We start from the raw sequence: 56,851 nt of genomic DNA, 5'->3' as shown, positions 1-56,851 counted from the left end.
GCGGCGGCGTCCATCCCGGCCCGGAGGGCGCAGCGCTCGTTTTCCAGCCCGGCCAGCGCCCGGCGGGCTTCCTCCCGGTCGGCGGCGGGCAGAGCGGCCCGGGCCTCGGCACACTGGGCCTCCAGAGCCTTGGCGGAGGCAGACTGGCGGGCGGCTTCCTCGGCGGAAGCCCGTGCCTCGGCCTCGAGGGCGGAGCGCTGGGCGGTCTTTTTCTGCCGCTCGTCCTCCTGCCGGGCCTTGGCGGCGAGGGCGGCGGCATTCTGCTTCTGAGCCTTGTCGAGGGCTTCCTGTGCGGCGTGCAGGGCCTCGCTTTCTTCGGCCAGAGCCGTCTTTAAGAGCGAGACGGTCAGCTTCACCGGCCCCTCCGGTGAGGTGAACCGTTCCGGCAGCAGGGCCTCGGCGTCCCGGCGGAGGGTGGCTTTGGCCTCCCGGTCTGCGGCCACGGCCTTGGCGGCGGCCGCACTGGCTTCCTGTGCGGCGCGGTCGGCCTCATCGGCGGACTGTCTGGCCGCGTCTACCCGGGCTTGCGTGGGGGCTTCGGCGGGCAGAACGGCCCGCTTCGGGTGATGGGTGCTGCCGCAGACGGGGCAGGGGGTGCCGTCTGTCAGCCCTTCGGCCAGCAGGCCCGCCTGCGCGTTGAGAAAGGCCCGCTCGAGGTGGTCGCGGAGGGCGTGGGCGCGCTCCTTTGCGCCGTCGGCGAGAAGATAACGCTCCTGCGCCTGCCGTGCGGCCTGCCCCCGGCGCTGCCCCTCGGCGAGGCTCTGGGCCAGCTGCGCGAGGGCCGTCTCCCGCCGGGTCAGCTGTTCGGCCCGGGCCTCGAGGCTCACGTTCTCGGCCTCCGCGCCCCCAAGGGCGGCGAGGCTCTGCTCCAAAGCGGTCAGCTCTCCGTCCAGCTGCCCGAGGGCGGCGCGGCGCTTTTCAGCTCTGGCGTTCTCGAGGAGGGCGGCGTCCCGGGCGGCAGAAAGCTTCTTTTCAAGACCGTCCAGCCCGTCGAAGGCCGCGAGGTCGGCTTTCGCCCGCTCGAGCTTTCCGGCCAGCGCGTCCAGCGCGGCGGCATCTCCGGCGTGGCGGGCCGCTTCGGCCTCGGCGGCGTCCAGAACGGGCCGCAGAGCGTCCTGACGGGCCTGCGCGGCGGTCAGCTCGAGGCGGAGCTTCTTGGCCTGTTCGGCCCGGCCCAGCGTCTGCTGGAGCTTGTCCAGCTCTGCCTCGGCCTCAGTCCGGGCGGCGGTGGCGGCGCTCAGCGCCTGCTCCTGCCCGGCCAGCAGGGCGTCCAGAAGGGGCAGCACCCCTTCCGGCGACGCCTGTCCGCCCGCCTCGCAGAGGGGGGCCAGCTCGTCCAGAACGGCTCCGTCGGCGTCCCCCTCGGCCCAGCTCAGGCCGGAGAGCAGCTGCCCGATGCGGACGCTCTGCTCCTCCCGCTGGCGGGTGAGGGCGGCGTTCTCGGCCTGCAGCCGCTCTTGGAGACGCTGGTAGGGCTGGGTGCGGAACAGCTTGCGGAAGATCTTGCTCCGCTCCTCGGTGGAGGCGTTGAGCAGCCGGGTGAACTGCCCCTGGGCGATCATGGCGATCTGGGAGAACTGGTTGTAGTCCAGCCCGATGATGTCCACCACGGCGGCGGTGACGTCCTTGGCCCGGGTGACGGGCGGACGGCCGTCGGCGTAGGTGAGGCAGGCGTCGGCCTTTTCGGTGGTGAAGCCCTCGCCCCGGGCTTTCGGGCGGAGGTATTCGGGGTTGCGGCGGACGGTGCAGCGCTGTCCCCGCACCTCGAATTCCAGCTCCACGAAGGTGGGGGTGCCGGGCTCGGCGTACTTGCTGCGGAGCATGGCCCCCTCCCGGACGCCGCCGCTGGAATGGTCGTAGAGGGCGTAGGTGATGGCGTCGAAGAGGGTGGTCTTGCCCGCGCCGGTGTCGCCAGTGACGAGGTAGAGCCCGCCTCTGCCCAGCTGGGCGAGGTCCAGAACGGTCTCGGCGGCGTAAGGCCCGAAGGCCGACAGGGTCAGTTTCAGGGGCCTCATGCTTCGTCCTCCTTCCAGATGTCCTCGATGAGCGATTGGCAGAACGCCGCCTGTTCGTCGGAGAGGGGCTGGCCGTTCTGGGCTTCGTAAAAGGCCGCAAAATGCTCGAGGGGCGTCTTGCTCTCGGCCCGGGCAGCGGCGTCGGGCGTCTCGGCGGCCCGGGTGCGGCGGTTGTCGTAGTCCAGCCGCATGAGGTTCGGGTAGATGACCCGCAGCCGGGCCAGCGCGTCGGGGACGTCCTGCTCGTCGGTGAGGGTGATGTGGAGGTAGTCGTCCGTCGGCGTGCCGTCGTAGGCCCGGCGGTCGGTGAGCTCCATGTAACTGCCCCGCAGCTCCCGCAGATCGTGCCGGGGGGTGAGAGGCGCGGCCTCGAAGCGGACGCTGCCCTTTTCGCCCAGAGTGACGAAGAGGGCGGCTTTGTGCTGATGGGCCTCGGAGAAGGAATATTTGAGGGGACTGCCTGCGTAGCGCACGGTGTCCCGCCCCACCTTCTGGGGACTGTGGAGGTGGCCCAGAGCCACATAGTCGAAGCCCTCGAAGAGGGAGACGTCGATGCTGTCCACCCCGCCCACGCTGGGCTCTTCGCTCTCGCAGACCGCCGCCCCGGCCACGAACTGGTGGGCCACCAGCACGTTCCGGCGGGCGGGGTCGGGTGCGCAGGCGTTCAGCACGCAGCCGATGGCGTCGTTATAGCTCTCGATCTTCTCGTCCGGGAAGACGTGCCGCACGGCGGCGGGCTTCAAAAAGGGCAGGAGCCAGACGTCCACCGGGCCGTATTCGTCCGTCAGGGTGATAGGCGCGGGCGGTGCGGCAAAGACCGGGCTGACGTACACCCGGCTCCCTGCCAGCAGCTGTGCGCCGAAGGCGATGCGGTCTGCTGAGTCGTGGTTGCCGCTGACGGCAAAAACGGGCAGTCCCCGCGCCGCAAGCTCGGTGAGGAACCAGTCCAGCAGCCGCACCGCCTCGGCGGGCGGCACGGGCTTGTCGTAGAGGTCGCCTGCCAGCAGAACGCCGTCTACGGGCCGGGCGTCCAGCAGGGAGAGGACCTGCTCTAAAATGTAGCGCTGGTCGTCCAGCATGGAGAATTCGCAGACCCGCTTGCCCAGATGCAGGTCGGAGAGGTGTAGGAAACGCATGGGGACACCGCCTTTCGTTGGGATGATTTTATTATAGGAGAGTTGGGGGCGTTTGTCGAGGGGGCAACGGCGACGACCGCCGCCAGCGGCGGAAACAGGGAGGAGCTGTTGGGGCCGCGGCCAGCAGGATGCGAGGCCCGCACCAAGGGCCGAAGCAGACGCTGGGAGCCGCAACCCGGGCTCCTTATTATTTTTTTTTTTTTTTCGACAAAAAGATACATCAAATCGAAAAGAGCCTCCCCTTTCGGGAGGCTCTTCCGTCTTCATATCACGCGGCAGGGAACATCTTTTCCCAGGTGTCCTTGCCCACGGAGCCGTCGGAGGTCAGGCTGTGGCGGGTCTGGTAGCGCTTGACGGCGGCGACGGTGCTGGCACCGAACTTGCCGTCGGTGGTGAGCCGCTCGCCATCGGCGTTGAGCTTCTGCTGCACCAGCCGGACACAGCCGCCTGCGCTGCCGCTCCGCAGCACGATGCCGGGGTAGGGGACGATGAGGCCGTGCTTGGCCGTGTAGCGGGCGTAGAGCACGTTCCAGGTGTTCGCGCCCACTTTGCCGTCCTCTTTGAGGCCGTACCGGAGCTGGAACTCCCGGACAGCCTTCTCGGCGTTTGCGCCGAACGTTCCGTCCACGGTGAGGGCGGCGTGCCAGCTGCAGCTGTCCCGGATGCCGTTGAGCCAGGTCTGCACGAGGGCCACGTCCGGGCCGGAGCTGCCGCGCTGGATGAGCGAGTAGTAAGCAGGAATTGCCATAGTGTTGTCACACTCCTTCCGCGCTCATCCTATGCGGCGGGCCGATGGCCTGTTCACCCGGCCAGCACCACGTCCTCCCGGGGCGCGGTGAGGCCGTCCCACCACTCCACGAACCGGAACCGGACGATATATTCCCCGCAGACAAGGTCATTTTCGGCAGGCGTGTCGTACCCGCCGCAGGCTGACCGGCAGAGGCCCGGGTAGAGCACGCACCACCAGTTCCGGCCTGCCCGCCGCGTCCCGATGTCCAGCCGCACCGCGTCGTACCGCCCGGCGGGCAGAGCCCCGCCGTCATAGCGCCGGGTGGGGAAGTACATATTCACGAGGCGGGCTTTCACCGGTGCGCGGATGCCGAGAGCGGCCAGTGTCTGGCGGGCCGTCAGCTCGAAGCGGACGAGGTTTTCCGCCGCCCACGCCCGGGCATCGGCCCGGCTGTCTGCCGGGCAGGCTTCGTCGGTGAGGGCCAGCACGGCGTCCCGGACAGCCAGCTTCGCGCTCTGGTCGCGCACGGCGTCGGTGTCGGCCCGGATGTGGAGCCGCAGGGTGTCGGCGGCAAGCTGGTCGGCGGTGGTAAGCTGGCTCTGCGCCCAGCCTGCCCCCAGCGACAGCAGAAGACAGAACAGCAGCGAGGCGCACAGCGCCCCCATTTCGCGGCGGGATAACATAAAAAAACAGGCCCCCTCTTGGAAAGTTTATCCAGAGGATGGGCCTGTTGAAAGCGTTTTATACAGAGGAAATGAGCCTTTGGGCAGAGTGCTCGCACGCAACAACCTCTCCGTCACGGCTTCGCCGTGCCACCTCCCCTATTAGGGGAGGCTTTGGCATGCCGGGTCACTCTGAGCTGGACGCCTAAAGCCCAATGGAACGCAAAATAGAGTGCCCTGCTACAGAGGGCAGCAGCTTCTGGACAACGCACCTTGTCAAGCTGTCGTGAGTCTAGACAGCGGAGCACTACCGTTCCCGAGACATCGTGCTTTGCTCGTCCAGCATAGACCTGACCGACATGCCAAGGGCTCCCCTACTAGGGGAGCTGTCTGCGAAGCAGACTGAGAGGTTTTTACGAAACAGCGCTCAAAAAGAAGACCCCCTTTCGGAGTTGCAGCTCCGTGAGGGGGTTTTCTTCTGCTTTGGTGAAATGTTATGCAAAGTTTGCTTTTGTACTTTTATTATATGCCATCCCGCGCAAAAGTCAAGCGGTGCGCAGAAAGTTTACAAAGAGCACATCAGTTCTTCAGCGACTGCATCGGGGCGGGGAGTCTGCCGCCGCGGTTGATGAAGACGGAGGGGTCACGCTGGTTGACCGGCATGATGGGGCCGTAGCCCAGCAGGCCGCCGAAGTCCAGCACTTCGCCCGCCTTGCGGCCGATGGCCGGGATGACGCGGACGGCGGTGGTCTTGCTGTTGACCATGCCGATGGCGGCTTCGTCGGCGATGAGGGCGCTGATGACGGCAGGGGTGGTGTCGCCGGGAATGATGACCATGTCGATGCCCACAGAGCAGACAGCCGTCATGGCCTCCAGCTTTTCAATGGTGAGGCAGCCGCACTCGGCGGCGTGGATCATGCCGTCGTCCTCGCTGACGGGGATGAAAGCGCCCGACAGGCCGCCAACGTGGTTGGAGGCCATGACGCCGCCCTTCTTGACGGCGTCGTTGAGCAGGGCGAGGCAGGCGGTGGTGCCGCAGCAGCCGCAGGTCTCAAGGCCCATCTCCTCGAGGATGTTGGCCACGCTGTCGCCCACGGCGGGGGTGGGGGCCAGCGACAGGTCGATGATGCCAGCGGGTACGCCCAGCTCTTTGGAGGCGAGGTTTGCCACCAGCTGACCCACGCGGGTGATCTTGAAGGCGGTACGCTTCACCAGCTCGGCCACCTGGTCAATGGGGGCATCCTTGGGCAGCCGGGCCAGCGCGGCGCGGACCGCGCCGGGGCCGGAGACGCCGACGTGGATCTCGCAGTCGGGCTCACCGGGGCCGTGGAAGGCACCCGCCATAAAGGGATTGTCCTCGGGCGCGTTGCAGAAGACCACCAGCTTTGCTGCGCCGATGCACTGACGGTCGGCGGTGAGCTCGCTGGCCTTCTTGACGGCCTCGCCCATCAGCTTGATGGCGTCCATGTTCAGGCCCGCCTTGGTGGCACCGATGTTCACCGAGCTGCAGACGATGTCCGTCTCGGCCAGTGCGCGGGGGATGGACTCGATGAGGCGCAGGTCGCCCGCCGAGAAGCCCTTGTGGACGAGGGCGGTGTAGCCGCCCACGAAGTTGACGCCCACCTTCTTGCCGGCGGCGTCGAGGGTCTTGGCAAAGTCCACCGGGTCGGCGTCCGGGCAGGCACCCAGCAGCATGGCGATGGGGGTGACGCTGATGCGCTTGTTGATGATGGGGATGCCGTACTCGGCGCTGATGTGCTCCACAGCCGGAACGAGCCGGGCGGCGCGGGTGGTGATCTTGTGATAGATTTTTTCGCAGGCTTTCCTGGGGTCCGGGTCGATGCAGTCCAGCAGGCTGATGCCCATGGTGACGGTGCGCACGTCCAGATTGTCCTGCGTGAACATCTCGATGGTCTCGAGGATGTCGCCGGTGTTCATCATGCTCATAGTAGTTTGCCTTTCTCTTGTAGCAGCTGAAGGCTCTCCCTTTGGGGGCAACAGCGACGACCGCCGCCAGTGGCGGAAACAGGGAGTCGCTGTTGGGGCAGCGGCCAGCAAGACGCAAGCAGAGCGCAGCGGATGCTGGGTGCCGCAACCCGGGCAGTGGCGCGAAGCGCCTGAGAGGGCAAGGCCGGTGAGATGGAGCAGCTATGCAGCGATAAGCAGGCTCTTTGTCAGCATCCTTGCCCTCTCCGTCATTGCTTCGCAATGCCACCTCTCCCAAGGGGAGAGGCTTTTGTCAGATGGTGTGCATCGCGTCGAAAACTTCCTGGCGGGTGAGGTTGATCTGCATCCCCATCTCAGCGGCCAGAGCGTCCATCTTCTGGTGCAGCTCCTCGTGGGAGACGCTGCACTTGGAGATGTCCACCAGCATGATCATGGCGAACATGCCCTGCAGGATGCTCTGGGTGACGTCCTCGATGTTGATGTTCAGCTCACAGCAAAGGCCCGAGACGCGGGCGACGACGCCCACGGTGTCGTGGCCGATGACGGTAATGAATGCTTTCATAATTCCTACCCCTTCTATTATAGTGTTAGACCTCTCCGTCACGGCTGCGCCGTGAGGGCAGGCTTGCCTTCATACAACCTCTCAGTCTGCTTCGCAGACAGCTCCCCTAGTAGGGGAGCCTCTGGCGAAGAGGCGAGGCTTCACGAAATGCCAAGGCCTCCCCTCGATAGGGGAGGTGGCGCAGCGATAGCTGCGACGGAGAGGTTTTCTCCAGTATAGCAGATTTCACGAAAAATGAACACTCTTTTTGGAAAAAAGAGCAGGGAAAAAGGGCAAAAGAATGTCTATCACCGGCAGAACTTGCAAAAACCAGATGCAAACTGCCGGGCAGTGTGCTATACTTATCTATAAATATCGCCACAGGCTGAACAAAGGAGAGACAACGATGGAACAGCTTCTGAAGATCCTTGAAGACAATGCCCGGATGTCGGTGGAGGACATCGCGGCCATGCTGAATAAATCCCCCGCCGAGGTGGCGGCTATGATAGACCTGGCCCGGGCGCAGGGCATCATCAAGGGCTACAAGACCCTCGTGGACTGGGAGAAGGCCGGCGTGAACCGGGTGGAAGCCGTCATCGAGCTGAACGTCAGCCCCAAGAAGAGCCGCGGCTTTGACGAAATTGCCGCCACCATCGCCTCCTTCGACGAGGTGGAGAGCGTGCTGCTGATGAGCGGCGGCTACGACCTGCAGCTGGTCATCAAGGGCCAGACCTTCCAGGAGATCGCCCTCTTTGTGGCAAAGCGGCTGTCGCCGCTGGACGACGTGCTGTCCACGGCCACCCATTTCGTGCTCCGCACCTACAAAAAAGAGGGCCGTCTGTATCAGGACGAAGAAATCGATGAAAGAGAGTGCACCGTGCTGTGATGGATTACGATAAACTGATCGCGCCTGCCGCTGCGGCCATGCGCCCCTCCGGCATCCGCAAATTCTTCGACCTCGCCGCCGAGATGCCCGAGTGCATCAGCCTCGGCGTCGGCGAGCCCGACTTCAAGACCCCCTGGGCCGTCCGTGAGGCGGGCATTGAAAGCCTCGAGCATGGCCGCACCCGCTATACTTCCAACGCGGGCCTGAAAGAGCTGCGGGCCGAGATCGCCCGCTACCTCGACCGCCGGATGGGCCTGAAATACGACCCGGCAAAGGAAGTCCTCGTCACCGTCGGCGGCAGTGAGGCCATCGATATGTGCATCCGCACCCTGGTGCAGCCCGGCGATGAGGTCATCATCCCGGAGCCGTGCTTCGTCTGCTACGAGCCCATCACCACCCTGTCCGGCGGTGTGCCGGTCCATGTGGCCTGCCGTCAGGAGGATGAGTTCCGCCTCCGGGCCGACGCTCTGAAAGCCGCGATCACCCCGAAGACCAAGCTCCTCATCATGCCCTTCCCCAACAACCCTACCGGCGCGGTGATGGAGCAGGAAGACCTCGAGGCCATCGCGGAAGTCCTGCGCGGCACCAACATCATGGTGCTGTCGGATGAGATCTACGCCGAGCTGAACTACGGCCTGCAGAACCACGTCTCCATCGCCACGCTGCCCGGCATGGCCGAGCGGACGGTGGTGGTCAACGGATTCTCCAAGACCTACGCCATGACGGGCTGGCGGCTGGGCTATGCCTGCGGCCCCGCGCCCATCATCAAGATCATGACCAAGATCCACCAGAGCGCTATCATGAGCGCCCCCACCACCAGCCAGTACGCCGCCATCACGGCCCTCAAGGACTGCGACGGCGAGATCGAGCGGATGCGCAACGAGTACAATATGCGCCGCCGCCTCGTGGTGAAGAGCTTCAACGATATGGGCCTGAGCTGTTTTGAGCCGCGGGGCGCGTTCTATGCCTTCCCCTGCATCAAGTCCAGCGGCATGAGCAGCGAGGAGTTCTGCACAAAGCTTTTGGAGCAGAAGCATGTCGCCATCATCCCGGGCAACGCCTTCGGCGCGTCCGGCGAGGGCTACGCCCGCGTATCCTACGCCTACAGCGTGGAGCATCTGATGGAGGCCATCCGCCGCATCCGGGAGTTTTTGAACGAGAACTGTAAGTGAGGAGGAAAAAACCATGCGCGATCGTGTGACGGTCCTGGCCCCGGCCAAGCTGAATCTGGCGCTGGACGTGGTTGGCATCCTGCCCGGCGGCTACCATGCGCTGGATATGACCATGCAGGCCATCTCGCTCTACGAGCGGGTGGTCATCCGCCGCAGTCCCTACCTCGATCTGGCCCTGCCCGGCAGCAATGTCAAGCCCGGCCCGGGCAACACCGCCATCAAGGCGGCGCTGGCTTTTTTCCACTATACGGGCCTGCTGGCGGGTGCAGACATCACCATCTATAAGAGCGTCCCCGTCCGGGCCGGTATGGCTGGCGGAAGCGCCGACGCTGCGGCTGTTCTGGTGGGTCTGAACGAGCTGTACGGTGCCCGCCTGTCCATGAGCGAGCTCTGCGCTATGGGTGTCAGCATCGGCGCAGACGTACCCTTCGCCCTCATGGGCGGCACCTGCCGGGTGCAGGGCCTCGGCGACCTCATCAAGGCACTGCCGCCCATGCCCGAGTGCTGGTTCACGGTGGTGATGCCCGGCTACGGCATCTCGACGCCGGAGGCTTTCGCGGCCTACGACAAAGTCGGCAGCAGCGTCCACCCCGACTGCGCTGCTCAGGAAGCCGCCATCCGGGCGGGCGACCTGGACGCTGTCTGTGCCGCTGCCGGAAACGCCCTCGAGGAGTGCAGCGGGGCTAAGGACAACGAGGCCATCAAGGCCGCCCTCCGGGAGAGCGGAGCTGTCACCGCCCTCATGACCGGCAGCGGCGCGGCAGTCTTCGGCGTGTTCCGCACCGAAGCCGAAGCCAAAGCCGCCGCCGACGCCCTCCGCGCCCGCTGGCCGCAGGTCTATACGGCCCGGCCCGTCAGGGGAGGGGCTTGCGTAGTAAGAAGGTAAAAGGCTCTCCCTTTGGGAGAGCTGGCGCGTGAGCGCCTGAGAGGGCAAGGCTGCTGGCGGGGAAGCACAGGTGCAGCGCTCGTTTCGCGCTGACAAAGAGCCTGCCCATCGCTGCGCAGCGGCTCTTTCGTGCCGGGCTTGCCCTCTCCGTCATTGCTTCGCAATGCCACCTCTCCCATAGGGAGAGGCTTTGGCAAGTCGGGCCACTTCCTACTGGACGCCCGAGGCGCAATATGGCGCAAAAGGGCGGGCCTTGCTACAGAGGGCAGCCGCTTCTGGACGACGCACCTTGTCAAGCTGCCGCTGGCCTAGACAGCAGGGCACTACAGTCCACGAAACAAATAAGCTTTGCGCGTCCAGAGGAAACTTGACCGGCCTGCCAAAGGCTCCCCCTCTGGGGGAGCTGGCGCGAAGCGCCTGAGAGGGCAAGGCCGCTACAAGTAAAGCACAGGCACAGCGACAGCATCGCTCTGACAAAGAGCCTGCCCATCGCTGCGCAACGGCTCTTTCGTGCTGGGCTTGCCCTCTCCGTCATTGCTTCGCAATGCCACCTCTCCCAGAGGGAGAGGTTTTCGAGCGGCGCTGACCCTATAAAATGCATAACCCTCCTTCCCGTCGGGCATACTACCCAAAGGAAGGAGGGGCTTTTTGTGCAGACCTTTTATAAAATCTGTCTCATCCTCATGATCGTCGGCGGCATCAACTGGGGTCTTGTGGGACTGTTCCAGTTCGACTTCGTCGGCTGGCTGCTGGGCGGCAGCGCGTCCATCTGGTCACGCATCGTGTTCACGCTGGTGGGTGTGGCCGCTGTCTGCGGCATCCCGGGCCTGTTCACGGACGAGACCGGGGAATAGAGACAAAAGAAAAAAGGCTCTCATGCCGGCAGGAAATACGGCACGAGAGCCTTTTTGAAAACCTATAAAGAATCCCGCCCGGTCGTCTGCGGCAATCAAACCTACCCTTGCGGACAGGTGGGTGCTCTGTCTCCGGTTTCGCGCTTCCTCATCGAGCCTCCATGGTCGACCCATGACGGGGAGGTCTGCAATCCACCGACGAACTCCAAGCTCCCGTTGAATGATTAGTAGGATCATATAAACCGCAACAAATCGCGCCGGGCAGGAAGTCTTTGCTGAAAAATCACTCGATCTCGAACTGGTCGCTCAGACGCTTCTCGAACAGCTTGCTGACTTCCAGCAGGGTCTCATCGTCCTCGACCACGTCGAGATACTCGCCCTCGTCGTCCTCGCCGACGCTCAGGATGACCAGCTGGGCGTCCTCGTCCAGGTCTTCCTCATTCTCGGCGTATTCGACAACGGCCAGGTAATGCACGCCCTTATGGTCCAGAGCGTCGATCACTTCAAACGTGACCTCATTGCCGTCCTCGTCCTCGAGGGTCATCAGGTCAGGCTGATATTCCTCTTCGGTCTCAGCGGCGGACTTGTTCATATCTTCTGCCATAAGTCACGTTCTCCTGTCAAATATCTAAAAAATAGAATAACTATCACACCCTGCCCGCTCTGCTCCTTCTGAGCTGTGGGTTCCGGGTACGCCTATAGTGTAGCGTTTTTTTGCCCGCTCGTCAAGATGTTTTTCGCATAGAAATCCAATAACAAATTTTCACGCTTTTCCCTCTCGCTTCCCGGGGCGGAATGTGATATACTATAGCGATAGCTTTTGAAAAGCCATCTTTGCTATAATATATGGACAGGGAGGCCCGATCATGAGAGCCTTGAAAAAAATAATGGCGGCACTGGCTCTGACGGCAGTTCTGGCCGGATGCAGTGCACATAATATCCTCTCCAGCATCCAGGGCGGAAAGGCCGACACGGTGCAGACGGTCAGCCGCCCGGCGGTGGAGTCGGCAGAGCTGCAGTTCACCCACCCGGCGGCGGGGGACACCATCGCGGTGTTCGATACCTCGGCAGGCGTGTTCAAAGCAGTGCTCTTTTCCACCGAGGCCCCGCAGGCCGTGCAGAACTTCACGACATTGGCCCAGCAGGGCTTTTACAACGGCCTGACCGTCACCCGGGCGGAGAAGGACTTCGTGGTGGAGGCCGGGCAGGGCGCGGACGGCAAAGGCACCACCATCTGGAACGGGAACCGTTTCTCCGCCGAGACCACCGATAAGCTCCACCACTATTCCGGCGCACTCTGTGCGGCAGCGGACGCCTCCGGCGACTGCGCCAGCGTCTTTTATGTCATGGAGACCCTGCCGGGCAGCAGTTCGGTGACGCAGGAGCTCATCGACCAGATGAACGCCGCCGGCTGGCGGGCCGACGTGGTGAGCGCCTACCAGACGGCGGGCGGCGCACCCTACCTCGACTACACCGACACCGTCTTCGGGCAGGTGTACGAGGGGATGGAAGTGGTGGACACCATCGCCCAGACCGGCGTGGACGAAAATCAGCGCCCGACGGAGGCTGTCACCATCAACAGTGTGACCATCACGAAATACGAATAAGAAGCTGGTTTTCCGCCCTCCGGGCGGTGGGACAGCTGCAAAAAATCACCCGCCAACTGGCGGGTGATCTGCGTTTATGGGGAAAAGGGACAGGTTAGGTCTTCTTTACCTGCAGAGTGATGGCGATGTAGGTTTGCCCTTTATGGGTCTTGGCTGCTACGCCTATCTTAGTCCATTTACTGGAAAGATTAAAGTTCAGGTTAGAAGCCTCGTTGTTCTTGGTGATGTAACCGATGAGTTTTTCCAAGGTGGTGTCTTTGTAGTCGTACTGTGCGATGAGGGTCAGAGTGGATTTTTCCCGATCAATCTTTACGTTGTGGTAGCCCTTGTACCCTCTGAAGCTGCCTTTCAGTTCGGCGTCCAGATTGGCTTTGGCAATGTCCTGCATCTCATCGTCATATGCCAGACTTGCGGTGGCGGGGTTGCTTCGGATGGCCCGCATCACCTCGGCTTCGGCTTGGGCCTCCGGGCCGGAGGAGCCTCCGCCGCCACCGCTGCAGGCGGTCAGGAGCAGAAGGGTCAGTGCACCGGCCAGAAGCAGGGCAGTCAGCTTTCTCAGTTTTGTCATGTGGGTCGCCTCCAATCGTTTTTGTTTTGGTGAGTCCAGTTGTTTTTTCTCATGAAGAAGCGTCCTCTCCGGCCATCTGGTCAGGGGGTTCTTCTACCCTCATTTTATCGGAGAAGAGTCGGTGCTGTCAAGCTGGAAAACTATACAAATTCGGCTCAGAAAAATTGTGAAAACAAACCGGAAAACGACGATTTTCTGTGGACTTTGCAACAAACTGTCCGGACTTCGCAAAGAAACTTTGCCACAGGGGCGGCGGGGGCGTTCAGACCTCCCCCGGATGCTCCTTCCGCCACTGGATGTAGTCGTCCAATATCACCGTCGCACTTACCGAGTCGAGGATGCTTTTCCGCTTTGCGCCGAAGGTGCCGCTTTCGTCGAGGAGGTCAGCAGCGGCGCAGGTGGTCTGGCGCTCGTCCCACATCCGGACGGGCAGGCCGCTCCAGATCTCAACGGTTTTGGCCAGCTTGCGGCTCTTGCGGGCGCGCTCGCCCTCGGTGCCGTCCATGTTCAGCGGCAGGCCGATGACGATGAGCTCGGCTTCGATCTCCTTTGCCACCTCGCAGACCCTGGCGGCAACTTTGTCCCGGGCCTTGACGGTGATCTGGGGCGTGATGGGGGAAGTCAGGAACTCGGTGCGGTCGCAGGTGGCGAGGCCGGTGCGGCTGTCGCCGTAATCTACTGCTAAAATTTTCATGCAGGTGTCCTCTTTCTGAGATGATTTTTTCTTCATTGTACCACAGAATAGATGTCGCTGCAATTTTGTGGTACAATGATAGCTGATATTAAGTCTGAGCGCGAGGCCCGGTCTTTTGCGCCACAGTGGGCCTCAGGCGTCCAGCACGACCAAAACCGGCTTGCCAATGGCTCCCCCTTTGGGGGAGCTGTCACGCCGCGGCGTGACTGAGAGGGCAAGGACGCGGACAGCGAGACTCAGGCGCAGCGATGGTATCGCCCTGACAAAGGCTTCTGCTTATCGCTGTGCGGTGGTTCTGTCATGCCGGGCTAGCCCTCTCCGTCACCTTCGGTGACACCTCTCCCAAAGGGAGAGGCTTTTGGCTCCCACGATAAAAAACTGACCCAACGGAGAGATTCACCATGTTAAAACTACTTTTAGGCGGCTCTGGCAGCGGAAAGACCACCCTGCTGTACCAGCGCATCCGGGCGCGGGCCGAGGCGGGGGAGAAGAGCATCCTGCTGGTGCCGGAGCAGTTCACCTCGTCCACCGAGGGCCGCATCCACCGGGAGCTGGGCGACGCGCTGAGCGGACTGGTGGAGAGCTTTTCCTTCACCAGCCTCGCCGAGCATATCCTGTCGGCGGAGGGCGGCTCTGCCGTCCAGACTCTCAGCGACGCGGGCCGTGCCGTGCTGGTGCGCCGCGCCCTCGAGGAACTGCAGGACAACGTCCATTACTATTACCGCCACCGCCGCTCGGCCGCCTTCTGCCAGATGGCCGCCGAGACCATCGACGAGCTCAAGAGCGCGGGTCTCTCGGGCCAGCAGCTCTATGAGCTGGCGCAGGACTGCGGCACCGACAGCGCCAAACTCAGCGAACTGGCCCTCATCTTTCAGGGCTACGAGACCCTGCTGGCCGGGACAGGCATGGACCCCTCCGACCGGCTGGAGCTGGCCGCATCCCGCCTCGAGGCCGCACTGGCCCGGGGCGAACTGCCGGAGTTCCTGCGGGACAGGGCCGTCTTTATCGACGAGTTCGACACCTTCAACGCCCCGAAAAAGCGGCTGATGGGCGCCCTGCTGGCCTCGCTGCCCACCGTGACGGTGGCCCTCTGCGACGACGGCACCCCTCTCGTGCCGGGGGACATGAGCCTTTTCTCCGGCGCGAAGCAGGTGGCGGCGCAGCTGCGCCAGCTGGCCCGCCGGAACGGCACTGCGGTGGCCGTGCCGGAACTGCTGCGCCGGGATATGCGCCACGCCGACGCCCCCGGCCTCGCCGCAGCGGCCCAGCTGCTGGCCGCGGGCCGGTGTGACCCGCCTCCGGCCTGTCCGGAAATAAAATTATTCGCCGCTCCCAGCCGGGAGGAAGAAGCCCGCGCCGCCGCTGCCGCCATCCGCCGCCTCATGCGGCAGGGCGTCCGCTGCGGGAAGGTGGCGGTGGTCTGCCGCGACATCTCGAAATACCGCGCCGCCGTGAAGTACGAGTTCCGGATGGCGGACATCCCCCTCTACTGCGACGAGCCGACGACGCCCGAGTTCAGCGCCCCGGCCACGGCGGTGCGGTGTCTGCTGGCCATTGCCCGGGGTGCAGAGCTGACGGAACAGCTCACCACCCTGGCCAAGACCGGCCTCTGCGCCCTCACCGAGGAAGAGATCTGCGCCCTTGAGAACTACGCCTACACCTGGTCGCCCAATGCGGCGGCGTGGCGCGCGCCTTTCGAGAAGAACCCCCGGGGCTTTGGTGATGTGGAGCCTACCGACGAGGACAGAGAAAACCTCGCCCGGGCCGAAAAGGCCCGCTCCCTTCTCATCACCGCCGCCGACGGCCTGCGCGGGAAGCTCCGCTCTGCCAACGCCGAGCAGATGAGCCGCGCCCTCTACTTCTGCCTGAAGGAGCTGGGCGCGGAGGACGCTCAGGCCGCGCAGGTGGAGGCCATCCGGGCCGAGCGGGGCATCCCCGCCGCCGAGGAAGCCGCCCGGGAGTGGAACGTGGTCATGGGACTGCTGGACGAGATGGCGAGCCTGCTGGGCGGCCAGAGCGTCACCATCCCCGAGTACGAAGAGCTGTTCGGGCTGCTGCTGCGCTCGTCCGACCTCGGCCACATCCCCCAGACGCTGGACGCCGTGGTGCTGGCCAGCGCAGGCAAGATGCGCCTTGACGCACCGGACTATGTCTTTGTGCTGGGCCTCTCCGAGGGCGAATTCCCCGCCGCGCCCGGCGAGACGGGCCTGCTGACCCACGCCGACCGCGACGCCCTGATGGCGCAGGAGATCGAGCTTCCGGACTGCTTCGAGAACCGGGTGGTCCGCGAGCAGGTCTGCTTTTATAAAGCCCTCACCGCCCCGGCAAAGGGGCTCTGGCTCAGCTGGCCGAAGGGGCAGGGCCAGACCCTCTGTGCCGCCCTCGAGCCCATCGTGGACGTGCTGAGACCGGGTGCGCCGGAGCTGGACCTGACCGACCTTGCCGCCACTGCCGCCGACGGCCTCGACGTGCTGGGCGGCGGCTGGCCCCTGACGGAGATCGAGCGCGCCAGCCTCACCGAGGCCCTTCATGCCCCCGGCGGGGCGGAACCCGAGGGCCTCGCCCTCCTGCGCCGGATGGCGGGCCGCAGCCCCCGTCAGGTCAGCGACCTCGAGGCGCTGGAAACGCTGCTGGGCCGGCGGCTCCGCATCTCGCCCAGTCAGCTCGAAAAATACTACCCCTGCCGGTACGGCTATTTTCTGCAGTACGTGCTGGGTCTGCGCCCCCGGAAGCGGGCCGAGCTTTCCGCCGACCAGAGCGGCACCCTCATGCACTGGGTGCTCCAGATGGCCCTCGACCCTCACCCCGGCCCTGACAACCCCTGCGCTGGCTTACAGCCCTTCCTCGACCTCGACGACGAGGCCATGGCGGCGCTGGCCGGGCTTCTCGTAGATGAGTACGCAAAGCGCTACCTCCCCGAGGACACGGCCCGCTTCGCCTATCTGCTCTCCCGCCTCAAAAAGAGCATGACGGGCCTGCTTTGCTACCTGCGGGACGAGCAGCGCCAGTCCAGCTTCAAACCGGTGGCCTGTGAGCTGAAGATCGGCCCCGGCGAGGACGCCGTGCGGGGCCAGACCTACCGCCTCTCGGATGGCCGGACGGTGCAGCTCATTGGCACCGTGGACCGCGCCGACGAGTGGATCGAGGACGACGGCACCCGCTGGGTGCGGGTGGTGGACTATAAGACCGGCACGAAAAAGCTCGACCTGCGGGAAGTCTACTGCGGCCTCGACTGTCAGATGCTGCTCTACCTGTTCAGCCTGACCCGGGACGCCGACGGACGATTCACCGGGGCAGAGCCTGCGGGCGTGCTGTATCTGCTGGCCGACCCGGCCCCCGAGACGACCACCCGGGGCAAGGCCGCCCGGAGCATGGAATACAAGCTGGACGGCCTCGTCCGGGACGAGCAGAAGGTCTTCGACGCCATGGACGCCGAGGAGACGGGGCGGTATCTGCCCTTCAGCTTCCGGGGCGGTGTACCCAGTCCCTACCAGAAAGAGAAACGCGCCGACAAGGCCAAGCTCTCCCGCATCCAGCTCCATCTGGACGACCTTGTGACCCAGATGGGCGAACAGCTCTACAGCGGCTGCATCGCCGCCGAGCCGCTGGTCACGGGCCGCAGCCCCTGCCGGTGGTGCGACTACGGCTTCATCTGCTGCCATGAGGACGGCATCGGAGAGCGGGCGCTGGATGCCCCCGCAAAGCCGTTTGAACCGCCAGAAAATTCAGATAAAAAGAAGGAGGAAGACCAGTGAGCGAGACAAAATGGACCCCGGCCCAGCGTGCCGCCATCGATGACCGGGGCGGTGCGCTGCTGGTGAGCGCCGCCGCCGGCAGCGGCAAGACCGCCGTGCTGACGGAGCGGGCCGTCCGGCTCATCACCGACCCGGAACATCCCGTGGACGCCGACCGGCTCCTCATCGTCACCTTTACCAACGCCGCCGCCGCAGAGCTCCGCGCCCGCATCGGGCAGGCGCTGCTCCGCCGCAGTCAGGCAGAGCCGGGCAACACGGCCCTCCGCCGCCAGCGGATGCTTTTACAGAGAGCCCCCATCTGCACCATCGACGCCTTCTGCCTCGACCTGCTCCACAAGCACTTTCAGGCGCTGGACATCCCGCCGGACTTCACCCCTGCCGACCCCGGCAGCGTGGAGATGCTGCGGAACGCGGCCCTCTCTGAGACGCTGGAAGCGGCCTATCAGGATGCGGACTTCTGCGCCTTTGCCGACCTCTACGGCAAGGGCCGCACCGACAAGGCGGCGGGGGAGGCGGTTTTGCAGGTCTGCGACTTCCTCCGCGCCCTGCCGGACTACGATAAAAAGCTGGACGAGATGCTGGCTCCGTGGCAGGACGAGAACGGCTTTGCCCGCACCTGCTGGCATGATATTCTGATGCAGGAGGCCGCCCGCTCTGCCCGGGCTGCGAAGGAGCTGCTCTGCGCCGCGCTGAACGACTGCAGGGAGGACTTCGTGACTGCGCAGGCCGACGCCGAGGCCAGCAAAAAGACCCCTGCCGCCAAGGAAAAGGCCGTGGCGGCAGTGAACGAGAAGTTCGCCGAACCCCTCGAGCGGCTGGAAAACTCCGCCGCCCTGCTGGGCGAGGTGGAGCGTCTGGCCGGGGCGGGGGAATGGACGCCCCTCTACGACAGGCTGACGCCCTACGTCCTCGGCATGGAACAGGCCCCCGGCCTCAAAAATATGAAAAAGCGGCTCACCGGCGAGCACAAGGACGCCGTCAAGACCCGGGCCGACGAGGCCGCAAAGCTCTTTGAGAAGATCGAAGACCTCATCAGTTGCAGCCTCGACGAAGCCGAGCTTGACCGGAAAGCCGCCGAACCCTGCCTCCGCGCCCTCTTTGCCGCCGTGCGGGACTTTGACGCCCGCTTTGCGGCCCGGAAGCGGGAGCGGCGGCTGCTGGAATTCAGCGACTTCGAGCATCTGGCCCTGCGGCTCCTGCGGGACGACGACGGCCAGCCCACCGAGCTGTGTCAGGGCATCCGGCAGGGCTACGCCGCCGTCATGGTGGATGAGTATCAGGACACGAACGCCCTGCAGGACGCCCTTTACCGCTGTCTGGCCAGCCCGGCAGGGGATGACCTCTTCCTCGTGGGCGACTTAAAGCAGAGCATCTACCGCTTCCGTCAGGCGGACCCCAGCATCTTCCGGGAAAAGCTGGAGAGCTGGCCCCTCCTGCCCGGCGGCGAAGCCCGCCCCCGGCCCGAAGACGGCCAGCCCGGCGAGAACGCCATGCTGGCGCTGGACGCCAACTTCCGCTCTGCCCCGCAGGTGGTGGCGGGCATCAACTTTATCTTCGAACAGCTCATGACGCCCGCTCTGGGCGACACGGCCTACGGCGACGGACAGCGCCTCGTCTGCGGCGCACCCGGCGCGTACGAGGGCAGTGTGGAGGCCCACTTCCTGCCCGACGATGCCGCCGAGACGGACGCACAGTATATCGCCGACCGCATCGAGGCGATGGTGGCTTCCGGTGAGCCGGTGCGGGACGGCGGCACCACCCGCCCGGTGCAGTACGAGGACTGCTGTGTCCTGCTGGCGGCGAGAGGCGACTTCCCGGCCTACGCCGAGGCTCTGACGGCCCGGGGCATCCCGGTCTACGCCGACGCCCGGGAGAACCTGCTGGACGCGCCCCACATCCGCCCCCTCATCGCCCTGCTGCGGGTCATCGACAACCCCGCGCAGGACATCTACCTCGCTGCCGCCATGCTGGGGCCGATGTTCGGCTTTACGGACGACGACCTCGTCCGTCTCCGGGCCGGGGCGCAGACACCCGATCAGCACACCCGCATCAGCCTCTACGGCGCAGTTTTACAGGCCGTCCAGAGCGGGGCGGAGGATGATTTCACCCGCCGGGTGCAGGCGTTCTACCGGCGTCTGACGGCCCTGCGCCGGATGGCCCGGAGCGTGCCGGTGGAGGAACTGCTGGAAGAAATTTTTGTTTCCACTGGCTACCTCGCCGCCCTCGGTGCCATGGAGAACGGCCAGCGCCGCCGGGAGGACGCGCGGCGTTTCGCCTCCTTCTGCGCCGGGGCGGGCGCGGGCGGCATCTCGGCCCTCGTCCGTGCCATCGACGCGGCCACGCTGGCGGGCTCCACCGGGCAGGAGACTGCCCCCGGCGGGGCGCGGCCCGGCTGCGTCACCATCATGACCATCCACCGCTCCAAGGGCTTGCAGTTCCCGGTGGTGTTCGTGGCCGACACGGCCCGGCAGTTCAACGCCGCCGACACCCGCCAGCCCGTCCTGCTCCACCGCGTCTGGGGCGCGGGCCTCCGTCTCCGTCCCGAGGGCGGCGAGGGGGCCTATAAGACGGCGGCCTACACCGCCCTCTCCACGGTCCATGCCGCCGAGATGCGGAGCGAGCAGATGCGGCTTTTGTATGTGGCCCTCACCCGGGCGCAGGATAAGCTGATCCTGACGGTGCCGCTGGGCATCGGCCGGACGTCCAACCCCTTCGCCAAAGCTGCCGCCTTCCTCGCCGCCGGGGCGGGGGAGACCCTGAACGCTCAGGCGGGCAGCTTCGCCGACTGGCTGCGGGCGGCGCTCCTCGTCCACCCCAACGGCGGGCCTCTCCGCCGTCTGGCCGGGGACCTCGAGCTGCCCCTTGCGGACACCAGAAGCACCATCGCCCTCACAGTGCAGGCCGATGTCCTCCCGCCCGAGGAAGCCCCCGCCGAGGCGGAAGAGCCGACCCGGCCCGAGGCCGACCCGGCCCTTGTGGAGACGCTGCGGCAGGGCTTCGGCTGGCGGTATCCGGCGGCGGCGCTGGCGGACATCCCGGCCAAGGTCAGCGTGACCAGCCTCGTCCACGCTGCTGAGCAGACCACCCTCGAGCGCCCGGGCTTCCTCTCGAAGGACGGCCTCACCGCCGCCGAGATGGGTACGGCCCTCCATGCCTTCCTCGAGCACGCCGACTTCGGGGCGCTGGCCGCTGTGCGGGACGCAGAGGACGACGCCGTTCTGGCCGCTGTCCGCGCCGAGCGGGAGCGTCAGGCGGCGGCGCAGCTCACGCCCCCCGCCATTGCCGGGAAGCTGGATGTCTATAAGATACTCCGCTTTGTGCGCAGCGAGGCGTTCCGCCGCATCTGCGGGGCAGAGGATGTGCTGCGGGAGCTGGCTTTTATCACGTCGCTGCCCGCCGCCGAGGTCATGGCTGCCCAGGGCCGCGCCCTGCCCGACGGCCCTGCCGCCGACGCCGGGGTGCTGGTGCAGGGCATCGCGGACATCGTCCTCGTCTACCCCGACCACCTCGAGCTTCTGGACTACAAGACGGACCGCCGCAAGACTCCTGCCGACTTCGTCCGCGCCTACCGCGCTCAGCTGGAGCTCTACGCAAAGGCCATCGATAAGCGCTTCGCTCCCCGGCGGGTGACATATAAAGGGATATATTCGCTGGAGCTGGGGGAGCTGATAGAGGTATAAATAAGAAAGCAGGGCGCAAAGCCTCTCCCTTTGGGAGAGGTGTCACCGAAGGTGACGGAGAGGGCAAGGACGCTGACAGAGAAGCACAGGCACAGCGATAGTATCGCTCTGACAAAGAGCCTGCCTATCGCCGTGTGTCGGCTCTGTCGTGCCGGGCTTGCCCTCTCAGGCGCTTCGCGCCAGCTCTCCCAGAGGGAGAGCCCTTGGCAAGCCGGTTTTGGTCGTGCTGGACGCCTGAGGCGCAATATGGCGCAAAAGGGCGGGCCTTGCGCTCAGACTTAACATCAGCTATCATTGCACCACAAAATTGCAGCGACATCTATTCTGTGGTATAATAAGCATAGGATAAGAGTGCATTTGAAGTAGAGAATGTGCTGCTACACACCCACTGGGTCAAAAGAAATGCGGGAACGGGCACACCCGCCAGATGCAATCAACGGGGGAACGGCAGAAATGCTGTTCCCCCATTCCCTTGTCCAGGCATCTTTTTTTGAAAAAGCGCATAAAAATGCTTGACAGCCTCCCCGGGGTGTGGTAGAATACTCGAGTAAAGAAAGCAGCTACGGCCTGTGCCGCGCTCGCCTTGAGGGGTAAGGATCCCCGGGCTATACCCTGAACCGATTCGTCTTAAAGACCGAATCGCGCTTTTGAGTGAATTTCGCGCGGCTGTCCCGAAACTGGGGCGGCCGCGTTTTCTATGCCAAAAAACGCAACACTATGGACTATTGTTTGGAGGTGCATTCATTATCGCTACCGCTGGAAAGTCGAAGGAACTGGAGATCAACGGTCAGATCCGTGACCGTGAGGTTCGCCTGATCGGAGCCGACGGCGAGCAGAAGGGCGTGGTCAGCATTCAGGTGGCCATGCGCGCTGCTGAGGACGCCGGACTTGATCTGGTCAAGATCGCCCCGCAGGCTGTCCCGCCTGTGTGCAAGGTGCTGGATTACGGCAAGTACCGCTTTGAACAGCAGAAGAAGGAGAAGGAAGCCAAGAAGAACCAGAAGGTGGTCGAAGTCAAAGAGACCCGCCTCTCGCTCAACATTGACACCAACGACTTCAACACCAAGCTGAACCAGACGGCCAAGTTCCTGGCCGCTGGCCACAAGGTAAAGGCCTCGATCCGTTTCCGCGGCCGTGAGATGGCGCACAGCGCACTCGGTGCTGACGTGCTGAAGCGCTTTGCCGAGGCTCTGCCTCAGGCAAGCATGGATAAGCCGCCGGTCCTCGAGGGCCGCACGATGTCCATTCTGCTGATCCCGAAACCCAATAAGGACTAATTTTAGGAGGATACTAAAATGGCTAAGATGAAACTGAAGACGCACTCCGGCGCTAAGAAGCGCTTTAAGCTGACCAAGAACGGCAAGATCAAGCGCGGCCATGCATTCCGCAGCCACATCCTGACCAAGAAGACCACCAAGCTGACCCGTGGTTACCGTCAGCCCAGCTACGTTGATAAGACCAACGCAGCTACCATCAAGAGCATGCTGCCCTACGCCTAAGAGCGAGCCGCAGGCAAACACATTCTACTGAGATAACTAAAGGAGATATAAAAAATGGCACGTATTAAGGGCGCAACCATGACTCACAAACGTCGCAAGAAGATGCTGAAGCTGGCCAAGGGCTTCTACGGCTGCAAGAGCAAGCACTTTAAGATGGCTAAGCAGCAGGTCATGAAGAGCGGCAACTACGCTCTGGCTGGCCGCCGCATGAAGAAGCGCCAGTTCCGCAACCTGTGGATCTGCCGCATCAACAACGCTGTCCGTCCTCTGGGCATGAACTACTCCAGCTTCATGGCTGGCCTGAAGAAGGCTGGCATCGAGCTGAACCGCAAGATGCTCAGCGAGATGGCCATCAACGATCCCAAGAGCTTCGCAGCTCTGGTCGAGACCGTGAAGAACGCCTAATAGACCTTAAAAAAGACGCCCGCGCGTATCAAATACGCGGGCGTCCTTTTTGTATGTTTTGGTAGTTGGAGGAAAGACGGATGGAGAAGATCACCAGCCGGGAAAACGCAAAAGTCAAATACGCCTGCCGTCTGGCGTCCAGCGGGGCGTTCCGCCGGGCCGAGGGCCGCTTTCTGGCCGAGGGGCGGAAGCTCTGCCCCGAGCTTTGCCGGGGCGCAGAGCTGGAGACCCTCTTCTGCACCGAGTCGGCGCTGGAAAAATGCCCGGAGCTTTCGGAGCTGCCGGGCGAACACTACCTTGTGGAAGACCATGTGGCCGATAAGCTGGCCGACGTGGGGACCCATCAGGGGGTGTTCGGCGTTTTCCGCACCCCGGTGCATCCCTTAGAAGAGGTAAAGACCGGCGGGCGCTACCTCGCCCTCGAGCGGGTGCAGGACCCCGGCAACGTGGGGACGCTGCTCCGCTCTGCGGCGGCCTTCGGCTTTGACGGCGTGCTGCTCAGCGACGGCTGCGCCAGCGTCTTTGCGCCCAAGACCCTTCGGGCTTCCATGGGCGCAGCGGTGCGGATCCCCGTCATCGAGGCGGGAAAGATGCCCGAGGCCATCGCCCTGCTGCGAGAGAAGGGCATCACCTGCCTTGCCGCCGCCCTCTACCAGTCCCAGCCCCTGAGTGCGGCGGCGTCCGGCTATCCGGACGGCGTCTGCGTCGTCATCGGCAGCGAGGGTCAGGGCCTCACCGATGAGACCATCGCCGCCTGCACCGGCACCGTCCGCATCCCCATGACCGACCGGGTCGAGAGCCTGAACGCCGGCATCGCGGGCAGCATCCTGCTCTGGCATTTCCGGGAGGAGAGCCTGTGACGCGGGCCGGGGAGGGGCAGCTGAGCCTTTTCCCGTCCGAACCGGCCCCCGACCCGCTCCTGTGCTGGCTCTGGCTGGCGGGGACGCTGGGCGCGGGCAGTCAGCGGGCCGGAGCCGTGCTGGACGCCTTCGGCGGGGCGCAGGAGGCATGGGAGGCCCGGGACACCGACGCCTTCGCCGCCGCTGCCGGACTTGCCGCCGTCCAGCGCGCCTGCCTGCCGGATAACACCCCCGAGCACTACCGGGCCTTTGCGCGGCGGTGCGCGGCCCGGCGCATCCGCATCCTGCCCTATGACGACCCGGACTATCCGCTGGCCTTCTCCCGCATCTCCGATATGCCGCTGGTGCTCTACTGCACCGGCGACCCCCGCTGGCTCAATGAGCCTGCCGCCGTGGGAATGGTGGGGACCCGGAAGCCCACCGAATACGGTCTGCGGGCCGCAGAGGACATCGGGCGGGGCCTCGCCCGGGCGGGGGCCATCATCGTGAGCGGTCTGGCCGACGGGCTGGACAGCGCCGGACACCGGGCGGCGGTAGGGGAGAACTGCCCCACCATCGCGGTGATGGGCGTCCCCATCGACCGGACCTACCCCGCCGCCAACCGGGAACTCCGCCGGGCCATCGAGAGGGGGGGCTGCGTCATCAGCGAGTCCCCGCCCGAAAGTGAGCCGGTGGGTGCCGTGGGATTTTTGCAGCGCAACCGCCTCATCGCGGCCCTCTCCGGGGCGCTGGTGGTGGTGGAGGCCAAGGAAAAGAGCGGCACCATGTCCACCGTGGGCCACGCAGAGCGGTACGGTAAGCCTGTGTTCGCCGTGCCGGGCAGCATTTTTTCGCCCGCCTCGGCGGGGACGAATGCCCTTCTGCGGGACGGACGCGCAAAAGCGGTCTGTACAGCAGCGGATTTATTTGGTACACTGGGGCTGCAGGCCGCAAGACCGGCCCCGGCACCCCGGGAGACGCCCCGGCCCCTGAGTGAAAATGAGCGGCTGGTGCTCTCCTGTCTCGGCGCAAAGGCGCAGGGCGTGGAGGAGCTGGGCGTCAAGAGCGGCCTGCCCACGGCGGCGCTGCTGGGCGTCCTGATGAAGCTCGAGCTTGCAGGCCGGGTGAGCTGCCTGCCGGGCAAACGGTATATTCTGCGCGGAGGAAGCGCAAGTTAAGAAGAGCAAATCTCTCAGTCAATGAGGTTTTATATATAGGAGAAAAACTGCAATGGCAAAACTCGTCATCGTGGAGTCGCCTGCCAAGGCGAAGACCATCGGCAAATATCTGGGCAAAGACTACGAAGTTACGGCCAGCATGGGCCACATCCGCGATCTGCCCGCCTCCCAGCTGGGCATCGACATCGAGCATGACTATGCGCCGCAATACATCAGCATCAAAGGCAAGGAAAAGCTCATCAAAGAGCTGAAGAGCAAGGCCAAGCACTCCGACGGTGTGCTGCTGGCGACCGACCCGGACCGTGAAGGCGAAGCCATCAGCTGGCATCTGGCCAACATCCTGGGCCTCGACCCCCACGAGCCCAACCGCGTGACCTTCGACGAGATCACCAAGAAGGGCGTGAAGGAGGGCATGGCCCACCCCCGCGCCATCAACGAAGACCTCTTCAACGCCCAGCAGGCCCGCCGTGTGCTGGACCGTCTGGTGGGCTATAAGCTGAGCCCCTTCCTGTGGCGGAAAGTCCGGCGCGGCCTGTCGGCGGGCCGCGTCCAGAGCGTGGCCGTCCGCATCATCGACGACCGCGAGAAGGAGATCGAAGCCTTCAAGCCCGAGGAATACTGGAACGTGGACGCCACCCTGGGCGTGGGCCGGAAGAGCTTTACGGCCCGTCTGGCCTCCGACGACAAGGGAAAAAAGCTCCTGCCCCACTCTGAGGCCGAGGCCCGCGCCATCGAAAAGGGCCTCGAGGGGGCCGAGTACACCGTGGGCGAACTGAAAAAGGGCAAGCGCGCGAAGCAGCCCACCCCGGCCTTCATCACCAGTACCCTGCAGCAGGAGGCATCCCGCCGTCTGGGCTTTACGGCCACCCGCACCATGCGGGCTGCCCAGACCCTTTACGAAGGCGTGGACATCGCCGGCCACGGCACCATGGGCCTCATCACCTATATGCGTACCGACAGCCTCCGCATCTCCGACGAGGCCGTGGCAGCTGCCAGAGAGTACATCGCCGGGGCCTACGGCGAGAGCTATATCTGCCCCTACAAGCGCACCTGGAAGACCAAGAGCGCCACGGCAGCGCAGGACGCCCATGAGGCCATCCGTCCCTCTGTGCCGGGCCTGACCCCCGACGAGGTGGACAAGAGCATCAGCGGCGATACCGCCAAGCTCTACCGGATGATCTGGAGCCGCTTCATGGCCAGCCAGATGGCGGACTGCCAGCAGGACACCGTGTCCGTCACCGTCTATGCCGGCGGCTACCGCTTCAAGGCCAGCGGCTACACGGTCACCTTCGACGGTTTCACCGCCCTGTACGAAGAGGCCACCGACGAGAAGGAAAAGAAGGAGACCAGCCTTCCTCCCCTCGAGGAGGGTCAGGTGCTCAAGCTGCGGGAGCTGAAGAGCGAGCAGAAGTTCACCCAGCCCCCCGCCCGCTACACCGAAGCCACCCTCATCAAGGCGCTGGAAGAGAACGGCATCGGCCGCCCCTCCACCTACGCCCCCATCATCACCACCATCATCGACCGCGGCTATGTGGAGCGGGAGCAGAAGAAGCTCAAGCCCACCCTGCTGGGCCGGGCCGTGGACGGCCTGATGCTGGAGCAGTTCCCCCACATCGTGGACGTGGACTTCTCGGCAGAGATGGAGAAGAACCTCGATAAGGTCGAGAGCGGCAAGACGGACTGGCACAAGACCGTGGACGACTTCTACAAGGGCTTCGCCGCCAGCCTCGAGCAGGCCGAGAAGAACATGGAAGGCAAGAAGGTCAAGGTGCCGGACGAGCCGTCCAGCGAGGTCTGCGACCTCTGCGGCCGTCCCATGGTCATCAAGGTGGGCAAGTACGGCAAGTTCCTGGCCTGCAGCGGCTTCCCCGAGTGCCGCGGCACCAAGCGCCTCGTGAAGGATACCGGCGGCATCTGCCCCAAGTGCGGCAAGGGCCGTATGCTGGAGCGCAAGAGCGCCAAGGGCCGCATCTACTACGGCTGTGAGCGCTACCCCGACTGCGACTTCATGACCTGGGATATGCCGGTGGCCGTCAAGTGCGAGAAGTGCGGCTCCACTCTGTTCCGCAAGGGCTCCAAGCTCTACTGCGCAAAAGAGGGCTGCGACTTTGAGATGCCGGTGCCGAAGAAAGACTAAATAAGGAGTAAACCTCTCAGTCTGCTTCGCAGACAGCTCCCCTTAAAAGGGGAGCCATTGGCAGGCCGGGAAAGTCTCCGCTGACTGCCTCGGGCTTGAAGTAAGATGAAAGGGATATTAAATGAGCAACTATAAAGTTACTGTACTGGGTGCCGGTCTGGCGGGCTGCGAAGCCGCCCTCTGGCTGGCGGGAAAAGGTGTGCAGGTGGAGCTCTATGAGCAGAAGCCCACTCACTTCTCCCCGGCCCACAAGAGCGAGGGCTTCGCGGAGCTCATCTGCTCCAACAGCCTGAAAGCCGAACGTCTGGACTCCGCCTCCGGCCTGCTGAAAGAGGAGATGCGCCGGATGGGCAGTCAGCTCCTGAACGCCGCCGAGGTGGCCCGCGTGGCCGCGGGCGGTGCGCTGGCCGTAGACCGCGACACCTTCAGCGCCGAAGTCACCCGGATGGTGGAGGCTGAGCCGAACATCACCGTTCACCGGGAGCGGGTGGAGCACATCGACGAGAGCACCCCCATCCTCGTGGCCACCGGCCCCCTGACCGACGGTGCGCTGGCGGACGAGATCGGCCGCCTGACCGGCGACGAGCGCCTCCACTTCTACGACGCCGTGGCCCCCATCGTGACGGCGGAGAGCCTCGACTATGAGAAGGTGTTTGCCGCCTCCCGTTACGACCGGGGCGAGGCCGACTATCTCAACTGTCCCTTCAACAAGGCCGAGTATGAGGCATTCCACGCCGCGCTGGCCTCGGCAGAGCGAGCTCCGCTCCATGAGTTCGACGCGGGCGCAGAGCAGGGCGCACAGCCCGACCCCGATGCCCACGGCAAAAAAGCGGATACCGTTACGGTCTACGAGGGCTGTATGCCCATCGAGATCATGGCGGCCCGGGGTGCCGACACCATGCGGTTCGGCCCTCTGCGCCCGGTGGGCCTCATCGACCCCCGCACCGGCCACCGCCCCTGGGCCAACGTCCAGCTCCGGGCCGAAAATAAGGAGCGGACTCTGTATAACATCGTGGGTTTCCAGACAAACCTGAAATGGGGCGAGCAGAAGCGGGTGTTCAGCATGATACCCGGCCTCGGGAACGCCGAGTTTGTCCGGTACGGCGTCATGCACCGCAACACCTTCCTCGACGCACCCCGGGTGCTGAGCGCAGGGCTCTGCCTCAAAGAGCACCCCAACGTCTTCTTTGCAGGCCAGATCACCGGCTTCGAGGGCTATATGGAGAGCGCGGCCTGCGGCCTGCTGGCAGCGCGGAACATTTACGCCCGTCTCGAGGGCAAAGAGCTGCCCGCACCACCCATCGACACCATGTGCGGTGCGCTCATCCAGTATCTCACCACCGAGAACAAACACTTCCAGCCCATGGGCGCGAACATGGGCATCCTGCCCCCGCTGCCGGAGGACCAGCGCCCCCGCGACAAGCGCCTGCGTTACATGGCCGTGGCCGAACGGGCCGTGGCCAGCTTCCAGCAGTGGCTGGATGAAAATAACTTCTGAATGGGCAGTGGGCTTGCCCTCTCAGGCGCGCTCCTATAGAGCACTGGCCCGGAAGGACCTCTCAGGCGCTTCGCGCCAGCTCCCCTTAAAAGGGGAGCCATTGGCAGGCCGGGCAGCTCTGAGCTGGACGTCTAAGGCTCGATATGGCGCAAAAGAGCGGGCCTTGCTACAGAGGCCAGCAGCTTCTGGACAAGCGCACCTTGTTAAGCTGCTGTGAATCTGGGAAGCAGGGCAATACTGTTTACGAAATATCGAGCTTTGCTCGTCCAGCGTGGGCCTGACCGACACGCCAGTGGCTCTCCCTTTGGGAGAGCTGTCACCGAAGGTGACTGAGAGGGCAAGGACGCTGACAGAAAGGATGAAACCTATGAAGATCATCGTAGATATGATGGGCGGCGACAACGCCCCCCTGGCCGTGCTGGAAGGCGCGGCTGCTGCCGTGAAGGAATACGGCGTCCAGCTCATCGGCGTGGGCGACGAGGCCCTTGTCCGCAAGACCGCCGCCGACAACAACATCTCTCTGGACGGCATCGAGCTGGTGAACTGCACTGAGGTCATCGAGATGTGCGACGAGCCGGCCAGGGCCATCCGCACGAAGAAGGATTCCTCCATCGTCGTGGGCCTGAATATGCTCAAAGAGGGCAAAGGCGACGCCTTCGTCTCCGCCGGCAGCACCGGCGCGCTCCATGTGGGCGCAAGCCTCATCGTCCGCACCCTGCGGGGCATCAAGCGCCCGGCGCTGGCCACCATGGTGCCGGCCAAGAACAAGGCGTATCTGCTGCTGGACTGCGGCGCGAATGTCGAGTGCCGCCCCGAGATGCTGGCCGCTTTCGCTGTCATGGGCAGCTGCTACGTGAACAAGGTGGAGGGCCGCACCTCCCCCAGCGTGGCGCTGGCCAACAACGGCGCAGAGGAGAGCAAGGGTACCCCCATGCTCAAAGAAGCCCATCAGCTGCTCAAGACAATCCCGGGCATCCGCTTTGTGGGCAACATCGAGCCCCGTGACGTGCCGAACGGCGATGTGGATGTGGTCGTCTGCGACGGCTTCACCGGCAATGTCATCCTCAAGCTGACCGAGGGCGTCGCCAAGATGCTGCTGGGGATGCTCAAGGGAATGTTCCTCAAGAATCTGGGCGGCAAGCTGGCCTATCTGCTGCTGAAGGACAGCGTGTCCGACCTCAAGCACCAGATGGACAGCGAGGAGTACGGCGGCGCACCCTTCCTGGGCGCAAAGCAGCCGGTCATCAAGGCTCACGGCTCCTCCAAGGCCAAGGGGATCAAGAACGCCATCCGTCAGGCTAAGATCTGCGTGGAGAACGATCTGTGCGGCACCATGCAGAGCGCACTGGATGAATTGAATACGGCAAAAGAATAAAAGGGAAACGAGCTTGCCCTCTCCGTCATTGCTTTGCAATGCCACCTCTCCCAAAGGGAGAGGCTTTTGGCTCCCCCTTTGGGGGGAGCTGGCGCGAAGCGCCTGAGAGGGCAGGGACGCTAACAGAGAATCAAGGGAGTAAAAAAACATGAGCCATCAGTTGGAAACAATTATTGGTTACAAGTTCAAGCACCCGGAGCTGCTGGAAACGGCGCTCACCCACACCAGCTACGCCAACGAGACCCGCCCGCCCGTCAAACACAACGAGCGGCTTGAGTTTCTGGGCGACAGCGTGCTGCAGATCGTCTCGGCGGACTACCTGTTCCACGCCTACGCCGACCGCCCCGAGGGCGATCTGACCCGCATCCGCTCCAGCCTCGTCAGCGAGGGCGCACTGTTCCAGTTCGCTCAGGAGATCAATCTCGGCGATTACCTGCGTCTGGGCCGGGGCGAAGAGCACTGCGGCGGCCGCACCCGCCCCAGCGTCGTGTCGGACGCCTTTGAAGCCCTCATCGCCGCCCTCTACCTCGACGGCGGCATGGAGGTGGCAAAGAACTTCATCCTGCCCTTCATCACCGAGGGCAAGCACGCCGAGGCCGACTACAAGACCCGCCTGCAGGAGATCGTCCAGCAGAATCCCGAAGAGAAGCTGAGCTATGTGGTGGAGCAGGAGACCGGCCCCGACCACAACAAGCACTTTGTGGTGGCCGTCCGGTTCAACTCGGACTGCGTAGCCCGGGGCGAGGGCCGCAGCAAGAAAATGGCGGAGCAGCACGCCGCCCGCGAGGCCCTGAAACTGCTGGGCGTCATCAAGGAAAAGTAACATGGTGTTCAAGGAACTGGAAATTCAAGGTTTCAAGAGTTTCCCCGATAAGGTCAGGATACGCTTCGACGAGGGCGTCACCGGCGTCGTCGGCCCCAACGGCTCGGGCAAGTCCAATCTGTCGGACGCGGTGCGGTGGGTGCTGGGCGAGACCAGCTCCCGCCAGCTTCGCGCTGCCGGAAAGATGGAGGACGTCATCTTCGGCGGCCCCCGCCGCCGGGGAGCCATGGGCTTTGCCATGGTGCGCCTGACGCTGGACAACAGCGCCCACACGCTGGACATCGACGCCGACGAAGCCGTCATCGGCCGCAAATACTACCGCTCCGGCGAGAGCGAGTACACCATCAACGGCCAGCTCTGCCGCCTCAAGGACATCTACGAGCTGCTGCTGGACACCGGCATCGGCCGGGACGGCTACTCCGTCATCGGACAGGGCCGCATCGCGGAGATCGTCGCCGCGAAAAGCAGTGAGCGCCGCGAAATTTTCGAGGAAGCCTGCGGCATCGCCAAGTACCGCTACCGCAAGAACGAGGCGGAGCGGCGTCTGGCCGCGGCGGCAGAGAACCTCGAGCGTCTGCGGGACATCCTCGACGAGCTGGAAGCCCGGGTCGGCCCGCTGGAAAAAGAGAGCGAGAAGGCCCAGCGCTTTCTCGAGCTCAGCGCCCGGCGGAAGACGCTGGAAGTCACCCTCTGGACCAACGGCGTCCACCGCGCCCGGGAGGCCGTCCGCCGTCAGGTGCGGGACTATGAGACCGCTCAGGCCGAGTATGAGCGGTTTGACCGGGAGGCCAGAGCCGCCGAGGCCGAGGCTGAGAAGATCCGTATGCAGGCACAGCAGCTGACCATTGCCGTCGAGCGCCTGAATGGGGATATTCGTAGCATCACAGAAGAGCTTTCCGGCAGCGACAGCCGCATCGCCGTGCTGGAAAACGACATCGCCCGCAACGAGGAGAGCGCTGCCGCACTGCGGGAGGACATCGCCGCAGGCGAGCAGGACAGCACCGAGGCTGCCGCCGCGCTGGAACGCCACCGCGCCGTGGCCCGGTCCATGGCAGCGGCAGGGGAGAAGCTGGCCGCAGAGCTGGCCGAGCTGGACGCGGAACTGCTGCGTCTGACCAGCGAGAACAACGCCAGCGGCGCCCGCCGGGACATCCTGCGGGCCGAGGCGGCCGACCTGACGGCGAAGCGTACCGAGGCACAGGTGGCGAAAGCCGCCGCCGAAGCCGCCGCGCAGGCCGCGCAGGAGCAGCTGCCCGCCCTCGCCGAGAACACCGAGGCCCTCGAGGCCCAGCGGGACGAGGCAAAGCAGGACCTTGCCGATACCATCGAGTACCGGAAGGTGCTGGCCGAGAACGAAAAGCAGCTGGCAAACGTGAAGGCCGGTGTGGAGCTCAAGCTGAAAGGCCGCCGCGCCGCCCTCAATGAGGCCGATGCCGCCGAGCAGAAGCTTGGCCGTGAACTGGACGCCGCCCGTCAGCGCCTCGGCGTTCTGAAAGAGCTGGAAAAGAACATGGACGGCTACCAGAACTCGGTCAAGACGGTCATGCGGGCCGCGTCGGCCCGCCGTCTGCGGGGCATCATCGGGCCGGTGTCGTCGATCTTGAGCGTTGAGCCGGGGCGGGAAGTCGCCATCGAAACGGCATTGGGCGGCGCGCTGCAGAACATCGTGGCGGAGAACGAAGCCGCCGCCAAGGCCGGCATCGCCCTGCTCCGCAGCGAGAACGCGGGCCGCGCCACCTTTTTGCCGCTGGATACCGTTCAGCCCGGCTTTTTCCGGGGGAATCTCTCCGGTTCGGCCCGGCTGGCGTCCAGCCTTGTCAAGGCCGACCCCCGCTATGTGAACATCGTGTCGAATCTGCTGGGCCGCATCGTGGTGGTGGATGACATCAACGAAGCCTCCCGTGTGGCCCGAGAGCTGGGCTACCACAACAAGGTGGTCACGCTGGACGGTCAGGTCATCAACGCGGGCGGCAGCTTCACCGGCGGCAGCGTCCAGCGGTCGGCGGGCCTGTTCACCCGCAAGCAGGAGATGGAAGAGCTGCGCGTCAGGGCCGCCAGACTCCAGAAGGACTGCCTCGCGGCGCAGGACCGCACCGACGAGCTGAAAACGCAGGTGGATGCGCTGGCCGCAGAGCTGACCGCCACCGAGAGCGAGATCATTACGGCGGCCAATGACCGCATCCGCGCCGAGGCCGAACAGAAACGCCTCGAGGCGGCTGTGGAGCAGTCGGAAGCGGCGCTCGCCGGGCGTCAGGATGAGATGGAGCGGCGGAAAGCCCAGCTGGACGCCGCCCGCGCCCGTGCCGAAGACGCCGCAAAGCAGGAAGAAGCCCTTGCCGCCGACATCGAGACGCGGACGGCCGAGCTGGAACGCATCGCCGAGGGCGACGACGCCTTCCTTGCACAGCAGCGGAGCCTCGCCGAGCGTCTGAGCGCCAAGCGGATGGAGCAGCTGGCCCGTCAGAAGGACGCCGAACTGGCCCGCAGCCAGATCGAAGCGCTGGAAAAACAGGCCAGAGATGCCGAGAGCCGCCGCGCCGCGCTGGAAGAGAGCCTCACGGCCCTCGCCGCCCGCAGCGGGGCCTGTCAGGAAGAGATCGAGGCCATCCGCCGGGCCAAGACCGACAGCACCGCGCTCATCGCGGCAAAAGAGGCCGAGATACGCGAGGCCACCGAGAAGCGCCTGCTCTGCCAGAAGGACGAGACGGAGGCTCTTGCAAAAGGCCGCGCCGCCGCCGATGAGCGGGAAGAGATGGGCCGCGAGATGGCCCGTCTGGCGGAGCGGAAAGCCGCCGCCGAGGGCGAATACGACCAGATGGCCGCGAAGCTCTGGGACGAGTATCAGCTGACCCTCTCTCAGGCCGAAGAGCTCTGCGTGGAGTTCGAGAACGTGAACGTCCTCCGGGCGCAGGTGGCCGACCTGCGGGGAAAGATACGCGCTCTGGGCAACGTCAACGTCAGCGCCATCGAGGAGTATCAGGAGGTCAAGGCCCGCTACGACACCCTCCGCGCTCAGGTGGAGGACGTCGAGGGCAGCAGGAACGAGCTGACCAGGATGATCACCAGCCTGTCGGGCCAGATGAAAGACATCTTCACCGACAGTTTCCGGGCCATCAACGAGAACTTTGGCCGCGTCTTTACCGAGCTGTTCGGCGGCGGCGAGGCCAGCCTTGTGCTGGAAGATGAGAGCGACGTGCTCTCCTGCGGCATCGGCATCCGGGTGGCCCCGCCGGGCAAGGTCATCAAGAACTTGGAAGCCCTGTCCGGCGGCGAGCAGGCGCTGGTGGCCATCAGCATCTATTTCGCCATCCTCGCCGTCAACCCCGCGCCCTTCTGCATCCTCGACGAGATCGAGGCCGCGCTGGATGACGCCAATGTCGTCCGCTTTGCGCAGTACCTGCGCCGGGTGAGCGACAAGACCCAGTTCATCGTCATCACCCACCGCCGCGGCACCATGGAGGCCGCCAACGTCCTCTACGGCGTCACCATGCAGGAGGACGGCGTCTCCAAACTGCTCAAACTCGATTTGGAACAGGTTGACGCGGAACTGGTTTCGTAGGTATAATAAGATGGAATTGAACCTCTCCGTCATCGCTGCGCGATGCCACTGCCCGGGTTGCGGCACCCAGCAGCCGCAGCGCTTTGCTTGCGTCTTGCTGGCCGCGGCCCCAACAGCGACTCCCTGTTTCCGCCACTGGCGGCGGTCGTCGTTGTTGCTCCTAACGAGGGGAGGCCTTGGCATTCCGTAAAGCTTTGCCTCTTCGCCAGAGGCTCCCCTACTAGGGGAGCTGGCGGGCGCAAGCCCGACTGAGAGGTTGTACGAAGGATAAGCTAAAAAAGAGCATAAAACCTGAAAAAGGAGAGAACCCATGGGACTCTTTGGATTTGGCAAAAAAGAAAAGGACAAAATGAAAGACGGCCTCGAAAAGACCCGCACGGGCTTTTGGGGCAACATCCTGAACACCCTCACCGGCAGCAAGATCGACGACGACCTCTACGATGAGCTGGAAGAACAGCTCATCCTCGCCGACGTGGGCGGCGACGTCGCCATGAAGCTGGTGGACGCCCTCCGCGACCGCGTGCAGGAAAAGGGCCTCAAGACCGGCGAACAGGCGGCTGATGCTCTGCGCGACATTATCGCCGACGAGATGCGCCCGGAGGCCGAAATGGCGCTGGACGGCCATCCCGCCGTCATCCTCGTCATCGGCGTCAACGGCGTGGGCAAGACCACCAGCATCGCAAAGCTGGCCGACTACTACACCCGTCAGGGCAAAAAGGTCATGCTGGCCGCAGGCGACACCTTCCGCGCCGCTGCCAGCGAGCAGCTGGAGATCTGGGCGGGCCGCGCCGGTGTGCCGATCGTCAAGGCCGGCGAGGGCGCAGACCCCGCCGCCGTCATCTTCGACACCGTGAAGTCTGCCACCGCCCGGGGCTATGACATGGTCATCGCCGATACGGCCGGACGTCTCCACAACAAGTCGAACCTGATGAGCGAGCTGTCAAAGATCAGCCGCAGCGTCAGGAAGGCCGCTCCCGAAGCCAGCCTCGAGACCCTGCTGGTGCTGGACGCCATCACGGGCCAGAACGCCATCAGCCAGGCGAAGGAATTCTGCAAGGCTGCTGACGCCACCGGCATCATCCTGACCAAGCTCGACGGCACGGCCAAGGGCGGCTGCGTGGTGGCCGTCAAGCAGCGCCTCGGCCTGCCGGTGCGGTTCATCGGCGTGGGCGAGGGCATCGACGACCTCATCCCCTTCACCCCGGAGGGCTTTGTGGAAGAGCTCATCCCCCGCACAGGATGGAAGCATTAAGGAGCAATCTTATGAAGATTTGTGCAGCCACCGGCAACGCCGGAAAGCTCCGCGAGCTGCGGCGCATCCTCGAGGCTCAGGGCCACGAGGTGGTCAGCCAGAAGGAGCTTGGCATCACCATCGAGCCGGACGAGACCGGCACCACCTTTGAGGCCAATGCCCTCATCAAGGCCGAGACCATCTGCAAGGCCAGCGGCCTGCCCACCATCGCCGATGATTCCGGCCTCTGCGTGGACGCGCTGGACGGCGCCCCCGGCGTCTACAGCGCCCGCTACTGCGGCCACCACGGCGACGACGAGGCCAACAACGACAAGCTCCTCGAGAAGATGAAGGACGTCCCGGCGGGGCAGCGCGGCGCGAAGTTCGTGGCGGCGGTCTGCTTCATCCTGCCCACCGGCCAGCACCTCACCTGCCGGGGAGAATGCCCGGGCCGCGTCGCCTTCGAGCGGCTGGCCGGGGACTACGGCTTCGGCTACGACCCGCTCTTCATCCCCGACGAGTGCGGTGTGGGCAAGACGGATAAGCGCCCCAACTCGGAGGGCCGCAGCTATGCCCAGCTGACTCCCGACGAGAAGGACGCCATCAGCCACCGCGGAAATGCGCTGGCGGAGATGGAGAAGGAGCTGCCGGAGTTTCTTGAAAAGGCTTAAAGGCTCTCCCTTTGGGAGAGCTGGCGCGTAAGCGCCTGAGAGGGCAAGGACGCTGACAGAAAAGCGCAGGCACAGCGATAGCATCGCACCGACAGGGAATCTGCTTATCGCTGCGCGGCGGCTCTTGGAAAACGGGCTTGCCCTCTCCGTCACCTTCGGTGACACCTCTCCCAAAGGGAGAGGCTTTGGCATTTCGTGAAGCTTTGCCTCTTCCCCTACTAGGGGCAACAACGACGACCGCCGCCAGTGGCGGAAACAGGGAGTCGCTGTTGGGGCCGCGGCCAGCAAGACGCAAGCAAAGCGCTGCGGATGCTGGGTGCCGCAACCCGGCCTTGTCTGCGAAGCAGACTGAGAGGTTGTACGAAGAGAAAACTTAATAGAAAACAGAAATAAGCTGCAAATTAAAGGAGAAACTATTATGCTGACGAGCAAACAGCGCGCCATTCTGCGCGGCAAGGCAAACACCATGGACCCCGTTTTTATCGTGGGCAAGGGTGAGATCGACGAGACCATGATCCAGGGCGTGAAGGACTGCCTCGACGCCCGGGAGCTCATCAAGCTCAAGGTGCTTGAGAGCAGCATGTACAACGCCCGCGAGGCTTCCGTCAAGCTGGCCGAGGCCACCGGCGCCGACTGCGTGCAGGTCATCGGCTCCAAGTTCGTGCTCTACCTCCAGAAAAAGAAGGACAGCGCCTACGCCGACCTGCTGAAGTAATGCGGATCCTGCTTTACGGCGGCTCCTTCGACCCGCCCCACTACGGCCACCTGAACAACCTCCGCGCCGCCGCTGCCCGGGTCTGCCCGGACCGCGTGGTGGTCATGCCGGCGGGCGTCTCCCCCTTCAAGCAGGGGACATCCGCCCCCGGCCCGCTCCGGGTGGAGATGTGCGGCTGCTTTGCGGAGCTGGCCCGGGAGATGGGCTTCGGCCTCGAGGTCAGCGGCTGGGAGGTGGAGCAGGCGGAGCAGGGCCGGAAGAATTACAGCGTCCTCACGCTGGAAAAGCTGGCCCGGGAGAATCCCGGCGATGAGCTGTACCTCGCCATCGGCAGCGATATGCTGCTGCGCTTCGACGGGTGGCACCGCTGGGAGGACATCCTTCGTCTGGCCCATCTGGTGGTCACGAGCCGGAATATCGGCGACGACCCGGCTCTCCACGCCAAGGCCCGGCAGCTGGACGCTTCCGGCGCGCGCATCCTGTTCGCGCCGGTGGAGGCTCTGCCCATGGCGTCCAGCGTCCTCCGCACCCGCCTCGCCGCCGGTGAGGAATGTGAAAACGAGCTTCCGGCCTCGGTGCGCCGGGTCATCCGGCGCGAGGGGCTGTACACCAAAGGAGACGAAGTCACAAATGAATCAGAAACAGGCAAAAGAGCTTGTGCGCAGCCGGCTGAGTGACAAGCGCTACGAGCACACCCTGAACGTGAAAAAAATGGCCGTCAAGCTGGCGAAGCGCTACGGTGTCGATGAGGACAAGGCTGCGCTGGCCGCCCTGCTCCACGACTCGGCCAAGGAGATCTCCAAGGATGAGATGCGGGAACTGATGCGGCAGTATCCCCAGTATGCCGAGGGCGGGGAAGAGCGGCCTGCCCCTGTCTGGCACGGCATCTGCGCGGCCATCCTCGCCCGCACCCGGTGGGGCGTGGAGGATGAGGCCATCCTTTCCGCCATCGCCTGCCACACGGCAGGCAAGGCCGGAATGTCGAAGCTGGATAAGGTGGTCTATTTGGCCGACATGACCAGCAAAGAGCGGGACTGGCCGGGCGTCGGCAAGCTGCGGAAGCTGGAAATGAAAGACCTCGACGCCGCCATGCTGGCTGCGCTGAAACAAACCAACGATTTCGTCCTCTCCCAGGGCAAGCCGCTGGACCCCCAGTCCGCTGCTGCCTATGAGGACATCCTGGCCCATCAGAAGAAAGAATGCTGATTGCGAATCGTGGGGAAGAATGGTATACTAAAGAGTACAAAACCCTGAACAGGAGTTTTTCGGCCAACAGCCGACTCCCCAAAACGCTTGGAAGGAATAAGATGGAATGAGTCAGACTCCGCGTCATATCAAGACAGACCGTTCACTCAACCGCCCGACGGATCGGCGGGCCAAAAAGGCTCCTGCATCCCGGCCCGTGCAGCCTGCCCAGCCGGACTTCTTTGCAGAGGAAAAGCCCGCCCCCGCAGAGCCTCCCCGCCGCGCGGGCGGCAGCGGCGGCGCAAAGCCGCCCCGCCGTTCGACCCCTGCAGGCGGCCATGAGCCTCCCCGCCGCCGCAAAAAGAAGAAAAAGACCCCGCTCTGGCTCCCGCTGGCTGTGACGCTGGCGGTGCTGGCCGTCATCTCGGGCGTGGTGGTGTATGCCGTCGGTATGGTGGGCAGGGTGGAAGAGAACCTCCGTCCGGAGGAGGACGCCCCCTCCATCACCGAAGAGATACAGACCCTCGAGGAGTACAAGGGCGATGTGGTCAACATCCTCGTCTGCGGCATCGACTATGAGGAAGGCCGCAACTACTCCAACGACCCCACCTCCAACGACGGCATGACGGACATGATCCTCTACTGCCAGTTCGACATCAAGGGCGGCGCGCTGCGGATGCTCCAGATCCCCCGCAACAGCCTCGTGTGTACCAAGAGCCGCAAAGTCGCCCTCTCCAACGGCAAGACCTACGCCGCCACCAACTACCAGATCAACTCCGTGGCCCTCTCCAACGGCGGCAGCGTTGCCGCTCTGGCGGAGGTCATCTACGACCAGTACAAGCTGCCCGTCGATTACTACGTGACGGTGGATATGCAGGCTCTGGTGGAGATGGTGGACAACTTCGGCGGCATCGAGGTCTATATCCCCCACGATATGTCCTTTGCGGGCAGCGCCCTCAAGCAGGGCTACCGCAATCTGGACGGCACATCGGCGGAGTTCTTCGTCCGCTGCCGCCACGGTCAGGGCTACTCCAACTCCGACATCGACCGCCTGAACATGCAGCGCTACTTCTACGCCGGTCTGTTCAAGCGGGTGCGCAGCATGGGCATCACCGATGTGCTCAACCAGCTGCCCCTCGTCTTCAACAACTATATCCACACGGATATGGACCTGACCACCATCGCAAAGATGCTGGTGTCCTTCACCCGCATCGACAGCGCCAACATCATGCTGGCACAGACCCCCGTTTTCATGGGTGTGCCGAATGTGGGCGTGACCGATACCTTTGACGGCTACTCCTGCGTGGTGCCGGACGCCGGCTCCATCGCAGAGCTGCTCAACACCTATTTCCGCAGCTATACCGGCCCGGTGAGCGCCAGCGAGCTGAACCTCGTGACCAACGACTGGCCCCACGGCACCGCCTCCACCAGCGCCAACGTCCAGTTCGTGGGCCAGCTGGATAAGGAGTCGGACGACGCCATCCTCGGCGGCAACACCGACGTGGCGGGCGCTACCACCACCGACGGTCAGCCGGCCGGACAATGATAAGGAGAAAAATCTATGGATAAGAACATCGACAGCAAGACCCTTGCCATTGAGATCGCAAAGATCCTCGACAAGAAGAAGGCTCAGGACGTGCGGGTGCTCAAGGTGGACAGCCTGACCGTCCTCACCGACTACTTCGTCATCGCCTCCGGTACTTCCACCACCCAGGTGGGCTCTCTGGCCGACGAGGTGGAGTATGAGCTCTCCCAGAGCGGCATCGAACCCCACACCACGGAGGGTTTTGACTCCAAGAACTGGGTGCTGCTGGACTATTCCAGCGTCATCGTCCACGTCTTCGTCCCCAACACCCGCACCTACTACGACCTCGAGCACTTGTGGGCCGACGGTGAGCCCATCGACATCTCGGAGTACCTGACCCCGGATAACAGTCTGTAAGAAAACAGCTCGGATGTGGAGATAACCTCTCCGTCACGGCTGACGCCGTGCCACTGCCCGGGTTGCGGCACCCAGCATCCGCTGCGCTCCGCTTGCGTCTTGCTGGCCGCTGCCCCAACAACGACTCCCTGCTTCCGCCACTGGCGGCGGTCGTCGTTGTTGCTCCTAACGAGGGGAGGCTTTGGCATTTCGGTAAACTTAATCTCTTCGCCAGAGGCTCCCCTCGATAGGGGAGCTGTCGAGCGAAGCGAGACTGAGAGGTTATCCACCGCATTGCTGAGTTTGTCATATATCATTGGTATTGTTTTAGAAAAAGTCTGGAGCTGATTACAAAAATGAAGTATGATTACAAGGCCGTGGAGGCCAAGTGGCAGAAGGTGTGGGAGGACGAAAAGACCTTCCACGCTGAGATCGACCACAAGAAGCCCAAGTTCTATGCACTGGTGGAGTTCCCGTATCCCTCGGGCGCGGGCCTGCACGTCGGCCATCCCCGCAGCTACACTGCGCTGGATGTCGTGAGCCGCAAGCGCCGCCAGAACGGTTATAATGTGCTCTACCCGATGGGCTGGGACGCTTTCGGCCTGCCCACCGAGAACTTCGCCATGAAGAACCACATCCATCCGGCCATCGTCACCAAGAAGAATGTTGACCACTTCCGGGAGCAGCTCAAGGCACTGGGCTTCTCCTTCGACTGGGACCGTGAGATCAACACCACCGACCCCGAGTATTATAAGTGGACCCAGTGGATCTTCCTGCAGCTGTACAAGAAGGGCCTCGCCTACAAGAAGGAAATGAACGTCAACTGGTGTACCGGCTGCAAGTGCGTGCTGGCAAACGAGGAAGTCGTCAACGGCGTCTGCGAGCGCTGCGGCAGCGAGGTCGTCCACCGCGTCAAGAGCCAGTGGATGCTGAAGATCACCGCCTACGCGGACAAGCTCATCGACGGTCTGGACGGTTTGGATTACATCGAGCGCGTTGCCACCCAGCAGAAGAACTGGATCGGCCGCAGCCACGGCGCAGAGGTCAACTTCGGCACCACCGCCGGCGACACCCTGACCGTCTACACCACCCGCTGCGACACCCTGTTCGGCGCTACCTACATGGTCGTCTCTCCCGAGCACGCCATCCTCAAGGAGTGGCTGGAAAAGGGCATCATCAAGAATGCCGACGCCGTCAAGGCTTATCAGGCCGAGGCTGCCCGCAAGAGCGACTTCGAGCGCAGTGAGCTGAACAAGGAAAAGACCGGCGTGAAGCTGGAAGGCGTCATGGGCATCAACCCCGTCAACGACAAGGAGATCCCCATCTTCATCTCCGACTACGTTCTGGCTACCTACGGCACCGGCGCCATCATGGCCGTGCCTGCCCACGATACCCGCGACTGGGAGTTCGCCAAAAAGTTTGGCCTGCCCATCATCGAGGTCGTCAAGGGCAGCACCCCCTCCAACCTCGACGAGGCTGCCTTCACCGATGTGGCCACCGGCACGCTGGTCAACTCCGGCTTCCTCGACGGCCTGTCTGTCACCGACGCCAAGAAAAAGATGATCGAGTGGCTGGAAGCCAACGGCAAGGGCCGGGATAAGGTCAACTACAAGCTCCGCGACTGGGTGTTCAGCCGTCAGCGCTACTGGGGCGAGCCTATCCCCATGGTCAAGTGCGAGAAGTGCGGCTGGCAGCCCCTGCCCGAGAGCAGCCTGCCTCTGACCCTGCCCGACATCACCGACTTTGAGCCGGGTCCCGACGGTGAGTCTCCGCTGGCCCGCCACACCGACTGGGTCAAGACCACCTGCCCCTGCTGCGGCGGCCCCGCGACCCGCGAGACCGACACCATGCCTCAGTGGGCCGGTTCTTCCTGGTACTTCCTGCGCTATATGGACCCCCACTGCAAGGACGCCCTCGCGTCCAAAGAGGCGCTGGAATACTGGTCTCCGGTGGACTGGTACAACGGCGGCATGGAGCACACCACCCTGCATCTGCTCTACAGCCGTTTCTGGCATAAGTTCCTGTACGACATCGGCGTCGTGCCTTCTCCGGAACCCTACCAGAAGCGCACCGCTCACGGCATGATCCTGGGCCTGAACCCCCACAGCTTCGTCAACCTGCCCGCTGAGGAGCAGGAGAAGCTGCTGAAGGAGTACGGCAGCCAGAAGGCCGCTGAGAAGGCTCTGGAAGAGAAGTACGGTGAGATGGCCCGCCACCCCATCGTCAAGATGTCCAAGTCTCTGGGCAATGTCATCAACCCCGACGAGGTCGTGGACCAGTACGGTGCCGACACCATGCGTCTGTACGAGATGTTCATGGGTGACTTCGAGCAGGCCGCACCCTGGCAGACCTCTGCCATCGCCGGCTGCAACCGCTTCCTCGACCGCGTGTGGGCTCTGTCCGACAAGCTGGTGGAGGGCGAGGGCTATCGTCCCCAGCTGGAGACCCTGATGCACCAGACCATCAAGAAGGTGGGCGCTGACATCGAGGGCCTGAAGATGAACACCGCCATTGCACAGCTCATGACTCTGGTCAACGCCCTGTACGATAACGGCGGCGCTACCAGAGCCGAGTTCGAGACCGTCGTCCAGCTGCTGAACCCGTTCGCTCCCCACATGACCGAGGAGCTGTGGGAGAAGCTGGGCCACAGCCACGACGAGCAGCTGGCCTACTACCCCTGGCCCAAGTACGAAGAGGCCAAGTGCGTTGAGAGCACGGTTGAGATCGCAGTACAGGTCAACGGCAAGGTCAAGGCCCGTCTGAAGGTGGCCGCAGACATCACCTCTGAGGACGCCATCGCCGCCGCCAAGGCTGACCCGGCTGTCGCCGAGGCTCTGTCCGGCAAGACCGTGGTCAAGGAGATCTACGTCAAGGGCCGTCTGGTCAATCTGGCCGTCAAAGGCTAAAGTTTTTTCAAAAAAACTTTCTGAAAAAGGTTGACGAACGCATGAAAATGCGCTATACTGTCTACTGTTAGTTACCATGTAACAACGAAATTCCTGCCTCACGGTCCAAGGGAGGGAATAAGATGTCGGAAATTCGTGTTAAAGAGGGCGAGTCGCTGGAGAGCGCACTGCGTCGCTTCAAGCGTAGCACTGCCCGCAGCGGTGTGCTCGCAGAGGTCCGTAAGCGCGAGGCTTACGAGAAGCCGTCTGTTAAGCGCAAGAAGAAGTCCGAAGCAGCCCGCAAGCGTAAGTTCAAGTAATTAACTGCTTGGAATCGCATTGTTGCTTTAGATTTCAAACGCGTTGCTAACGCCGATGTAGGGGAGCCTGTATTGCAGGCTCCCCTATTTTCATTGCAGGGAGAAATACTATGCTCATCACCCCCGAATATGTGTTCAAGGACGTCACCCACATCACCCCGGAGTTTCTGGCGGGCAAGGGCATCCGCGCCCTCGTGCTGGACATCGACAACACCCTGACCGCTGACCGCAGTCAGGAGCTGCCGGACGAAGTGGCCGAGTGGCTGGCTCAGATGAAGGAAGCCGGCATCGGCCTCACCATCGTCTCCAACGGTGCGGAGAAGCGCGTCCGGCCCTTCGCCGAGAAACTGGGCCTCGCGTACCTCTACCGTTCCGCCAAGCCTCTGCCCTTCGCGCTGATGGTGGCCCGCCGCCGGATGGGCGTGAAGCGGAAGCAGATGGCCATGGTGGGCGACCAGCTCTACGCCGACCGGATGGCGGCGGCCATCTACGGCATCCCGGGCCTGATGGTCATTCCCCGCGGCCCCGACCTCGGCGCACAGGTGGTGCTCAAGCGCAAGTGGGAAAAGCGCCACTGGCAGGAGTATTATGACCGGGGAGGGAAGACGCTGTGAGCGAGTGGCATATCCGGTTCGGCACTGCCGGCACCAGCGACAGCTTCGAGGCGAAGGGCTACAAGTCTGGCCTCGACATCCCCGCCTACACGGCAGAGATGGGACTGGACGCTTTCGAGTACCAGTGCGGCCACGGCGTCCGCCTCGGGGTGGACAAGGCCGGGAAGATGGCCGCAGACGCCGCAGAGAGGGGCATCCTGTTCAGCGTCCACGCGCCTTATTATATCAGTATGTCCAGCCTCGAGGAAGAAAAGCGGCTGGGCAGCGTCCGCTATCTGCTCCAGAGCGCCGAGGTCTGCCGCGCGCTGGGCGGAAAACGCATCATCTTCCACTCGGGCAGCTGCGGCAAACAGAGCCGCGAAGCCGCCCTTGAAAAGGCGCTGGACACCATGCGCCGTGCCGTGGAAGCGCTGGACGAAGCCGGTTACGGCGACATGACCCTCTGCCCGGAGACCATGGGAAAGATCGGCCAGCTGGGTACGCTGGACGAAGTATTGGCCCTCTGCGGGGTGGACAAGCGCATCACGCCCTGCATCGACTTCGGCCACCTGAACGCCCGGACGCTGGGCGGCATCCAGTCCAGGGCCGACTACGCCGCCATCCTCGACCGGATGGGTGAGGTGCTGGGCGACGAGCGCGCCCGGCGGTTCCACGTCCACTTCTCCCGCATCGAGTTCTCCGCCGGCGGCGAGAAGCGCCACTGGACCTTTGCTGAGACCCAGTTCGGCCCGGAGCCCCAGCCCCTGATGGAGCTGCTGGCAGAGCGCCGCCTCGAGCCGGTCATCATCTGCGAGAGCGCCGGTACGCAGGCCGAGGACGCGCAGGCGATGCAGAGGATGTACGAGGCGGCGAGGGGGTGACCTCTCAGCCATAAAGCCTCTCCCTTTGGGAGAGGTGTCACCGCAGGTGACGGAGAGGGCAAGCCCGGTGCGATAGAGCCGCCGCACACCGATGGGCAAAAGTCTTGGTCAGAGCGATGCTGTCGCAGCGTGGATAAGTCCCTGTCAACATCCTTGCCCTCTCAGGCGCTTCGCGCCAGCTCTCCCAAAGGGAGAGCCTTCAACAGCTTTATCCCACACTTTTTGTCATTTTCATCGTCTTTTTTACCGAAACCCCTTGCCAAATGGCGCGGGATTGGGTAAAATAAATAGAGATATGCGTAATGCATCTGAGACATTAAACTAATGGAGGAATTCCTATGATTTCTGCAGGCGAGTTTCGCAATGGCGTGACCTTTGAGCAGGACGGCCAGGTTCTTCAGGTCGTTGAGTTCCAGCACGTCAAGCCCGGCAAGGGCGCTGCCTTTGTCCGTACCAAGACCAAGAACGTCATCACCGGCTCTGTGGTCGAGACCAGCTACAACCCGACCGCTAAGTTCCCTCAGGCTTTCATCGAGCGCAAGGACGTGACCTACAGCTATGAGGATGGCGATCTGTACCACTTCATGGACAACGAGACTTACGATGACATCCCCGTCAACGCAAGCGACGTCCCCGAGAACTTCAAGTTCTGCAAAGAGAACGAGCTGTGCAAGCTGCTGAGCTACAAGGGCAAGGTCTTCAGCGTCGAGATCCCCAACTTCATCGAGCTGGAAGTCACCCAGACCGAGCCGGGTGTCAAGGGCAACACCGCCACCAACACCCTGAAGCCCGCTACCGTCGAGACCGGTGCTGAGATCCGCGTCCCCCTGTTCATCAACGAGGGCGACCACATCCGCATCGATACCCGCACCGGCGAGTATATGGAGCGCGTCTGATTTTCTGACGACGATAAGACCGGGCAGCGGGCGACCGTTTGCCCGGTTTTTTCTTAAAAAGAAGAGCTGTTTTGCGATAGGAGGTATTCCCTATGAAGGAAAAAGCTGCATACCTGAAGGGCCTGATCGACGGCCTCGGCATTGATGAGAACACCAAAGAAGGCAAGGTCATCAAGGCCATGAGCGAGCTGCTGAGTGAGATGGCAGAGACCGTGGACAGCATCGACGAGGATGTCACCCACGCCTACGACCAGATCAACGACCTGAGCGAAGAGCTGGAAGACCTTGAAGCAGACCTGTACGAAGACGAAGATGCCGAGGACGAAGAGGAAGAGGACGACTCTGACGACTCCGACGACGAGACCGAGGCAGACGACGATGACGACAACGCCGATGTGGCCGGTGAGCCTTATTATGAGGTGGCCTGCCCTGCCTGCGGCAAGACCGTCTACGTGAGCGAGGACGACCTGGATGCCGGTGAGGCCATCTGCCCCAGCTGCAAGGTGGCTTTCGAGGTGGCTCTGGAAGACCCCGAGGACGACGAGGCCGCTGAGAACGACGGCCCCGTGCAGTACGAAGTGACCTGCCCCGCCTGCGGCGCCACCTCTGTGGTGGACGAAGAGGCCCTGCTGGACGGCGACCCTGTCTGCCCCAGCTGCGGCAAGCCGCTGGACTTTGAGGTAACGGAGGAGTAATTCTCCGCCTCCCGAAAGCACAAGACAAAAAAGCGCCCCCGGAACTCAGATTCGAGTTCCGGGGGCGCTTTGTTATTTATAAGGTACGGATAAGGTACGGAGAAGCGGCTTACATCTTCTCAGGGACGTTGATCTTGAACATGGTGAGCACGTTGAAGATGACGTTCTTGACGCCGATGCAGAGGGCCAGACGGGCCTGCTGGACGGCGGGGTCTGCGCCCTGGATGCGGCAGCTGCCGTAGAAGCGGTGGAAGGCGCTGGCCAGGTCGATGACGAAGCGGTTGATGCGGCTGGGGTCGTACTTCTCGGCGGCCATGACGATCTCCTGCGGGAAGGCGGCCAGCATCCGGATGAGGTCCATCTCGGAAGGCTCGGTCAGCAGGGTGGCGTCGATGTTCTCAGCGCCTGCGAAGGCCACGCCCTCGCTCTCCATCTTCTTGAGGATGGAGCAGATGCGGGCGTGAGCGTACTGGACGTAGTAGACCGGGTTGTCGTTGTCGGTCTTGACGGCCTGGTCCAGGTCGAAGTCGATGCCGCTGCCGGCGTCGTGCATATTGAACAGGAAGCGTGCGCTGTCGATGGGGACTTCTTCCAGCAGGTCGGTCAGGGTGATGGCATTGCCGGTGCGCTTGGACATCCGGACGGGCTGACCGTCACGCATCAGGTTGACCATCTGCATCAGCACGACGTCCAGGTCCTCGCCGTGGAGGCCGATGGCGTCCATGGCACCCTTCATGCGGGCGACGTGGCCGTGGTGGTCAGCGCCCCAGACGTCGATGGCCTTGGCGAAGCCGCGGGTGGCCAGCTTGTTGTAGTGGTAGGCGATGTCGGCGGCAAAGTAGGTGGGGATGCCGTTGGCACGGACGAGGACTTCGTCCTTGGCTTCCTCCTCGGTGCCGTCGTCGGTCTTCTTCTTGTTGACGGTGCCGTACTTGGCAGCGTACTGTGCGCTGCGGTACATGATGGCACCGTCCTCGGCCTTGTAACAGGCACCCAGCTCCAGCAGCTTGTCCACCACGGCCAGCACAGCGCCGGACTCGTGGAGGGTGCTCTCGTGGAACCAGACATCGTAGTCGATGCGGTACTTGCCCAGGTCGCGCTTCAGGGCGGCGATGTTCTTGGGCAGGGCGTAGGCAACGAGGGCGTCCTTCAGAGCTGCGAAAGCCTCGCTCTCGAAGAGGGTCTCCTCGTCCATGCCTTTGCAGGAGGCAACGTATTTGTCGCCGTTCAGCTCAGCGAACTCACCGGCCAGCACCTTGATGTCGCCGCCCTGATAGCACTCGGCGGGCAGGGGATAAGCCTCCTCGCCGCAGTACTTCTGCAGGTAGCGGACAGCGAGGCTCTTGCCGAACTTCTGGATCTGGTTGCCTGCGTCGTTGATATAGAACTCACGGGTCACATCGTAGCCGGACCAGTCGAGGACAGCGGCCAGGCAGTCGCCCAGAGCGCCGCCGCGGGCATTGCCCATGTGCATGGGGCCGGTGGGGTTGGCGGAGACGAACTCCACGTTGTACTTGGCACCCTTGCCGTGGTCGGTGCGGCCATACTCCTTGTTGGAGCAGGCACCCAGCACGACGCCGGCCCAGAAGGAGGGGGCGAGGAACAGGTTGATGAAGCCGGGGCCGGCCACCTCGACCTTGGCGAAGACGCCGCCGTCCAGTGCGGGCAGGTGGGCGATGAGGGCGTCGGCGATCATCTTCGGGGCCTTGCGCCAGGTGCGCGCGCCGGCCATGGCGATGTTGGAGGCGATGTCGCCGTTCTTGACGTCGGCGGGGATCTCTACGATGAAGGCGGGCAGCTCGGCCTCGGGCAGGGTGCCGTCGGCCATCGCAGCCTTAGCGGCGGCGGTCAGCAGGGCGCGGGCCTCGTCCAGCGCGGTCTGCCGGGGGTTGTAGTTCTGGTAGGTCTTTTCAAAGTCGGTCATTTCAAGTGTCCTTTCGTGTTTGAGTGCGAAGCCCGCTTGCCGCAGGAGCCGCAGGCAAAAAACAATGAGAAGTCAGTTGACGTGCTGTACCGTCATTTCCAGCGTATTGCGGCTGACGATGCGGGCGTCGTCGGCGTCCAGCAGGTAGCTGAACGCCGCGCTGCCGCCCTTCTCGGTCAGCTTGCAGTCGATGCCGTCGCCGGTGACGCCCAGAGTGAGGGAGCCCACCTCCGTCTCGTAGTGGCAGAGATTGCGGCGGTCCCGCTCGATGAGGAGCTGGCTGTTGGCCCGCCCGAACCGGAGCAGGGCCACCCGGCTGCCGTCCTCGGCGATCTTGATGGTAGTGGTGCAGCCCTCGAAGCCGATGGTCTGCGTCTCCTTATAAGAGATGTAGTAGCTTCCGTTCTTTTTGGTAAAGCTGCCCCGGGTCATCAGCTCGATGTGGTCGCGGTCCTCCTCGCGGATGACGCCCTCATGGTCGAACTGGTCGATGGAGCTCTTGATGCGGATGATGTAGTTTTCCAGTGGTTTGCTCACAGTTTTGTGTCCTTATCAGTATTTATCAATGGCGATCTGGTCGATGAGCCCGCCCTTGTACTCCCCGAGGAAGAGGTCGGCGGTCTGGGCGAAGCTGTCCGGCACGTCGCTGACGTAGAAGTGGGCCTCGCCCTTTTCGTGATTTCCCTTCAGGCCATGCTCGCTGAGCGTCCGCTCCAGATGGTGGGCGGCGGTCTGGGCCGGGTCCACGAGGGTGACGTTCCTGCCCATGTACCAGCCGATCATCTCTTTGATGAGGGGGTAGTGGGTGCAGCCGAGGATGAGGGTGTCCACCCCGGCCTCCCGCACCTCGGCCAGATACTGGGCGATGACCAGACGGGTCACCTGCTGCTTGTCGAGGGCGCTGTGGTCCACATAGCCGGCCTCCACGAGAGGCACGAAGAGGGGACAGGGCCGGGCCGTGATCTCCACGCCGGGAACGAGCTTGCGCAGGACGGTCTCATAGCTGCGGGAGCGGATGGTGGCCGCCGTGCCGATGACGCCGATGCGGCGGTTCCGGGTGACAAAAGCGGCCTCCCGGGCCGCAGCGTCCACGACGCCCAGATAGGGGACGGGGAGCTTTGCGGCCTCGGCGGCGGGGTAGATGCTGGACACCGTGCCGCAGGCGGCCATGATGCACTTGACATCCTTCGAGAGCAGGAATGCGATGTCCTGCCGTGCATACTGCAAAATAGTCTCAGGGCTGCGGCTGCCGTAGGGGACGCGGCCGGTATCGCCGAAGTAGACGATATTCTCGTTGGGGAGGCGCTTGCGCAGCTCCCGCACACCGGTCAGACCGCCAAGGCCGCTGTCGAATACGCCGATGGGACGGTTATCCATGCTGCTTTTCCGTCCTTTCCAGAGCCAGAGCGATGAGGCGGTCGATGAGGGCAGGCACGGGGATGCCCTCATGCTCCATCAGCTTGGGGTACATACTGATGGGGGTGAAGCCGGGGAGGGTGTTGATCTCGTTGATGAGGACGCGGCCGGTGTCCTTCTCCACAAAGAAGTCGCAGCGGGCCAGACCCTCGCAGCCCAGCGCCGTGTAGGCCATAGCGGCGTAGGTCTTCACCTCGTCCAGCTTTTCCTCAGGCAGTCTGGCCGGAATGACCACCTGACTGACGCCGTTCTTGTACTTGTCGTCGTAGGTGTAGAACTCGGCACCGGCCAGGATCTCGCCCGGGCGGGTGGAGACGGCGGGGTCGGAGCCGATGACGGCGCACTCCACTTCGTGGCCGTCCACGAAGGCCTCGAACACCACCTTGCGGTCGTTAGCGAGGGCCAGCCGGATGGCGGCCTTCAGCTCATCGCGGTCATGGGCCTTGGTGATGCCCACGCTGGAACCGGCGTTGGCGGGCTTGACGAAGATGGGCCAGCCCAGCTTTGCGATGACACCGTCGCAGACGCCGTCGGGGTCAGACTCGATCTCCCAGCGGGTGGCGGAGAGCCACCTGGTGTGAGGGATGCCGGAGGCGTCGAACATGGCGTTGGCGACTGCCTTGTCCATGCAGACCGCGCTGGCCAGAACGCCGCAGCCTACGTAGGGGATGCCGGCCAGTTCCAGCAGGCCCTGCACGGTGCCGTCCTCGCCCCACAGGCCGTGGAGCACGGGGATGACCACATCCACATGGACCTTCTCCACCTGCCCGGCGGGGGTGAAGAGGATGAGGCCGTGGTCGGCACGGTCGGGGCTGAGCACGCAGGGCATATTGCCCGGCAGCTCTTCCCAGCTGCCGTCGGCCATCTGGGCCGAGTCGGCCTCGGTGTAGAGCCAGCGGCCCTCTTTGGTGATGCCGATGGTCAGCAGCTCGTACCGCTGGCGGTCGAGCTGGTCCACGAAGGTGCCGGCGGACACGCGGCTGACCTCGTGCTCGCTGGACATTCCGCCGAACAGGACGACCACACTCATTTTATGTTCAGAATCGGATAACATAATCGATCTCTCCTGATTTCAGGACCGCTGCGCGCGGCAGACAGCCCGAAGTTTTGTCTATTATACATAGATATACTTATTATATAATATTTATGTCCGGGATGCAAGCGGTGCCGCGCAGTCGGGCGAAGAGAAAGAAAATACAAAAAACCTGAAAAAACGCAGATTTCCCGCTTGACGAATAGAAAAAGACGTGTTACAATGGTAACACCTCTTTTGCGGGGTTATTAAGTGCGCCTGTCGAACGGGTGCTCCCGCAAGCCGAGGGAGGTTCAAAACAACCGTTATAATGGAGGTGTCAACAAATGACCGTTAAAATCACTCTGGCCTGCACCGAGTGCAAGCAGCGCAACTACAACACCACGAAGAACAAGAAGAACAACCCCGATCGTCTCGAGATGAAGAAGTACTGCCGCTTCTGCAAGAAGCACACCGTTCATCGCGAAACCAAGTAAGAAAGGCGGACAACATCATGGCAGACAAAACCGAGAAAAAGCCGGGCTTTGTGGCCAGAATGAAGGCCGCCGTGAAGGGTTTTGCCGCAAATGTGGCAAAGTTCTTCCGCGACACGAAGAGCGAGCTGAAAAAGGTCGTGTGGCCGTCTAAGGCGGACATCAAGACCAACACCGTCGTGGTGCTCGTGACTGTGGCGATCGCCGCCGTCGTGATGATCGCACTGGACGCCATCTTCGGTGGCATCCTGGGCCTTATCATCGGCGCTTGAATCATCTTGAAACGGAGGGTCAACCAGAATGGAAGAGCAGTCCAATGAGGCGCTTTGGTATGTCGTGCATACCTATTCCGGCTACGAGAATAAAGTGGCAACGGACTTACAGACCATGGTGGAGAACCGCCGCCTGCAGGATCTGATCTGCGACATCAAGGTCCCGACCGAGATGGTCCCCGAGATCAAGGACGGCAAGGAGCGCATGGTGGAGCACAAGCTGTTCCCCGGCTACGTTCTGGTCAAGATGGTCATGAACGACGATACCTGGTATGTCGTGCGCAATACGCGCGGCTGCACCGGCTTCGTCGGCCCTGCCTCGAAGCCTGTCCCCCTGACCGCTGAGGAAGTGGAGAAGATGGGCGTCGAGAAGGCGGCTCCGCTGACCGTCGATTTCAACGTCGGCGATACCGTGCAGATCACCGCCGGTCCCCTGGAAGGCTTTATGGGCCTTGTGGAGGGCATCGATACCGAGAGCTTCAAAGTCAAGCTCAAGGTCAATATGTTTGGCCGCGAGACGCCCGCAGAAGTGGACATCGCGCAGGTCGAGCTGCCGTAACCAACCGGCATCCGTTCTACCAAGGTAAGACCGCAGTGCGGTTCTTATAGAGCGTGTACACCGCGTACGCGCTCGTGGGAGGCGCGGAGACACCGCGCCGCAACTCACCACAGATTTTTGGAGGTGCATTTACTATGGCACAGAAAGTTACTGGCTACATTAAGCTGCAGATCGAGGCCGGCAAGGCGACTCCGGCTCCCCCTGTTGGCCCTGCTCTGGGTCAGAAGGGCGTCAACATCATGGCCTTCACCAAGGAGTTCAACGAGCGTACCAAGAACCAGATGGGTTATGTCATCCCCGTCGTCATCACTGTCTACGCTGACCGCTCCTTCAGCTTCATCACCAAGACTCCTCCGGCAGCCGTTCTGATCAAGAAGGCCGCTGGCATCAACACCGCTTCCGGCAAGCCCAACAAGGAAAAGGTCGCTACTCTGACCGCCGCTCAGGTGGAAGAGATCGCTAAGACCAAGATGCCCGACCTGAACGCTGCTTCTCTGGAAGCTGCCTGCAGCATGGTCCGCGGCACCTGCCGTTCCATGGGCATCGTCGTCGAGGGCTGAGACATAAACAGTGGGAGGGCATAACACTGCCCGCATGACCACACAGGAGGATATACAATGAAACATGGCAAGCACTATGTCGACGCTGCAAAGCTGGTCGATTCTACTAAACTGTACGAAGTGAACGAGGCTCTGGAGCTGGCCTGCAAGACCGCTTCCGCCAAGTTCGACGAGACCGTCGAGCTGCACGTCCGTCTGGGCGTTGATGGCCGTCACGCTGACCAGCAGGTCCGCGGCGCTGTCGTTCTGCCCAACGGCACCGGCAAGACCGTCCGCGTCTGCGCCATCGCTAAGGGCGCTGCCGCCGCTGCTGCTGAGGCAGCCGGCGCTGACATCGTCGGTGATGACGAGCTGATCGCAAAGATTGCCGGCGGCTTCATGGACTTCGACGTTGTCGTCACCACCCCCGACATGATGGGCCGCGTTGGCCGTCTCGGTAAGGTCCTGGGCCCCCGCGGCCTGATGCCCAACCCCAAGGCCGGCACTGTCGCTCCCGATCTGGGCAAGGCAGTTTCTGAGGCCAAGGCTGGTAAGATCGAGTACCGTCTGGACAAGCAGAACATCATCCATGTCCCCGTGGGCAAGGCTTCCTTCGGTGCAGAGAAGCTGTACAGCAACCTGGATACCGTCATGAGCGCCATTGCAAAGGCAAAGCCCGCCGCTGCAAAGGGCACTTACTTCAAGAGCGCTACCATCGCTACCACCATGGGCCCTGGCATCCGTCTCAACACCCTGAAGTACGGTGTCTGATCTGAGTTTTTGAGATAAATTTCTCAAAAAACTTTAGAAAAGCACTTGACAACCCCGCACGTTTGCGGTAAAATAATCATGCTGTTTTTGAGACAGCAGGTGCTGGAGTCCAGCGTAAGGCTATGCCGCCTGCCGAGAAACGTGCGTAAAGTTGCTTTATGCCTCTTTCTCGGACTGTGTGCGGGAAAGAGGCTTTTTTCGTTGCTCACCAGCTTTCGATATAAGTTTTTGAAACGAGGTGAAACCGAATGCCCAGTGCAAAGATTCTTTCTGAGAAGCAGGCTTACGTCGCTGATCTGAAGGCAAAGTTTGAGAGTGCGGTTTCCGGCTGCGTCGTCGCTTACGGCGGCATCAACGTCGAGAACGACACCAAGCTCCGTAAGGAGCTGCGTGAGGCAGGCGTCGATTACATGGTCGTGAAGAACACCATGCTGCGTCTGGCTGTCAAGGGTACTTCTCTGGAGACCCTGGCTGAGCAGTTCAAGGGCGATACCGCTATCGCCTTTGCTCACGAGGAAGACCCCATGTCCGCTGCCCGCATCCTGTGCAAGTACCAGGACGGCGATAAGTCCAAGAAGTTCGTCGTGAAGGCTGGCTTCATGGAAGGCAAGGTCATGGACGCTGCCGAGACCAACGCCATCGCAAAGCTGCCCAACCGCGAAGGCATGCTGTCCATGTTTGCAGGCGCCCTCACCAGCACTCTGTCTGGTCTGGCCGTTGCAATGCAGGCTTATGCCGACAAGCAGGAGGAGCCCGCTGCCTGATGGCCGCGTGACCGCTGCTTAAAAATCATCTGAAATCAACAAACAAACCATTTATATTGGAGGGTTACTACTATGGCTTCTGAGAAGATTACTGCCATCATCGACTCCGTCAAGGAGCTGTCCGTTCTGGAGCTGAAGGAGCTCATCGACGCATACTGCGAAGAGTTCGGCGTTTCTGCTGTTGCTGCTGCTGCTCCCGCTGCTGCTGGCGCTGCTGCTGCCGCTGAGGAAGAGAAGACCGAGTTCGACGTCATCCTGGTCGAGGCTGGCGCTGGCAAGATGGGCGTCATCAAGCTGGTCAAGGAGATCACCGGTCTGGGCCTGAAGGAGGCTAAGGCTATCGTTGACGGCGCTCCCAAGGCTGTCAAGGAGAAGGCTTCCAAGGCTGAGGCTGAGGACATCAAGAAGAAGCTGGAGGATGCCGGCGCTAAGGTTGAGGTTAAGTAATTTAACCCCCTTAAAGTCAGCTTCTTGAATTTCGATTCTTGAACAAAGAGGCGCTCTCGCTGCAAAGCGGGGGCGTCTTTTTTGTGCTTGACAAACCTTGTGCTGATGTGCTATTTTATAGATATTAGAAGCTGCTTTCATAGTCAGGGTGCGCCGAATGGATGAGAATTTTTGCTGGCAGACAAGGCGCTTTTCCGCAGCAATCCTGACGGATTGCAAGGGAAAGCAACGAAGTATGCGGGCAAAAATGCCATTCAGGCGGTGTGCAATGGCTGTGAAAGCAGCTTCCAAGCTGACCCTTCTGCTGACGGATCTTGTGGAGCACCACAGTGCAGAAGGGGAGAGAAGCTTTAATGCCGACCGTCTGGGCAGCCTTGCGTCGTGGTGCGCAAAGCTGCCCTTTTTGTTTAAGGAGGATGCTGAATATGAAGTCTGACATCGAGATCGCACAGGAAGCCAAAATGAAGCCCATCGCCGACATCGCCGCCGGTCTGGGCCTTGCCGACGAGGATGTGATCCCCTATGGCCGCTATAAGGCCAAGGTAAACCACCGCCTCATCCACAAGGCATCGAAGCAGGGCAAGCTCATCCTCGTCACGGCCATCAGCCCCACCCCCGCCGGTGAGGGCAAGACGACCACCAGCGTGGGTCTGGCCGACGCCATGAACGCCCTAGGCAAAAAGACCATGCTCTGCCTCCGTGAACCCTCCCTCGGCCCTGTCTTCGGCATGAAGGGCGGCGCAGCCGGCGGCGGCTACGCACAGGTGGTGCCGATGGAGGACATCAACCTCCACTTCACCGGCGACATCCACGCCATCGGTACCGCCAACAACCTGCTGGCGGCTATGATCGACAACAGCATCCAGCAGGGCAATCCCCTGAACATCGACCCCCGCCGCATCACCTGGAAGCGCTGCATGGACATGAACGACCGTCAGCTCCGCTTCATCGTGGACGGCCTGGGCGGCAAGGTCAACGGCACCCCCCGCGAGGACGGCTTCGACATCACCGTCGCCAGCGAGATCATGGCCATCTTCTGCCTCGCCACCAGCATCTCCGATTTGAAAGAGCGCCTCTCTAAGATCGTCTGCGCCTACACCTACGACGGCAAGCCCGTCACGGCTGGGGACATCGGCGCAGCCGGTGCCATGACCGCCCTGCTGAAGGACGCCCTCGACCCGAACCTGGTCCAGACCCTCGAGAACAACCCTGCCATCATCCACGGCGGCCCCTTCGCCAACATCGCCCACGGCTGCAACAGCGTCATGGCCACCAAGCTCAGCCTCTCGCTGGCCGACTACGTCATCACCGAGGCAGGCTTCGGCGCAGATCTGGGCGCAGAGAAGTTCCTGGACATCAAGTGCCGCTATGCGGGCATCGCGCCCAGCGCCTGCGTGCTGGTGGCGACCCTCCGGGCTCTCAAGAGCCACGGAGGCGTAGCCAAGGCCGACCTGAACACTCCCAACCTCGAGGCCGTCAAGAAGGGCGCAGCCAACCTCGTCCGCCACATCGACAACATGAAGAACGGCTTCGGCCTGCCCGTCGTGGTGGCCATCAACGCCTTCCCCACCGATACCGCCGAGGAGCAGGCTTACGTCGAGCAGGTCTGCGCCGAGCAGGGCGTCCCCTGCGTCCTGAGCGAGGTCTTCGCCAAGGGCGGCGAGGGCGGCAAGGCTCTGGCCGAGAAGGTGCTGGACATCATGGAGGACCGTCCCATCCAGTACACCTACCCGCTGGAAATGCCCCTCAAGGACAAGATCAACGCCATCGCCACCAAGATCTACCGCGCCGACGGCGTGAACTACAGCGCCGCCGCCAGCAAGACTCTGGCCGAGCTTACCGAGCTGGGTTACGGCGACCTGCCCGTCTGCATCGCCAAGACCCAGTACAGCTTCAGCGATAATGCCAAGCTGACCGGCGCGCCCACCGGCTTCACGATGGAGGTGCGCGAGGTGCGTCTGGCCGCAGGCGCCGGCTTCGTGGTGGTCATCTGCGGCAGCATCATGACCATGCCCGGCCTGCCCAAGAAGCCCGCCGCCGTGGGCATTGATGTGGACGCCGACGGCAAGATCACCGGCCTGTTCTAAACGAAAATTCGTTCCAGTTTTGCCCCTGCTGTCCCTCGGGACGGCGGGGGCTTTTTTGTTATATGTTCCAAAAAGTTAGACACTATTTGTGCATTCTGCCCCGAAATTGTGTACGAAGCGTGTGAAA

General features: G+C 63.1%; 51 protein-coding genes, 1 other RNA gene, 1 riboswitch and 1 other annotated feature (1 of these 54 running past the window's edge). Of the genes, 38 read left to right on the top strand and 14 right to left on the bottom strand.

The window, feature by feature from the left end; all coding sequences use genetic code 11:
* From F3G95_RS03805 to F3G95_RS03780, 6 genes are all read right to left on the bottom strand, one after another.
* Positions 1-2,015, bottom strand: partial view of an SMC family ATPase gene (locus F3G95_RS03805; protein WP_149793875.1) — the 5' portion only. 799 nt of this gene lie to the left of the window's left edge; 2,015 of the gene's 2,814 nt are visible here — the first part of the coding sequence; it begins with the start codon at positions 2,013-2,015; the stop codon falls past the left edge of the window.
* Positions 2,012-3,151 (bottom strand): exonuclease SbcCD subunit D, encoded by a 1,140-nt coding sequence (locus F3G95_RS03800; protein ID WP_149793874.1) that lies wholly within the window; start codon positions 3,149-3,151, stop codon positions 2,012-2,014. The genes F3G95_RS03805 and F3G95_RS03800 overlap by 4 nt, the downstream gene beginning before the upstream one ends.
* 268 nt (positions 3,152-3,419) lie before the next feature.
* The gene (locus F3G95_RS03795; protein WP_149793873.1) at positions 3,420-3,899 is read right to left on the bottom strand and encodes a peptidoglycan-binding protein; all 480 of its coding nucleotides are present in this window, start codon (positions 3,897-3,899) and stop codon (positions 3,420-3,422) included.
* Between the two features lie 53 nt (positions 3,900-3,952).
* Positions 3,953-4,564 carry a stage II sporulation protein R gene (locus F3G95_RS03790; protein WP_149793872.1) on the bottom strand — a complete coding sequence of 204 codons (612 nt, stop codon included), beginning with the start codon at positions 4,562-4,564 and terminating at the stop codon, positions 3,953-3,955.
* 558 nt (positions 4,565-5,122) lie between these two features.
* Positions 5,123-6,490: a PFL family protein gene (locus tag F3G95_RS03785; protein ID WP_015563656.1), complete on the bottom strand. Its 1,368-nt coding sequence runs from the start codon at positions 6,488-6,490 to the stop codon at positions 5,123-5,125.
* A gap of 292 nt (positions 6,491-6,782) precedes the next feature.
* Positions 6,783-7,052 carry an ACT domain-containing protein gene (locus F3G95_RS03780; protein ID WP_015563657.1) on the bottom strand — a complete coding sequence of 90 codons (270 nt, stop codon included), beginning with the start codon at positions 7,050-7,052 and terminating at the stop codon, positions 6,783-6,785.
* A gap of 385 nt (positions 7,053-7,437) precedes the next feature.
* On the opposite strand from F3G95_RS03780, the gene F3G95_RS03775 reads away from it, so the two are divergent.
* The 4 genes from F3G95_RS03775 (at position 7,438) to F3G95_RS03760 (ending at position 10,829) form a co-directional block, all read left to right on the top strand.
* Positions 7,438-7,917 (top strand): Lrp/AsnC family transcriptional regulator, encoded by a 480-nt coding sequence (locus F3G95_RS03775; protein ID WP_015563659.1) that lies wholly within the window; start codon positions 7,438-7,440, stop codon positions 7,915-7,917.
* Complete coding sequence (locus tag F3G95_RS03770; protein WP_149793871.1) at positions 7,917-9,089, top strand: aminotransferase class I/II-fold pyridoxal phosphate-dependent enzyme; 1,173 nt, start codon at positions 7,917-7,919, stop codon at positions 9,087-9,089. Before F3G95_RS03775 ends, F3G95_RS03770 begins: the two co-directional genes overlap by 1 nt.
* Before the next feature lie 13 nt (positions 9,090-9,102).
* Positions 9,103-9,975: a 4-(cytidine 5'-diphospho)-2-C-methyl-D-erythritol kinase gene (ispE, locus tag F3G95_RS03765; RefSeq protein ID WP_149793870.1), complete on the top strand. Its 873-nt coding sequence runs from the start codon at positions 9,103-9,105 to the stop codon at positions 9,973-9,975.
* A gap of 650 nt (positions 9,976-10,625) precedes the next feature.
* The gene (locus tag F3G95_RS03760; RefSeq protein WP_149793869.1) at positions 10,626-10,829 is read left to right on the top strand and encodes a DUF378 domain-containing protein; all 204 of its coding nucleotides are present in this window, start codon (positions 10,626-10,628) and stop codon (positions 10,827-10,829) included.
* Positions 10,830-10,896: 67 nt separating this feature from the next.
* Here F3G95_RS03760 and ssrS read toward each other — a convergent pair.
* Both ssrS and F3G95_RS03750 read right to left on the bottom strand, forming a co-directional pair.
* Positions 10,897-11,100: non-coding RNA, 6S RNA (gene ssrS / locus F3G95_RS03755), on the bottom strand.
* Between the two features lie 12 nt (positions 11,101-11,112).
* A complete protein-coding gene (locus F3G95_RS03750) occupies positions 11,113-11,433 on the bottom strand; it encodes a DUF1292 domain-containing protein (protein WP_015563662.1) in 321 nt (106 codons plus the stop codon).
* 262 nt (positions 11,434-11,695) lie between these two features.
* Between F3G95_RS03750 and F3G95_RS03745 the strand changes: the two genes are divergently transcribed.
* Complete coding sequence (locus F3G95_RS03745) at positions 11,696-12,436, top strand: peptidylprolyl isomerase (protein WP_243130258.1); 741 nt, start codon at positions 11,696-11,698, stop codon at positions 12,434-12,436.
* Between the two features lie 94 nt (positions 12,437-12,530).
* Here the strand turns inward: F3G95_RS03745 and F3G95_RS03740 are convergent, their stop codons facing one another.
* Complete coding sequence (locus F3G95_RS03740; protein WP_149793868.1) at positions 12,531-13,004, bottom strand: hypothetical protein; 474 nt, start codon at positions 13,002-13,004, stop codon at positions 12,531-12,533.
* Between the two features lie 262 nt (positions 13,005-13,266).
* Positions 13,267-13,698 carry a Holliday junction resolvase RuvX gene (ruvX, locus tag F3G95_RS03735; RefSeq protein WP_015563665.1) on the bottom strand — a complete coding sequence of 144 codons (432 nt, stop codon included), beginning with the start codon at positions 13,696-13,698 and terminating at the stop codon, positions 13,267-13,269.
* A gap of 401 nt (positions 13,699-14,099) precedes the next feature.
* On the opposite strand from ruvX, the gene F3G95_RS03730 reads away from it, so the two are divergent.
* The 25 genes from F3G95_RS03730 to F3G95_RS03605 all read left to right on the top strand — a co-directional run bounded on the left by F3G95_RS03730 (position 14,100) and on the right by F3G95_RS03605 (position 46,439).
* Complete coding sequence (locus F3G95_RS03730) at positions 14,100-17,453, top strand: PD-(D/E)XK nuclease family protein (RefSeq protein ID WP_149793867.1); 3,354 nt, start codon at positions 14,100-14,102, stop codon at positions 17,451-17,453.
* Entirely contained in the window at positions 17,450-21,133 is a 3,684-nt protein-coding gene (locus F3G95_RS03725) for a UvrD-helicase domain-containing protein (protein ID WP_149793866.1), read from the top strand. The genes F3G95_RS03730 and F3G95_RS03725 overlap by 4 nt, the downstream gene beginning before the upstream one ends.
* Before the next feature lie 725 nt (positions 21,134-21,858).
* Complete coding sequence (gene infC / locus F3G95_RS03720; protein ID WP_149793865.1) at positions 21,859-22,410, top strand: translation initiation factor IF-3; 552 nt, start codon at positions 21,859-21,861, stop codon at positions 22,408-22,410.
* Positions 22,411-22,428: 18 nt separating this feature from the next.
* Positions 22,429-22,632 carry a 50S ribosomal protein L35 gene (rpmI, locus tag F3G95_RS03715; protein WP_005928215.1) on the top strand — a complete coding sequence of 68 codons (204 nt, stop codon included), beginning with the start codon at positions 22,429-22,431 and terminating at the stop codon, positions 22,630-22,632.
* Positions 22,633-22,686: 54 nt separating this feature from the next.
* Positions 22,687-23,037, top strand: a complete 351-nt coding sequence (gene rplT / locus F3G95_RS03710; RefSeq protein ID WP_015563667.1) for a 50S ribosomal protein L20 — start codon at positions 22,687-22,689, stop codon at positions 23,035-23,037.
* A gap of 80 nt (positions 23,038-23,117) precedes the next feature.
* Positions 23,118-23,897 (top strand): RNA methyltransferase, encoded by a 780-nt coding sequence (locus tag F3G95_RS03705; RefSeq protein ID WP_149793864.1) that lies wholly within the window; start codon positions 23,118-23,120, stop codon positions 23,895-23,897.
* Positions 23,894-25,054, top strand: coding sequence for a DNA-processing protein DprA (gene dprA / locus F3G95_RS03700; protein ID WP_149793863.1), 1,161 nt, complete (start codon positions 23,894-23,896; stop codon positions 25,052-25,054). The genes F3G95_RS03705 and dprA overlap by 4 nt, the downstream gene beginning before the upstream one ends.
* A 52-nt stretch (positions 25,055-25,106) precedes the next feature.
* Positions 25,107-27,191, top strand: coding sequence for a type I DNA topoisomerase (gene topA, locus F3G95_RS03695; RefSeq protein ID WP_149793862.1), 2,085 nt, complete (start codon positions 25,107-25,109; stop codon positions 27,189-27,191).
* Positions 27,192-27,312: 121 nt separating this feature from the next.
* The gene (trmFO, locus tag F3G95_RS03690) at positions 27,313-28,689 is read left to right on the top strand and encodes a methylenetetrahydrofolate--tRNA-(uracil(54)-C(5))-methyltransferase (FADH(2)-oxidizing) TrmFO (RefSeq protein WP_149793861.1); all 1,377 of its coding nucleotides are present in this window, start codon (positions 27,313-27,315) and stop codon (positions 28,687-28,689) included.
* Between the two features lie 367 nt (positions 28,690-29,056).
* On the top strand, positions 29,057-30,064 hold the full coding sequence (plsX, locus tag F3G95_RS03685) for a phosphate acyltransferase PlsX (protein ID WP_149793860.1): 1,008 nt from the start codon (positions 29,057-29,059) through the stop codon (positions 30,062-30,064).
* Positions 30,065-30,212: 148 nt separating this feature from the next.
* Positions 30,213-30,887, top strand: coding sequence for a ribonuclease III (gene rnc, locus F3G95_RS03680; protein WP_015563671.1), 675 nt, complete (start codon positions 30,213-30,215; stop codon positions 30,885-30,887).
* Between the two features lies 1 nt (position 30,888).
* Positions 30,889-34,446 carry a chromosome segregation protein SMC gene (gene smc / locus F3G95_RS03675; protein ID WP_149793859.1) on the top strand — a complete coding sequence of 1,186 codons (3,558 nt, stop codon included), beginning with the start codon at positions 30,889-30,891 and terminating at the stop codon, positions 34,444-34,446.
* A gap of 310 nt (positions 34,447-34,756) precedes the next feature.
* Complete coding sequence (gene ftsY, locus F3G95_RS03665) at positions 34,757-35,698, top strand: signal recognition particle-docking protein FtsY (protein ID WP_149793857.1); 942 nt, start codon at positions 34,757-34,759, stop codon at positions 35,696-35,698.
* 11 nt (positions 35,699-35,709) lie between these two features.
* A complete protein-coding gene (gene rdgB / locus F3G95_RS03660) occupies positions 35,710-36,348 on the top strand; it encodes an RdgB/HAM1 family non-canonical purine NTP pyrophosphatase (RefSeq protein ID WP_149793856.1) in 639 nt (212 codons plus the stop codon).
* A gap of 418 nt (positions 36,349-36,766) precedes the next feature.
* A complete protein-coding gene (locus F3G95_RS03655; protein ID WP_005932885.1) occupies positions 36,767-37,063 on the top strand; it encodes a YhbY family RNA-binding protein in 297 nt (98 codons plus the stop codon).
* On the top strand, positions 37,063-37,740 hold the full coding sequence (nadD, locus tag F3G95_RS03650; protein WP_149793855.1) for a nicotinate (nicotinamide) nucleotide adenylyltransferase: 678 nt from the start codon (positions 37,063-37,065) through the stop codon (positions 37,738-37,740). Before F3G95_RS03655 ends, nadD begins: the two co-directional genes overlap by 1 nt.
* Positions 37,694-38,269 carry a bis(5'-nucleosyl)-tetraphosphatase (symmetrical) YqeK gene (gene yqeK / locus F3G95_RS03645; protein WP_149793854.1) on the top strand — a complete coding sequence of 192 codons (576 nt, stop codon included), beginning with the start codon at positions 37,694-37,696 and terminating at the stop codon, positions 38,267-38,269. The genes nadD and yqeK overlap by 47 nt, the downstream gene beginning before the upstream one ends.
* 106 nt (positions 38,270-38,375) lie before the next feature.
* The gene (locus tag F3G95_RS03640; RefSeq protein ID WP_149793853.1) at positions 38,376-39,794 is read left to right on the top strand and encodes an LCP family protein; all 1,419 of its coding nucleotides are present in this window, start codon (positions 38,376-38,378) and stop codon (positions 39,792-39,794) included.
* Positions 39,795-39,809: 15 nt separating this feature from the next.
* Positions 39,810-40,190, top strand: a complete 381-nt coding sequence (gene rsfS, locus F3G95_RS03635) for a ribosome silencing factor (RefSeq protein WP_149793852.1) — start codon at positions 39,810-39,812, stop codon at positions 40,188-40,190.
* A 335-nt stretch (positions 40,191-40,525) separates the two neighbouring features.
* Entirely contained in the window at positions 40,526-43,075 is a 2,550-nt protein-coding gene (leuS, locus tag F3G95_RS03630; RefSeq protein ID WP_149793851.1) for a leucine--tRNA ligase, read from the top strand.
* 122 nt (positions 43,076-43,197) lie between these two features.
* On the top strand, positions 43,198-43,374 hold the full coding sequence (rpsU, locus tag F3G95_RS03625; RefSeq protein ID WP_005928271.1) for a 30S ribosomal protein S21: 177 nt from the start codon (positions 43,198-43,200) through the stop codon (positions 43,372-43,374).
* A 110-nt stretch (positions 43,375-43,484) separates the two neighbouring features.
* On the top strand, positions 43,485-43,988 hold the full coding sequence (locus tag F3G95_RS03620) for a YqeG family HAD IIIA-type phosphatase (protein WP_149793850.1): 504 nt from the start codon (positions 43,485-43,487) through the stop codon (positions 43,986-43,988).
* Positions 43,985-44,848, top strand: a complete 864-nt coding sequence (locus tag F3G95_RS03615; protein ID WP_149793849.1) for a TIM barrel protein — start codon at positions 43,985-43,987, stop codon at positions 44,846-44,848. The genes F3G95_RS03620 and F3G95_RS03615 overlap by 4 nt, the downstream gene beginning before the upstream one ends.
* A 338-nt stretch (positions 44,849-45,186) precedes the next feature.
* The gene (gene efp / locus F3G95_RS03610) at positions 45,187-45,744 is read left to right on the top strand and encodes an elongation factor P (RefSeq protein ID WP_022257704.1); all 558 of its coding nucleotides are present in this window, start codon (positions 45,187-45,189) and stop codon (positions 45,742-45,744) included.
* A gap of 92 nt (positions 45,745-45,836) precedes the next feature.
* On the top strand, positions 45,837-46,439 hold the full coding sequence (locus F3G95_RS03605) for a CD1247 N-terminal domain-containing protein (protein ID WP_149793848.1): 603 nt from the start codon (positions 45,837-45,839) through the stop codon (positions 46,437-46,439).
* 109 nt (positions 46,440-46,548) lie between these two features.
* Here F3G95_RS03605 and argS read toward each other — a convergent pair whose 3' ends face one another.
* From argS to F3G95_RS03585, 4 genes are all read right to left on the bottom strand, one after another.
* Entirely contained in the window at positions 46,549-48,363 is a 1,815-nt protein-coding gene (gene argS, locus F3G95_RS03600) for an arginine--tRNA ligase (RefSeq protein WP_149793847.1), read from the bottom strand.
* Positions 48,364-48,435: 72 nt separating this feature from the next.
* A complete protein-coding gene (locus tag F3G95_RS03595; RefSeq protein ID WP_149793846.1) occupies positions 48,436-48,900 on the bottom strand; it encodes a DUF1934 domain-containing protein in 465 nt (154 codons plus the stop codon).
* A gap of 15 nt (positions 48,901-48,915) precedes the next feature.
* On the bottom strand, positions 48,916-49,740 hold the full coding sequence (murI, locus tag F3G95_RS03590; RefSeq protein WP_149793845.1) for a glutamate racemase: 825 nt from the start codon (positions 49,738-49,740) through the stop codon (positions 48,916-48,918).
* Entirely contained in the window at positions 49,733-50,833 is a 1,101-nt protein-coding gene (locus tag F3G95_RS03585; protein WP_149793844.1) for a D-alanine--D-alanine ligase family protein, read from the bottom strand. The genes murI and F3G95_RS03585 overlap by 8 nt, the downstream gene beginning before the upstream one ends.
* 305 nt (positions 50,834-51,138) lie before the next feature.
* Here F3G95_RS03585 and rpmG point away from each other — a divergent pair, with 305 nt between their 5' ends.
* The 8 genes from rpmG to F3G95_RS03545 all read left to right on the top strand — a co-directional run bounded on the left by rpmG (position 51,139) and on the right by F3G95_RS03545 (position 56,724).
* The gene (gene rpmG / locus F3G95_RS03580) at positions 51,139-51,288 is read left to right on the top strand and encodes a 50S ribosomal protein L33 (protein ID WP_005920501.1); all 150 of its coding nucleotides are present in this window, start codon (positions 51,139-51,141) and stop codon (positions 51,286-51,288) included.
* 17 nt (positions 51,289-51,305) lie between these two features.
* Positions 51,306-51,557, top strand: a complete 252-nt coding sequence (secE, locus tag F3G95_RS03575) for a preprotein translocase subunit SecE (protein ID WP_149793843.1) — start codon at positions 51,306-51,308, stop codon at positions 51,555-51,557.
* Positions 51,558-51,585: 28 nt separating this feature from the next.
* Positions 51,586-52,116, top strand: a complete 531-nt coding sequence (nusG, locus tag F3G95_RS03570; protein ID WP_015563687.1) for a transcription termination/antitermination protein NusG — start codon at positions 51,586-51,588, stop codon at positions 52,114-52,116.
* 134 nt (positions 52,117-52,250) lie between these two features.
* Positions 52,251-52,676 (top strand): 50S ribosomal protein L11, encoded by a 426-nt coding sequence (rplK, locus tag F3G95_RS03565; protein ID WP_149793842.1) that lies wholly within the window; start codon positions 52,251-52,253, stop codon positions 52,674-52,676.
* A 57-nt stretch (positions 52,677-52,733) separates the two neighbouring features.
* Positions 52,734-53,426 (top strand): 50S ribosomal protein L1, encoded by a 693-nt coding sequence (gene rplA / locus F3G95_RS03560; RefSeq protein WP_015563689.1) that lies wholly within the window; start codon positions 52,734-52,736, stop codon positions 53,424-53,426.
* A 68-nt stretch (positions 53,427-53,494) separates the two neighbouring features.
* Positions 53,495-53,634, top strand: a sequence feature (ribosomal protein L10 leader region).
* A gap of 40 nt (positions 53,635-53,674) precedes the next feature.
* Complete coding sequence (gene rplJ, locus F3G95_RS03555; protein WP_015563690.1) at positions 53,675-54,190, top strand: 50S ribosomal protein L10; 516 nt, start codon at positions 53,675-53,677, stop codon at positions 54,188-54,190.
* Positions 54,191-54,262: 72 nt separating this feature from the next.
* A complete protein-coding gene (rplL, locus tag F3G95_RS03550; protein WP_149793841.1) occupies positions 54,263-54,637 on the top strand; it encodes a 50S ribosomal protein L7/L12 in 375 nt (124 codons plus the stop codon).
* Positions 54,638-54,927: 290 nt separating this feature from the next.
* Positions 54,928-55,014, top strand: a riboswitch (ZMP/ZTP riboswitch).
* Positions 55,015-55,062: 48 nt separating this feature from the next.
* Positions 55,063-56,724: a formate--tetrahydrofolate ligase gene (locus F3G95_RS03545; protein ID WP_188117504.1), complete on the top strand. Its 1,662-nt coding sequence runs from the start codon at positions 55,063-55,065 to the stop codon at positions 56,722-56,724.
* The last annotated feature ends 127 nt before the right edge of the window (positions 56,725-56,851 follow it).

This window comes from Faecalibacterium sp. Marseille-P9312 (genome assembly GCF_902497445.1).
GTDB lineage: Bacteria > Bacillota > Clostridia > Oscillospirales > Ruminococcaceae > Faecalibacterium > Faecalibacterium longum.
Note: the sequence above shows the minus strand (reverse complement) of the source record. Positions and strands in the feature narration are given on the sequence as shown.

What these genes read in the sequence shown, in the direction of transcription:
- leuS (WP_149793851.1), top strand. Translation starts at nt 40,526, where the DNA reads ATGAAGTATGATTACAAGGCCGTGGAGGCCAAGTGGCAGAAGGTGTGG.
- rpmG (WP_005920501.1), top strand. Translation starts at nt 51,139, where the DNA reads ATGACCGTTAAAATCACTCTGGCCTGCACCGAGTGCAAGCAGCGCAAC.
- F3G95_RS03730 (WP_149793867.1), top strand. Translation starts at nt 14,100, where the DNA reads ATGTTAAAACTACTTTTAGGCGGCTCTGGCAGCGGAAAGACCACCCTG.
- F3G95_RS03800 (WP_149793874.1), bottom strand. Translation starts at nt 3,151, where the DNA reads ATGCGTTTCCTACACCTCTCCGACCTGCATCTGGGCAAGCGGGTCTGC.
- F3G95_RS03585 (WP_149793844.1), bottom strand. Translation starts at nt 50,833, where the DNA reads ATGTTATCCGATTCTGAACATAAAATGAGTGTGGTCGTCCTGTTCGGC.
- F3G95_RS03620 (WP_149793850.1), top strand. Translation starts at nt 43,485, where the DNA reads ATGCTCATCACCCCCGAATATGTGTTCAAGGACGTCACCCACATCACC.
- efp (WP_022257704.1), top strand. Translation starts at nt 45,187, where the DNA reads ATGATTTCTGCAGGCGAGTTTCGCAATGGCGTGACCTTTGAGCAGGAC.
- rplK (WP_149793842.1), top strand. Translation starts at nt 52,251, where the DNA reads ATGGCACAGAAAGTTACTGGCTACATTAAGCTGCAGATCGAGGCCGGC.
- rnc (WP_015563671.1), top strand. Translation starts at nt 30,213, where the DNA reads ATGAGCCATCAGTTGGAAACAATTATTGGTTACAAGTTCAAGCACCCG.
- F3G95_RS03790 (WP_149793872.1), bottom strand. Translation starts at nt 4,564, where the DNA reads ATGTTATCCCGCCGCGAAATGGGGGCGCTGTGCGCCTCGCTGCTGTTC.
- F3G95_RS03770 (WP_149793871.1), top strand. Translation starts at nt 7,917, where the DNA reads ATGGATTACGATAAACTGATCGCGCCTGCCGCTGCGGCCATGCGCCCC.
- rplL (WP_149793841.1), top strand. Translation starts at nt 54,263, where the DNA reads ATGGCTTCTGAGAAGATTACTGCCATCATCGACTCCGTCAAGGAGCTG.
- ruvX (WP_015563665.1), bottom strand. Translation starts at nt 13,698, where the DNA reads ATGAAAATTTTAGCAGTAGATTACGGCGACAGCCGCACCGGCCTCGCC.
- rplT (WP_015563667.1), top strand. Translation starts at nt 22,687, where the DNA reads ATGGCACGTATTAAGGGCGCAACCATGACTCACAAACGTCGCAAGAAG.
- F3G95_RS03545 (WP_188117504.1), top strand. Translation starts at nt 55,063, where the DNA reads ATGAAGTCTGACATCGAGATCGCACAGGAAGCCAAAATGAAGCCCATC.
- smc (WP_149793859.1), top strand. Translation starts at nt 30,889, where the DNA reads ATGGTGTTCAAGGAACTGGAAATTCAAGGTTTCAAGAGTTTCCCCGAT.
- F3G95_RS03750 (WP_015563662.1), bottom strand. Translation starts at nt 11,433, where the DNA reads ATGGCAGAAGATATGAACAAGTCCGCCGCTGAGACCGAAGAGGAATAT.
- rsfS (WP_149793852.1), top strand. Translation starts at nt 39,810, where the DNA reads ATGGATAAGAACATCGACAGCAAGACCCTTGCCATTGAGATCGCAAAG.
- murI (WP_149793845.1), bottom strand. Translation starts at nt 49,740, where the DNA reads ATGGATAACCGTCCCATCGGCGTATTCGACAGCGGCCTTGGCGGTCTG.
- yqeK (WP_149793854.1), top strand. Translation starts at nt 37,694, where the DNA reads ATGAATCAGAAACAGGCAAAAGAGCTTGTGCGCAGCCGGCTGAGTGAC.
- rdgB (WP_149793856.1), top strand. Translation starts at nt 35,710, where the DNA reads ATGAAGATTTGTGCAGCCACCGGCAACGCCGGAAAGCTCCGCGAGCTG.
- F3G95_RS03745 (WP_243130258.1), top strand. Translation starts at nt 11,696, where the DNA reads ATGAGAGCCTTGAAAAAAATAATGGCGGCACTGGCTCTGACGGCAGTT.
- rplJ (WP_015563690.1), top strand. Translation starts at nt 53,675, where the DNA reads ATGCCCAGTGCAAAGATTCTTTCTGAGAAGCAGGCTTACGTCGCTGAT.
- rpmI (WP_005928215.1), top strand. Translation starts at nt 22,429, where the DNA reads ATGGCTAAGATGAAACTGAAGACGCACTCCGGCGCTAAGAAGCGCTTT.
- F3G95_RS03775 (WP_015563659.1), top strand. Translation starts at nt 7,438, where the DNA reads ATGGAACAGCTTCTGAAGATCCTTGAAGACAATGCCCGGATGTCGGTG.
- ispE (WP_149793870.1), top strand. Translation starts at nt 9,103, where the DNA reads ATGCGCGATCGTGTGACGGTCCTGGCCCCGGCCAAGCTGAATCTGGCG.
- F3G95_RS03740 (WP_149793868.1), bottom strand. Translation starts at nt 13,004, where the DNA reads ATGACAAAACTGAGAAAGCTGACTGCCCTGCTTCTGGCCGGTGCACTG.
- ftsY (WP_149793857.1), top strand. Translation starts at nt 34,757, where the DNA reads ATGGGACTCTTTGGATTTGGCAAAAAAGAAAAGGACAAAATGAAAGAC.
- argS (WP_149793847.1), bottom strand. Translation starts at nt 48,363, where the DNA reads ATGACCGACTTTGAAAAGACCTACCAGAACTACAACCCCCGGCAGACC.
- F3G95_RS03655 (WP_005932885.1), top strand. Translation starts at nt 36,767, where the DNA reads ATGCTGACGAGCAAACAGCGCGCCATTCTGCGCGGCAAGGCAAACACC.
- nusG (WP_015563687.1), top strand. Translation starts at nt 51,586, where the DNA reads ATGGAAGAGCAGTCCAATGAGGCGCTTTGGTATGTCGTGCATACCTAT.
- F3G95_RS03785 (WP_015563656.1), bottom strand. Translation starts at nt 6,490, where the DNA reads ATGAGCATGATGAACACCGGCGACATCCTCGAGACCATCGAGATGTTC.
- secE (WP_149793843.1), top strand. Translation starts at nt 51,306, where the DNA reads ATGGCAGACAAAACCGAGAAAAAGCCGGGCTTTGTGGCCAGAATGAAG.
- F3G95_RS03605 (WP_149793848.1), top strand. Translation starts at nt 45,837, where the DNA reads ATGAAGGAAAAAGCTGCATACCTGAAGGGCCTGATCGACGGCCTCGGC.
- F3G95_RS03640 (WP_149793853.1), top strand. Translation starts at nt 38,376, where the DNA reads ATGAGTCAGACTCCGCGTCATATCAAGACAGACCGTTCACTCAACCGC.
- rplA (WP_015563689.1), top strand. Translation starts at nt 52,734, where the DNA reads ATGAAACATGGCAAGCACTATGTCGACGCTGCAAAGCTGGTCGATTCT.
- F3G95_RS03705 (WP_149793864.1), top strand. Translation starts at nt 23,118, where the DNA reads ATGGAGAAGATCACCAGCCGGGAAAACGCAAAAGTCAAATACGCCTGC.
- nadD (WP_149793855.1), top strand. Translation starts at nt 37,063, where the DNA reads ATGCGGATCCTGCTTTACGGCGGCTCCTTCGACCCGCCCCACTACGGC.
- F3G95_RS03780 (WP_015563657.1), bottom strand. Translation starts at nt 7,052, where the DNA reads ATGAAAGCATTCATTACCGTCATCGGCCACGACACCGTGGGCGTCGTC.
- rpsU (WP_005928271.1), top strand. Translation starts at nt 43,198, where the DNA reads ATGTCGGAAATTCGTGTTAAAGAGGGCGAGTCGCTGGAGAGCGCACTG.
- topA (WP_149793862.1), top strand. Translation starts at nt 25,107, where the DNA reads ATGGCAAAACTCGTCATCGTGGAGTCGCCTGCCAAGGCGAAGACCATC.
- trmFO (WP_149793861.1), top strand. Translation starts at nt 27,313, where the DNA reads ATGAGCAACTATAAAGTTACTGTACTGGGTGCCGGTCTGGCGGGCTGC.
- plsX (WP_149793860.1), top strand. Translation starts at nt 29,057, where the DNA reads ATGAAGATCATCGTAGATATGATGGGCGGCGACAACGCCCCCCTGGCC.
- F3G95_RS03795 (WP_149793873.1), bottom strand. Translation starts at nt 3,899, where the DNA reads ATGGCAATTCCTGCTTACTACTCGCTCATCCAGCGCGGCAGCTCCGGC.